The organism is Evansella sp. AB-rgal1, assembly GCF_041820985.1.
In the GTDB taxonomy this organism is placed as follows: Bacteria; Bacillota; Bacilli; order Bacillales; family Salisediminibacteriaceae; genus Evansella.
The window spans coordinates 115,343-173,013 of record NZ_JBGUAU010000012.1; the positions used below are offsets into that span (position 1 = coordinate 115,343).

The following is a 57,671-nucleotide window of genomic DNA, read 5'->3' on the forward strand; positions in this document are numbered from 1 at the left end:
TTACGCTGTTCCGCTTCTTCCTTTGCCTTACTTATTACTGCCTTATGTCCTTTATGTACACCATCAAAAAATCCAAGGGCTAGACATAGAGGAGGCATCTCTCTCTTTTGAAAAGGATGTTTTATCATTATTGTAATCACATTGGACACCACCATTACTACTAAGAGAAAATCTCTAGTTTACATCAATTTTTAACATCTTTGCTGGCTTCAGCATACCTACTCGTTTAGGATGTTTTTCATAGAGAGCTAAACATTCCCCTTGTTGATTATACAGAGCAATGAGTGTTTCGTCCATATTTACTAATGAAGCAGGTAATAATGCGCCATTCATTATCTTCGCTTCTATTTCCTCCGTGACCGTTTCTTTTGGGTAGATTGATAGTGCATCTTCTATAGAGAGTAATGTCGTTAGTTGCTTCTCTTCTTCTTTTAAGGCTTTTAATTGCTCAAGCGTGATACAATCCTTTCCTTGAAAGACACCGGAAGAGGTTCTAGTTAATAATGACATATGTGCAGGAAAACCTAACTTTTCACCAATTGTAACGGAAAGAGTTCTTATATACGTTCCTTTACTACACACAGCCTTGAAACGAAATCGTACATTTCCTTCATCCGTAGTCTCTATTGGAGATAATAAAGTTAGTTCATAAATAGTAACATTTCTCTTTGGGCGTTCCACAGTTATACCAGCCCTTGCATATTCATACAATCTTTTTCCTTTTACTTTCACAGCTGAAAACATAGGTGGAATTTGAACAATTTCCCCTGTTAACTCACGAAGTACGTTGTTAACTTCTTCTTCTGTAATCGCACGATCTACTATTTTTTCCTCTACTACTTCTCCAGATTGGTCCTCCGTTGTAGTGGAAAAGCCAATAGTTACTTCACCTTCATAAGTCTTTTGATCAGCAGTTAAGTATTCTACAATTTTCGTTGCTCGTCCAAGACATATTGGAAGCACTCCGTCAACTTCAGGGTCTAACGTTCCTGTATGACCAACTCGTTTAGTTTGAAATATTTTTTTTACTTCTAACACAGCTCCAAATGACGTCATACCTCTTGGCTTCCAAAGAGGTAGTACACCTGTAACTTCATTTTTCATAAGAGCATCTCCTTACTATTTATAACTATGTATAAAAGAAAACTCGGCAAAGGCCGAGCTTTCTCAAAAAGTACTATTACTTATCATCTTCGTTTAATTTTCGAAGTAGTTCTTCAATTCGATTTCCTCTTTCAATACTTTCATCAAATTTAAAGGCTAGTTCCGGTGTTTTACGAAGTTGAATTCTTTTTCCTATTTCTGATCGGATGAAACCTTTTGCTTTATCTAAACCTTCTAGTGTTTTAGAACGTTGATCCTCTTCACCATATACAGTAATAAATGCTGTTGCTTGCTGTAAATCTCCTGTAACCTCTACTGCTGTTACAGTGATAAAACCAATACGGGGATCTTTTATCTCCCGTTGAATGATTTGCGTTAACTCTTTTTTTATTTGCTCTCCTACACGGTTGGCACGAACATTACTCATTAGTTACACACCCCTATCGATGAATTACTATAACCATTCCCACGACACATTTGTTATCTCTAAGTTCGGGTGGTTATCAATGATTGCCAAAGCCTTTTGTAGCTCTTTTTCAGCTTGGGTTTTCGCTGTTCCTACTGATATGATAGACCATTCCGTTCTTTGCCAAACATCTTGAAAATCTGATTCAACTATAGATACATTATAGCGTTGCCGTATACGGGTGATCACACTTTTTAACACAGATCTCTTTTCTTTTAGTGATTGAGGATCATAAACAATCGCTTCTACAACGATTGAACCAATTATCAACGCTTAATTTCCTCCATAATGTACGCTTCAATAATGTCTCCTTCTTTCACATCATTGAAGTTTTCAAGAGTAATCCCACACTCATAATTTGTCGCAACTTCTTTCACATCATCCTTGAAGCGTTTTAATGCATCTACTTTCCCTTCAAAAATTACGACGCCGTCGCGAATTAAACGTACCGTTGAATCTCTTGTTATTTTACCTTCTGTCACATAAGAACCAGCAATGGTACCGATTTTAGAAACTTTAAATGTTTGACGAACTTCTGCTTGACCAATAACCTTTTCCTTGAATTCAGGATCAAGCATTCCTTTCATCGCAGATTCCACTTCGTCAATGGCATTATATATAACACGGTGTAAACGGATATCCACTTTCTCTGCTTCTGCAGTTCGTTTTGCATTTACATCAGGACGCACGTTAAATCCAATCACAATTGCATTTGATGCGCTAGCTAAAATAATATCTGATTCAGCGATAGCTCCTGCACCAGTATGAATAATATTAACTTTCACACCTTCTACTTCGATTTTTTCTAAAGAGCCTTTCATTGCTTCCACAGACCCTTGAACGTCTGCTTTCACAATAACATTAATTTCTTTAATTTCCCCTTGCTGAATTTGAGTAAAGAGGTCATCAAGACTGACTCTTGACGTTTCTTTTCTATCGGCTTCTCTTTGTTTCATTGCCCTTGTTTCACCAATAGAACGTGCTTTCTTCTCATCTTCAAATACAAGGAACTGGTCTCCTGCTTGAGGAACCGCATTTAAACCTGTAATTTCAACAGGTGTTGATGGACCAGCAACTTTCACCCTTCTTCCTAAATCATTCACCATTGCTCTTACACGACCAAATGTATTACCAACTACAATTGGATCCCCAACACGAAGCGTTCCATTTTGTACTAATAATGTAGCAACTGGTCCACGTCCTCGATCAAGCTCAGCTTCCACAACAGATCCTTGAGCTCGTCGATCAGGATTCGCTTTCAACTCCTCTACCTCGGATACAAGAAGGATCATTTCTAATAAATCGTCAATACCAGTTCCAGCCAATGCAGAAACATTTACAAAAATAGTGTCTCCACCCCAAGCTTCCGAAACTAGTCCATGCTCCGTTAATTCTTGCATTACTCTATCAGGATTTGCAGCTTCTTTATCAATTTTATTTACAGCTACGATAATTGGAACTTTTGCTGCTTTGGCATGATTTATTGCTTCCACTGTTTGTGGCATAACTCCATCATCCGCTGCAACTACTAAAATAGTAATATCTGTTACTTTCGCTCCTCTAGCACGCATTGTTGTAAAGGCAGCATGCCCAGGTGTATCTAAGAAAGTTATTTTCTTGCCATTTGTTTCTACTTGGTATGCACCAATATGCTGAGTAATCCCTCCGGCCTCACCAGCCGTCACCTTCGTATGTCGAATGCTGTCTAAAAGCGTTGTTTTACCATGGTCAACGTGGCCCATAATTGTAACAACAGGTGGACGTTCGGTTAAAAGAGTTGGATCATCTGCTTCCTCAAAGTTCTCTAATTCCGTTTCGTCAATTACTACTTCTTCTTCCACTTCGATTCCGAATTCTTCTGCTAATAATTCAATTGCATCTTTATCCAATTCTTGGTTTATTGTAGCCATCACTCCTAAAAACATAAGTTTTTTAATAAGTTCAGATGGCTCTTTATTAATTTTCTCGGCAAATTGTCCAACTGTTATTGGCGCAGTATACATAACTTTTGAAGGGGTTTCTTGTTTTGTCTGCTTCAATTCTGGTGCAACTTGTTGTTGTTGCTGTTGTTGCTGTTGTTGCCCTTTATTTTTGTTATTGCCTTTTTTATTATGGTTGCGATTCTGATTCTGGTTTTGTGTTTGTTTTTGGTTTTGGTTTTGGTTTTGCTTTTGATTATTCTGTTTCCCTTTTTCTTCATCTTTAAATTGTTTTTTCACTGTTTTTTCCTTTGTTGGTGCATCATTTTCTCTGTTTTTTGCACGTTCAGGTTTTTTATCTGTGCTTTTCGTAGTTTTTGTTCCTTGACCACTAGAAGATGTTTCTTTACTCACTTCATTTTTCGGTGTTTTTAATTTTGATAATGTATCTTCTTCTAATACACTCATATGATTAGCCACTTCTATCCCCATTTTCTGTAATTTCTCGATGACTTCTTTACTTGATACGTTATTTTCTTTTGCATATTCATATATACGCATTTTTTTCATATACTTACCTCCCGCTTTGTTCCGCTCCACCAATAACTATCTATACTTCATCATTTATACGTACAGATGGTACGTCACAAAGTTATTCAATTAGTGACTTTATTTTTTTTGCAAATCCAGCATCTTCAATACCTACAACAACTCGTTCATCTTTTCCAATAGCATTTCCAATTTGCTGACGATTTCCAATGATCATTAACGGTACCTTATAAAAGGAGCATTTATCTTGTATTTTCTTCTTTGTATTTAATGAAGCATCTTCCGATAAAATAACTGCGTACACTTTTTGTTTTTGAATCGCTTTTACAACAAGCTCTTCTCCCGTTATCAGTTTCCTAGCTCTGCTAGCTAACCCTAACATGTTTAGCCATGTTGAATTGGTCATTTGGAATTTCCTTTCATCGCCACATCCATTAATTCTTCATAGATTTCCACCGGCACTTCTATTTTTAAATGCCTAGATAAAGCGTTCTTTTTTTTCGCCTCATGAATGGTTGTTTCATCTAACGAAATGTATGCACCGCGACCAGCCTTTTTTGATGTATGATCGACGAGAACCTCTCCTTCAGGAGTACGTACGACACGTACTAATTCCTTTTTCGGTTTCATTTCATTCGTAATAACACATTTTCTTAGGGGTGTTTTTTTCTTTCCAGCCATCATGACCAACTCCCTTAATCGTTCTGATAATCAGCAAGCTCGTTATCAGATGATAGCTCTTCCACTTCAGCTTCATTAAATTCTGATAATGTAGTTGAATTTGGATCATAAATTCCTAGCTCTTCAGCATCCGATTGACTCTTAATGTCAATTTTCCAGCCAGTTAATTTTGCAGCAAGTCTTGCATTTTGCCCCCTTTTTCCAATTGCTAAAGATAATTGATAATCAGGAACAACTACTTGTGTCATCTTTTCTTCCTCATTCACAGTTACTTGAACTACTTTAGAAGGACTTAAAGCATTTGCAACATATACCTTGGGATCGTCTGACCAACGAACTATATCAATTTTTTCCCCTTTAAGCTCGTTTACAATCGCTTGAACACGTTGTCCTTTTGGACCAACACATGAACCAACTGGATCTACTTCAGGATCATCAGCATGAACAGCAATTTTCGACCTATCTCCCGCTTCTCTTGACACAGACTTAATTTCTACTGTTCCATCATATATTTCAGGTACTTCTAATTCAAATAAACGTTTTAAAAGACCAGGGTGGGTTCTAGAAATCATAATTTGTGGACCTTTTGTTGTTTTTTCCACCTTTGTTATGAATGCTTTAATTCGATCGTTGTGTCTATAGGTTTCATTAGGCATTTGTTCATTAATAGGCATTAATGCTTCTACACGTCCTAAATCTACATAAATAAACCGGTGATCTTGTCTTTGAACAATACCTGTCATTATGTCTTCTTCACGATCGATGAAATCAGAATATATAATTCCACGTTCCGCTTCTCTTACTCGTTGTGTTACTACTTGTTTTGCCGTTTGAGCTGCAATACGACCAAAATCTCTAGGGGTAACTTCAATTTCCACAATGTCATCTACATCGTATTGTGGGTGAATTGCTTTTGCAGCCTCCACAGATATTTCTAACCGTGCGTCAAATACCTCTTCTACTACTTGTTTTCTTGCAAATACTCTAATACTTCCAGAGTCACGATTAATATCAACCCTCACATTTTGAGCGGAGTTAAAATTCCTTTTATATCCCGTAATTAAGGCCTGTTCTATTGCTTCGAGTATAATTTCTTTATCAATACCTTTGTTTTTTTCGATGCTTGTTAATGCATCCATGAATTCACTATTCATGAACTTAATTTCCCCCTTTCAATTGGTAAAAACTTTTTTGTACTTAATTCTGACTATATAAACTTAAAACACTACTGCCAATCTTGCTTTCGCTACTTTGTCGTAAGGAATCTGTATTTGTTTTGTTCTTGTTTTTACTTTCAATTCCATCGTTAAGATGGATCCATCGAAATTAACGAGTTTCCCTTCAAATGTTTTCTCTCCATCAATAGGTGCATATGTAGTGATATTGATATGTTTACCGACAGCCCGCTTTACATCTTGCTCTTTTTTTAATGGACGCTCTGCGCCAGGTGAAGATACTTCTAAATAATACATTTGCTCGATAGGATCTTGTTTATCTAATATTTCACTTAAACGTTCGCTGACGTTTGTGCAATCATCTAAATCTACACCACCATCACGATCTATGTATACGCGAAGGAACCAACTTTTCCCTTCTTTTTTAAATTCAATATCTACTAGCTCTAATGAAAGTTCATCTAAGATGGGAGTAACAAGTGATTCTGTTGCTTCACGAACATTTCCGGACATTGTTTTACCTCCTTCTTTTTAAGAAGATTTTCTATAGTTAAGCGGTTTGCTTCTATATTATTGCAAAAGAAAGAGTGGGATGCACCCACTCTTTCGGCTCGTTACTATTACTTAGTATTTCCATCTTACTATAACATAAACCATAAACCCTTGCAAATTAGCTTTTTGCTATATTCCACCTAAATATAGACATCAAACTAAAATGATATCCACTTTGTCATGCATTAAGACATTCGCTATTACCATATAACTCTACACGTGTAAGATTAGAATAGCGATAATTGGTTTGAGTCTGGTAATCCTTCTAGGCAGCCGTGGTCGTCTAGAGTTTCTAATACGGTTTTTGATATTTTACTTCTTTTCTGTAGATCCTCTTTCGATAGGAATTCTCCATTTTCCTTTGCCTTTTCAATGTTTATGGCTGCATTTGTTCCTACTCCAGTCAATGCATTAAATGGCGGAATAAGTGTATCCCCATCCACGAGAAATTCTTTCGCGGAAGATCGATATAGATCTACCTTTTGGAAGGACAATCCTCGCTCACACATTTCTAATGCTAGCTCTAGAACTGTTACAACACTCTTTTCTTTCGGTGTTGCATCCAACCCTCGTGCATAAATCTCTTCTATCCGTTTGCGAATGCTAGCAGAGCCTCTAATCATTGTATCTAGTTCAAAATCATCTGCTCGTACCGTAAAGTAGGCTGCATAAAAGAATATAGGATAATGAACTTTAAAGTAGGCAATTCTAACTGCCATTAAAACATAAGCTGCCGCATGGGCCTTTGGAAACATGTATTTAATTTTTAAACAAGATCCTATATACCAATCAGGAACTCCATGTTTTTTCATTTCTTCTACCCATTCTTCTTGCAATCCTTTTCCTTTACGTACAAACTCCATAATTTTAAATGCTAAAGAGTCTTCTAACCCTTTATAAATGAGGTACACCATAATATCGTCACGACAGCCAATTACCTCTTTTAAAACACACGTTCCACTCGCTATTAAATCAGCTGCATTATTTAACCAAACGTCCGTACCATGAGATAGACCAGAGATTTGGACAAGTTCACTAAACGTGCTTGGTTTTGTTTCTTCTAACATTTGTCGAACAAATCGTGTACCAAACTCAGGTATTCCATATGTTCCTGTTTTACACATGATTTGTTCTTCTGTTACCCCTAACGATTCGGTACCACCAAACAATTTGTAAACTTCAGGATCATCAACAGGGATATCTTTTGGATCAATCCCACTCAAGTCTTGGAGCATACGAATAACGGTTGGATCGTCATGTCCTAGAATATCTAACTTTAACAAGTTATCGTGAATAGAATGGAAATCATAATGCGTTGTTTTCCACTCTGACTCATTATCATCAGCAGGATATTGAATCGGTGTAAAATCATATATATCTAAATAATCAGGAACTACAATGATCCCCCCTGGATGCTGACCAGTTGTTCTCTTAACACCAGTACACCCTGAAACGAGACGGTCCACTTCTGCACCTCTCAATTGAAGCTGATTATCATCTTCGTATCCTTTTACAAACCCATACGCGGTCTTCTCCGCTACCGTTCCTATTGTTCCTGCTTTGTAAACAAAATCTAACCCAAAAAGTTCCTTCGTATAATTGTGAGAGGTTGATTGATATTCGCCAGAGAAGTTTAAATCGATATCAGGTACTTTATCACCTTTAAACCCTAAGAACGTTTCGAAAGGTATATCTTGTCCATCTTTTTTATACTTCGTTCCACACTTCTCACAATCTTTATCAGGTAAGTCAAAACCAGAACCAACAGACCCATCTTGAAAGAAATAAGAATGGTGACAATTCGGACAAACATAGTGCGGTGGTAATGGATTTACTTCTGTAATTTCTGTCATAGTTGCTACAAAGCTCGAACCAACAGATCCCCTAGAACCTACCAGATAACCATCTTCTAAGGATTTCTTCACTAGCTTTTGAGAGATTAAATAAATTACGGAAAATCCATTACTTATGATACTATTTAACTCTTTCTCTAGTCTGTCTTCTACAATTTTCGGAAGATCTTCTCCGTAAATTCTACGAGCCCGTCCGTAACTCAACTCCCGCATTTCTTCATCAGCACCTTCAATCTTAGGTGTATATAAATCATCGGGAATTGGCTTTATTTCTTCTATTTCATCCGCAATAGCAACTGTATTTGTTACTACGATTTCTTTCGCTTTTTTCTCAGGTAAAAACTTGAAACATTCTAGCATTTCATTCGTTGTTCTAAAATGTACCTCAGGAAGTGCAGCTCTGTTTAGTGGATTCGCTCCACCTTGTGAAGCAATTAAAATTTTACGATAAATAGCATCCTCTTGATTTAAATAATGTACATTACCAGTTGCAACTACTCTTTTTCCCAGCTTGTCACCAAGATCCACTATTTTTTTCAGTACATCTTTCAATTCAAGCTCATCTCGAATTATTTCTTTTTCAATAAGATGTTGATAGTTACTAGGTGGTTGTACTTCTAAATAATCATAAAACTCAGCGATTTCCTCGACTTCTTCTGGTGCCTTTTGCATCATTGCATCAAACACTTCTCCATTATCACAACCAGAACCAATTATAAGACCTTCTCGATGCTTCATTAACACAGATTTTGGAATTCGAGGAACACGATAAAAATAATTAATATGTGAATAAGATATTAGCTTATATAGATTACGTAAGCCTGTTTTATTTTTGGCTAGAATAATGCAATGATTGGGACGTTGTTTTTTATAATCATCTGGTGATGATTGCTCATTTAGTTCATTGTGATTATATATCCCTTTTTCTACTGCATCCTTGAGCATTTTCCACAATAAGTGTCCAGTTGCTTCAGCGTCGTATATTGCTCGGTGATGGGAAACTAGTTCAATGCTAAATTTCTTACACAGTGTGTTTAGTCGATAATTACGGAATTCAGGATATAACAATCTTCCTAATTCAAGTGTATCTATAACTGGATTAGATGCTTTCTGATATCCAATTTTTTTATATCCAGCATTAATAAATCCCATATCAAAACTAGCATTGTGAGCTACTAAAGTAGCATGGCCTGTCCATTCGTAGAAATCCTTTAATACATCAGCAACCTCGGGTGCATTTGCTACCATGTCATCAGTTATCCCTGTTAAATCTATAATTAAAGGAGATAGCTTCTCATGTGGATTGGCAAATCTTTCAAACCGATCTATAATTTCTCCATTTTGTACTTTCACTGCAGCAAGCTCAATGATCGTATTATACACAGCAGATAAACCTGTAGTCTCCACATCAAAAACAACATACGTTTCATCAAGTAAGCTACGATCTGCTACGTTGTAAGCTATAGGTACACCATCGTTAACAAGATTTGCTTCTACACCGTATAACATCTTTACGCCCGTTTTTTTGCTAGCTGAGAAAGCCTCTGGGAATGCTTGTAAAACAGCGTGATCAGTGATGGCAATCGCAGGGTGACCCCATTTTTTGGCTTGCTCCACATGCTTGGAGACAGCTGTAACTGCATCCATAGCACTCATGGGAGAATGCAGATGTAATTCTACTCTTTTTTCGTCTTCTGGTGCTGTATCCTTCCGCTCATCAGGTTTAATTTCTTGTAAATCACGCCCCATCATAACTAGATCTCTCACAAATGTATCATATTGGATTCCACCTCGTACCTTCAGCCACATCCCTTTCTTAATAGATTGAAGGACTGAGAGGTCTTCCTTTCCATTTGAGAAGATTTTTACGAGAATAGAATCTGTATAATCTGTAATCTTAAACGTTAATAGCGTTCTACCACTCTTTAATTCTTTCGTTTCAGAATGGAATACTAGCCCCTGAACAGCAACTCGACGGTCTTCTTCAATTATATTTTTAATAGGTTGAATATCATCATTCTTAATCATCGAACCGAGAGTAACTGATTCTACTGTACCGGCTTCGCTAGCTTTGTCTGCTTGCTTCTTCTGTTCCATCATTGCTTCTAACATTTTCGAATGATCTTCTTGCGTTTTTTGTTCGATAAATTTTTCTACAGCTTCCTTGGATTCTTTTATGATAGTCTCTACTGAGATTCGACCAAACCCTAGCTTCTCGAATATATGTTGAATGGGCTCTTGTATACGTCGAAGTACCATTTCCCCTTCTGTCTCGTTCATCACCGTAATAACTATTTTATTTCCATGTATATATGGAGTTTGTTCTTGAAGACGTTTAATTAGTCCATTTGTAGAACTTCTTAGTTTTTCTATAAAATATGGCCAATATTCTCTTAGATGCTTATTAACGTCTATCTCTTCAGTATAAGACAACTTGATTTCAACTGCTGCTATGTGCTCTAATCCATGCTGTATACGACTTTCAAATAATTCAAATGCAGAATAAGGTAAAATAGTAGGTAAGGAAAAATGAAATATCCATTTTCTATCTTTTTGGAAAACCTCAAGTTTCTCAATTGCCCCTTCTTGTAAATGCATTTGAACTAAATCTTCCGGCATGACTACTTGTTCTAATAAGAGGTTAAATCGCTCTTGACGTATTTGTCTTTCTTCGTTCATGACGGTCCTCCCCGATTACTTCTTTCTCTTTCATTTTGTCTGAAAAATACGCATTAGTAAGTGATTTTAAACTATCTAGTTTTAATAACTTTGTTAATCTTAATTCCATTCGTTTCAGCCCATTCCATATACAGTTGATGTTTCTATAACATCTAATAACGTATTTTCATTCTCCATAGTGCAGATTTTTACTTGCATGGAGGTAAAATGAAAATACGTTAGTTAGCCATATGCCAACTAACTAGTATTACTAACTTATAAGGCTTTACTTTAAAAGAGGGTGCGTCAAAAGAAAAGTAACTTTTGACCCACCCTTTTATGATATCTTTAACCAAGATGTTTTTCGATGAATTGTACTAATGAATCTTTGTGTACTTCTTCCGTTTCACCAGTTTTTCGAATCTTACATTCAACAATACCTTCATTTGCTTTCTTTCCAACAGTTACTCTTATTGGAAGACCAAATAAATCAGCATCTTTAAATTTCACCCCTGGTCTTTCAGGGCGATCATCTAATAAGACGTCAAAACGTGCAGTTTTTAGAGATTCATATAACTCCTCAGCTAATATTTTTTGATCCTCTTGTTTCATATTAACAGGAACTACATGAATATCAAATGGGGAAACAGTGGAAGGCCAGACAATTCCATCCTCATCGTGATGCTGTTCTACAATTGCTGCAACGGTTCTCGAGACACCAATTCCGTAGCACCCCATAATCATTGGTTGATTTTTACCATTTTCATCTAAGAACATAGCACCTAATGCTTCACTATATTTCGTTCCTAATTTAAATACATGGCCAACTTCAATTCCTTCTTTAAATTGAATAACACCTATACCATCAGGAGATGGATCTCCCTGTTTAATATTTCTCAAATCAGCAAATTCTTGTACTTTGAAGTCTCGTCCAACATTTACATTGACAGCATGTTTATCCATTTCATTTGCACCACAGACTCCATTTACTATAGCTTCAATTGCGCGATCCGCTACAACTGTTATATCGTCATGAAGATCTATTGGACCAAGATATCCCGGAATTACATTCATCCATTTTTTTGTTTCTTCTTCTGTTGCCATCTCAACAAGTTGAGCATCAAAGAGGTGTTTCACTTTCACATCATTTACTTCATGATCACCGCGAACAAGCACAAGGACAGGTTTGTCATCGACAATAAATAATAGTGATTTAATTAGTTTTTCCTCTGATACGTTTAAAAACGTCGCTACATCCTGAATAGATTTTTGTCCAGGTGTAGCCACTACTTCTACATCCTTTACTTCTTCATTGGATTTTACATATGTTACGTTTACTTCTGCAATCTCAATATTGGCTGCATAATCAGATGAATCAGAATATGCTATCGTATCCTCACCAATTTCTGATAACACCATAAATTCATGTGTATCAGTTCCTCCTATTGCACCAGAATCCGCTTCAACTGCTCGGAAATCTAAACCACATCGAGTAAAGATCCTTGTATATGCATCGTACATTTTATTATAGCTTTCATCAAGTCCTTCTGTATTACTATCGAAAGAATAAGCATCTTTCATTAAGAATTCTCTTGACCGAAGAACCCCAAATCTCGGACGGCGTTCATCACGAAACTTATTTTGAATTTGATACAACGTCATTGGTAGTTTCTTGTATGAATGTACTTCATCTTTAACTATCGTTGTAATTACTTCCTCGTGTGTTGGCCCTAAAGCAAATTCACGACCATGACGGTCATTTAAGCGCATTAACTCAGGTCCATAAACATCCCATCGACCTGATTCACGCCATAATTCAGCAGGTTGAATGGCAGGCATTAGGAGTTCTTGTGCTCCTGTACGATTCATTTCTTCGCGAATGATATTCTCCACTTTTTGTAGAACCTTTAAACCAAGTGGTAAATAGGAATAAACACCAGATGTACTTTGGCGTATTAAACCAGCCCTAAGCATTAATTGGTGACTTTTTACTTCTGCGTCACTTGGGTTGTCGCGTAAAGTGGGTGCTAAATACGTACTTTGTCTCATCTATGACACCTCGATCTTTCTTATTAGCAATTTATTTTAAATCTACCCTGAAAATACGTGGTTCATGGTAGTCAAACTTATCTAGTATGACCAACTTTGTTGGGTTTATATTCCATTCGCTACTGTCCACTCCTTTCCGTGGGGAGCTGCCGAGCCACCTTCACGACTACGTCGCTATGGTGTCTCGCCTTTACTCTACTTCCCACAGGAGTTCGTGGACTTACGCTCATTCCATAGGTGCAAATCTTCACTTGTATGGAAGTCTCCCCTGAAGAGTTTAGAGGAAGAATTTGTTTATGTCATTCCATGTTACCACTAACATTAGAAGCATGAGAAGTGCAAAACCAATAAAATGAACCAACCCTTCTTTTTGTGGATCAATTGGTTTTCCTCTTACAGCTTCCAAACCGATAAAAATGAGTCTTCCTCCATCCAAGGCTGGAAGCGGAAGCAGATTAATAATTCCTAAGTTTACGCTTAAAATTGCGGTCCACTGCATTAGCACCAAAAAGCCCATTGCAGCTACTTCATCGGTGTAGCTATAGATCCCAACTGGTCCAGCTAAATGATCCAACGTAAACTGCCCAGTTACAAGCATTCCCAACGACTCAAAAATTAGCTTAGTAAACTCATATGTTTGAGTAAATCCAAAACCTACAGCTCCTAGAATTGATTTCTCAGTTGCTTGAAAGATACCAACCACGCCTTGTACTTGTTCATCCGGTCCTACTCTTTCTTGCGGTGTCATCATTACATCAAATCGTGACGTTCCACGTTCAATTTCAAAAAGTAAAGGTTCACTTGGGTTCGTTTGAATAATTGCTGTCATCTCTTCCCAAGTAGTAACACGTTGTCCATCTATTGATACGATACGATCCCCACTCTCTAGACCCGCTTGAATCGCTACACCATCTTCTGTAACATTTCCAACAGTGGCTTCATCTACAGGAATCCCCGCAAACCAAGCATAAAAAGTAAGGATAACAATGGCAAGAACAAAATTCATCATTGGCCCAGCGAACAACGCCATTGCTCGTTGTGATTTCGTTTTTGAACCAAACTGTCTATCATATGGAGCAATCTGTGTAGCTTGTTCATCTTGAATATATTCTGCTTTTTCATCGATAGAGTACGTAACCAAACCTTCTACATCTGAAACATAACCAGTTACATTCAAGTCATGTTCTAAGTCTACCTTTTCAACTTGAATGATTTTACAGTCAGGGTGCTTAGATTTATTATTAATAATCAGTTTATTTACCTTACCCTTGTCATTAAATAATAGACCTATTTCATAACCTGCTTTTATCTGTATCATTTCTGGATCTTCACCGGCCATCCTTACAAATCCACCAAGGGGCAATAAACGAATGGTATATACGGTTTCTGCTTTTTTAAACGAAAATATTTTTGGCCCGAATCCTATGGCAAATTCTCGACATAGAATACCAGCTCTTTTGGCAAAAACTAGATGTCCAAGCTCATGTATAAACACTAGTAGGCCAAAAATAATAATGATTGAAATAAATGTATTCATCAATACACACCCTTTAACTCATGTATGTTTTTACTTTTTTACGTGTTTCTTCATCTAAGTGTACAATTTCTTCTAACGTAGGTGCTTGAATTGCTGTATGATTAGATAGTGCTTTTTCTACAACTTCTTCTATACCTAGAAAGGCCAGTCTACCTTGTAAAAAGGCTGAAACAGCTTCTTCATTCGCTGCATTTAGAACCGTTGGTGCTGTTCCTCCTATCTTCCCCGCTTCGTATGCTAGTTTTAAACAGCGAAATCGTTGAAAGTCTAATTCTTGAAAATGAAGGGTACCAACTTCCCACAAGTTTAGCTTCTTTCCACCATGTAAATCAAGCCTTGCCGGTTTAGATAAGGCATATTGAATTGGTACACGCATATCTGGTGTACCTAAATGTGCTAGTACACTACCATCAATATATTCAACCATAGAGTGAATAATACTTTCTTTATGCAAAATGACATCAATTTTTTCATAAGGCATCTGGAATAACCAATGAGCTTCAATCACTTCTAATCCTTTATTCATCATTGTAGCAGAATCTACGGTGATTTTCGCTCCCATCTCCCAATTCGGATGGTTTAAAGCATCTTTTACTGTTACATTTTTTAACTCTTCTCTTGAACGGTCACGAAAACTACCACCAGATGCAGTAAGAATTAAACGAGAAACTTCTTTGTCCACGTCACCATCTAAGCATTGATAAATAGCTGAATGTTCACTATCAATAGGGATTAGTTCGACATTATTTTTCATCGCTAACTCTGTAATAATGTGTCCTGCGGTTACCAATGTCTCTTTGTTAGCGATAGCGATGTCTTTTTTCGCTTCTATTCCTGCTATTGTTGGCTCTAGTCCGACACTACCCATTACTGCATTTACTAACACGTCAGCATCTTGATGAACAGCAACTTCTATTAAACCTTCTTTTCCATAAACTATCTTAACTCCTGTAGGTAAGTCGTTTTTTATTAAATTAGCAACCTCTTTTGATTCAATACTTACAACTTTCGGTCGAAATTCATGGATTTGCTCTAATCCCTTTTGAACATTGCGACCAAAACTCATTGACACTAGTTCAAACTGCTCCTTATGTGAACGAAGTACATCTAATGTTTGTACGCCGATAGATCCCGTAGACCCTAACAGACTGATCTTTTTCATTACGAATCTCCTCAAGTGTTTTTATACTTATCTTTCTAAAGTTTATAGTAGATTTACTAAATATAAAATAGGCATTACAAAGATTAAGCTATCGAATCTGTCAAGGATTCCTCCATGACCTGGCAATACTTGTCCAGAATCTTTCACAGCATAGTGCCTTTTTAATGCAGATTCAACAAGATCTCCTAATTGTCCTGAAATGGAAACAACCAAAATAAAAACAACAGTTGATAACCATGAAGAAAAAATAGGGATATAAACAGTATAAATAACCCCTACCAAAAACGCTAAAGCAATTCCTCCTATGGCCCCTTCAATTGTCTTATTTGGACTAATATCTGGCCACAACTTGTTTTTCCCAAAGCTTTTTCCTGTGAAATATGCTCCAGAGTCCGTTGCCCAAACGAGGATGAGAATAAAGAATAAAACCGCTAAACCTTGTTCAAGGAATCGTGTGTAAATAAAATAATGAAAGCCAAACCCGATATATACAGAGGATAAGATAATGAAGCCGGCTTCATCAAAAGTAAATTTATTTTTTGTTATAACGGTAAGAGCAAGTAAAACAACGATAAGTAAGAGGAACATTTCAAGTTTATCAATATGAAGCCATTCAAAAGAAATAACATTTGTAGGTATAAGTAATATCCACATCAATACAAAACTTAATATCCCCATAGGAGATGACCATTTCATTTGCTTCATTTTTAATAATTCATTCATTGCAATAGTTGCCAGTAGGATCATCATGAGAGTAAAAGGCAGATTTCCGATGATGATTATTGTTAAAAATGCTGCTCCAGCTATAACAGCGGTTATTATTCTTTGTTTCATTTCGCCTTACCTCCTCTCTAAACGCCTCCGTATCTACGTGCTCTTTTCTGATAAACACGAATTGCTTCATTAAAATGTTCTTCGGTGAAATCTGGCCACAAAACTTCAGTAAACCAGAATTCAGCATATGCAAGCTGCCATAACATAAAATTACTTAAACGAATCTCACCGCTCGTGCGGATTAACAAGTCAGGATCTCTTAAATCACCCGTCATTAAATGCTTATTAAGCATCTCTTCCGATATAGAATCGATAGGAAGTTGTTCTTTTTCTAGAGACTCATATACTTTCTTTACAGCTTGAATAATTTCAGAACGACTGCCATAGTTGAGGGCTATATTTAAGATTAACCCATCATTACCCTTTGTAGCACTGATAGCCTTGTCTACTGCATTAATTGTATGCTTCGGTAAATTTTCTTTAGAGCCAGTTAATCTAATGACCACATTTTCTTCCATAAGTGTTGGCAATTCTTTATTTAAAAACATTTCAGGTAGTCTCATTAAAAATTCAACTTCACTTTTCGGACGTTTCCAATTTTCTGTGGAAAAGGCATATAGAGTTAGTGTTTCTACTCCTATTTCATTTGCTCTACGGACAATCTTTCTAATAACGTTCATACCTTCCCTGTGACCTGCAATACGAGGAAGTCCTCTTTTATTTGCCCATCTTCCATTTCCATCCATGATAATTGCCACATGTTTTGGTATATTTTTATCATCAAGCAAAGTATTGTCAGCTTCTGATTTTATATTCTTCTTTTTAAATCCTGTGAATTTTTTTAACATACCCTTATCCCCCAGATTGCCTAAAAATTCTTCATTTAAAAAAATCTTATGTATAATCTATATCTTTAATCAAGGTTTTTATCATCTTCGTTTAATACATAAAAAATTAAACATATATCGTATAAATTAAAAAGAAAAACTTGGCTTACCCTCTAGTTTTCAATAAAGAAAACCTTCACCTTTACTAAAACGTTCATTTTTTATTAAAGTTAGACATTCTTAAACTTCAAAAAACCTACAATTAAGTAATATTCAATAGTAAAAAGTTCTTTTCGTTCATATAAAGTGTAAAAAACCCCCTTAATGATAGAGGGTCTTTTACCATAATCTATTTTACATGTTTTCTTATTAGACTTCCATGATTTCTTGTTCTTTTTGTTTTGCTATTTCGTCAACATTTTTAATTACACCGTCTGTTAACTTTTGAACATCATCTTGACTTCTTCGTAGATCGTCTTCTGTTAATTCTCCATCTTTTTCTAGCTTCTTTAATTCATCATTTGTATCACGACGAATATTTCTAACAGCAACTTTTGCATCCTCTGTAAAACGCCCAACTAATTTTACCAAGTCCTTACGGCGTTCTTCCGTTAATGCAGGAATAGAAATGCGAATAATATTTCCGTCATTTGATGGTGACAAACCTAGATCCGCCTTTTGGATCGCACGTTCAATATCAGAAATAGAAGATTTATCAAACGGTTGGATTGTTAGCATTCTTGCTTCTGGAACTGCTATAGTCGCTAATTGATTTAATGGAGTAGGCATTCCATAATACTCTACTTGAACCTTGTCCAATAGAGAAGGGTTAGCTCTTCCGGCACGAATAGTTGCCAGTTCTTTTCGAAATGAGTCAACAGATTTATTCATACGATCTTCCGCTTGAGAGTAGACCACTTTTGACATGTTTATTTCCCCCTTATAATCGTTCCAATTTCTTCGCCAATTACTGCACGTTTAATATTTCCTTCTTCCATGATAGAAAAAACAATGAGAGGAATGTTATTATCCATACATAGAGACGATGCTGTGGAGTCCATTACAGCCAATCCTTCTTTAAGGATATCTAAGTAAGTTAATTCCTCATATTTAACAGCTGTTGAGTCTATAGAAGGATCTGCACTGTATACACCATCAACCTTATTCTTAGCCATAAGGATTACATCTGCCTCAATTTCAGCCGCTCTTAATGCTGCCGTTGTATCAGTTGAGAAATAAGGGTTTCCTGTACCAGCTGCAAAAATAACAACTCGCTTTTTCTCTAAATGACGTATAGCTCTTCTTCTTATGTATGGTTCAGCAACTTGACGCATTTCAATAGAGCTTTGTACTCTTGTTTGAACATCTATGTTCTCTAAACTATCTTGAAGAGCCAAAGAGTTCATAACAGTAGCTAACATCCCCATATAGTCCGCCGTGGCACGATCCATCCCTTTTGCACTTCCTGCCATACCTCTCCATATGTTTCCGCCACCAACTATAATTGCTACTTCTACTTCTAAATCCACAATATCACGAATTTGTTCTGCAATGGATTGAATTACTGATGGATCTATCCCAAATCCTTGATCTCCAGCTAATGCTTCTCCACTCAATTTTAATACAATTCGTTTGTATTTTGGTTTGTCCATAATACCCTCCAATTTTCACATTTCAGTTCATCGTTGTTGCCAGATTCTTTGTTGTAAGAAAAGCGCAAGGCGCCCTCTCACCACCGATATGCAAATGTTCTGGACGATAAAAAGCGCTTTTTACTTTTAATCGGGCAGGTTATTTGTCAAGAGGTGATGGCGCCTGGAGCTAGACAATTTTCTAAGTCCAAAAATTTTATACTTTCTTACCATTTAAAAAAACTGGACTTAACTGCAGTATCAATAACATTTTAGGAAAAAGGGACACGATGTGCCCCTTCCATTGTTTGCATTTACTTATTATTTCTTTACTTGAGACATAACTTCTTCAGCAAAGTTATCTACACGTTTTTCTAGACCTTCTCCAACTTCATAACGGAAGAATGTTTTTACACTCGCACCTTTAGAAGATAAAAACTTGCCTACTTTTTGATCTCCATCTTTTACAAACGGTTGATCATTTAAGCAGATATCTTCAAAGTATTTACTTAATCTACCTTCTACCATTTTTTCAACGATATTTTCAGGTTTCCCCTCATTTAATGCTTGCTGTTTAAGAACTTCACGTTCTCTTTCAACTTCATCTTGAGAAACTTGGTCGCGACTTACATATTTCGGGTTAATTGCCGCTACATGCATTGAGATATCTTTTGCTAACTCTTCATCAGTAGTACCTGTAAGGACAGTCAATACGCCAATTCGTCCACCCATGTGTAGGTATTCACCAAATGCTTCGTTTTCAGCGCGTTCTACAATTTCAAATCTGCGAAGTGAGATCTTTTCTCCAATTTTCGCAATTTGGTTATTAATATAGTTTTCAAGTGTATCTGCATCACCATCAAACGGTTGAGCTAGTGCAGCTTCTACATCACTTGGCGTATTGTTCAATAAGTGAGTAGCCACTGTATCTACCATGTTAATGAAGTTTTCGTTTTTCGCAACAAAGTCAGTTTCTGCGTTGATTTCAACGATAACTGCCTTATTTCTATCAGATTTCACATGAGATAAACCTTCAGCAGCAACACGGCCTGCTTTTTTCGCCGCACTAGCAATACCTTTCTCACGTAAGAAATCAATTGCTTTTTCCATATCACCGTCAGTTTCTGTTAATGCTTTTTTGCAGTCCATCATGCCTGCACCTGTTTTTTCACGCAGTTCTTTTACCATACCAGCTGTAATTGCCATGGATAAATCCTCCTTTAACGATTATGTAAATTCTTATTAACACACACTAAACTATTGTACCCATTTTTATATAGAATGGTTCTTATACAATATTTGTTGCTTCAGTTTATTTTTAAAGCTCTGTTAAACTTTGTTGTAGATTTTCACTTCAGGTTGCTCGCTTTCCTAGGGAACACCGCAATCTCCTAGGTCGTTTCCTCCCTGTAGAGTTTCACCTGGTAAGCTTTTGCAATAGGAGTCTCGTACCTTCCGTAAAAATGAACATTGTCCATTAACATAGCTATTTTTAAAAAGGGTGATAAAGGGTCAAGCCCTCTATCACCCTCTAAGAATAACCTTAAGCAGTTGTAGTTTCTTCCTCTTGACCTTGGTTAACTTCAATAATAGCATCGGCCATTTTAGCAGTTAATAAACGTACTGCACGAATAGCGTCATCGTTACCTGGGATAACATAGTCAATTTCATCCGGATCACAGTTTGTATCAACAATACCAACGATTGGGATGTTTAATTTGCGTGCTTCAGCAACAGCAATACGCTCTTTACGTGGATCGATAATGAATAAAGCATCAGGAAGCTTCTCCATATCTTTAATTCCACCTAAGAATTTTTCTAAACGATCTAATTCCTTATTCAATATTACTACTTCTTTTTTAGGAAGAACTTCAAAGGTACCGTCTTCACGCATACGCTCAATTTCTTTCAAACGAGCAATACGCTTACGAATTGTACCGAAGTTTGTTAATGTACCACCTAACCAACGTTGGTTAATGAAGTACATTCCACTACGCTCAGCTTCTTCTTTCACAGCATCTTGCGCTTGTTTCTTTGTACCTACGAATAAAACGGTTCCACCTTGTTCTGCAACTTGGCGTACAAAGTTGAACGCTTCGTCAACTTTCTTAACCGTCTTTTGTAAGTCAATAATGTAAATACCGTTTCTTTCTGTGAAGATGTAGCGATCCATTTTTGGGTTCCAACGACGTGTTTGGTGACCGAAGTGAACACCTGCTTCTAATAATTGTTTCATGGAAATCACTGCCATTCTACACACCTCCTCATGGTTTTTTGTCCTCCGCTCCCATCCGCTCTATGTACAACTACGTTTAGTAGCACCAGTACATAAATCAGGAAACGTGTGTGATTAACACCGAGAAATAATATACCATATTGTGTCGAACAATACAAGTCCTGAAAGAGTTTATTTATGAAACTTAATCATAAGTTCCACTTCTCCCGCTCCCATATTTAATTTTTGTGCAATTTCTTTTACCGTTAAACCGCGTTTATGTAACGATAAAACCTTAGCTGTGTCAGAGGTAGTCGGCTCAAGAATTTCTTTGGGAAGAAATGGTTTGTAATTTGAATAGTTTGTATACAGGTCATCTTCATCTTCAATATTATTTTTACCCTTACTTTCTATTTCGGTAACATCATCTTTAGATCTTTCGTTTTCTCCATTAAGTTTTGCGTGAAATGGAACTTCTTTGTATGCGCTTTCTTTACGTTCCTTCAAAATTATACGCACAATTCGATCGTTATTCTCTTTCATCTCTGTTGTATAAGAGACTAACATATCTTCCATTTCTCTTAATACTTTTTCTCCCTTTACAGGTTCCTGCTTTGACTGGCGCTGATATAAAAGGATCATTATATAAAAGCTAATAAAATGTAGAATAAAGCTTACAACAAGTAAATAAACCATTTCAAGATCTCCTTTAACCCTTTATATCGAGGCTCTTCCCTTTAAAAGGATGTGCATCTGTATCTTCTTTTATAGATATTTCCTTCCCATTGTTTTTAAACATACGTTTACCTTGTCCACGACTTTGTTCATCATCATTATTTAAACGTTTTTTCTCACTTTTCTCTAAGTGAGATACCGTCCTCTTTATTCTATCATTCTCCTCTAATTGCTTTTGAGATAATTGATTTTGCATCAAAGCGGCTCTTTGTTGTAATTGATCCTGAAGTTTGCCAGCTGTTTGTGTCCTAGGTAAAGCAACTTGCATTTCAATTGATCTTAAGCCACTCATAGGTTATTCGTCTCCTTATTTATCAACGTAAGGTTGAAATTTTATTTCTCCCCGTTCAAGTTTAAATTGTACATTTTGGTGTTTTGTAATAATTTTACGTTGGTATTTACCAAAATAAAGAATTGTATTGGGGTGAATTTCTCGCGACACGTTTATGTACGCATCTTGTTGATCATGAACATTATCATGTAAATCTTCTATTTTTTCTTTTAAATCTTCTATTTTCCGCTCATTATTTTCAATGGTATATCGTATTTTTAGTTTCATCATTCTTTGCTTTTGATCTAGTGCTCCTGCTTGTTCCATTGCTGTTACTTTTTCTAAAAGTAGGAAAAGCTTTTCAAGTTCTGTATTCAAAGATTGTAATTCCGTAGTGTATTCTTTTTCTAATTTTAGTAGCCTTTGATTTGTACCAATGTATATGGAAGTTGGGGTATTCATCGAGTTACCGACTTCGTTCACTTTAATCCCCTTTGAAGCTGAAATATCTCCTCCAACTATATTACCATACCCCTTGTTACAATAAATGAACCCTTCACAGTTAATAGTACTATGTAAAATGGATTGGTGTACAACAACATCGCCTCCAACCTCTAAAACCCCTTGATTTATGAAAGATGTTTCTACATTACCTTTTGCCTTTATGGATCCTTTGCTCTGAGCAACAATACCTTGAGTAATAAATACAGAGCCTTCAGAAATGATTTCAGCCGATTCAACGGAACCTAAAATACGTATATCACCTGTTGCAATTACTTTAAAACCAGAGCGCACACCACCTCTGATTGTAACATTCCCTATAAAATCTATATTTCCAACAGCTAAATCAACATCTCCATTTACTTCATAAATAGGGAATACATTTATTCGTTTTTTCTCAACAGATACTTGTCCATCAATAGTAGAAATAATTTGTCTTCCGTCTTCACTTACTACAGTATTTTTTCCAGGTCTAAGAGTAATATCCCTGGCTTTTTTTGCTCTTACTACTTCACCTAGTACATTCATACCATCTATTTCTTTTTCTACATCTATCTTTATACCGACAACAGTTCCTGCAGATACTGATCCGATTTCTAATACATTTCGTAAATCTACCGTTTCCGTTTTATCTATATTCTTACCTGTGATCCTTTTGGAAGAAATTAGAGGCTTTATATAGGCATCCTTCCCCAAATTCGCCTGAGTTCCTTCTGCAATCACAAATGGAGGTTCAATCTCACCTAAGAGAAATTGAGTAATTTTGTCTCTTTTAATTCCATACTTAATTCCGTATTTGTTTAGTATGAATTCTATGTCTTCCATATTAATTTGATTATCATTTTTATTATTTTGATTTAACATTGCTTCCATTTTGTCTTTTGTAATTTCGATTTGTATGTCTTGCTCTATGATTTCCATCTCTGCCCCCCCTCTCAATATCAAAAATATCGTATTGTATTTGTAATACTATTTATTTGAAAAACGTTGTTGTAATTTAAAAAGTATCCGAGAGTGAATTTGGGATATTCTGGATGTAGATAATTTTAAAATTTCTCCTATTTCAGTTAATGTTAGCTCTTCAAAATAAAACAAGTGAATGATCATTTGTTCTTTATCAGTTAATGTTTTAATAACACTTACTAACTCTTCTATCTGCAATTTTTTATCTAAATTACCTTCAGGAGTCAGGGTTTTTTTATCCTCAATAGATGTACTATATGATTCTTCCCGATTTGAATCATGAACTGGCTCGTCTATAGAAAGCTGGTTTGCTATGAAACTCTCATTCATCGATTGTAATACTTCCGTTTCTTTGATCCCTAAGTGGTCCGCAACTTCTAAAGAAGTTACATATCTTCCATGCTGTTGTTCTAACACTTCGACAGCTTTTTCTATTCGCTTTGTTTTTTCACGAACAGTGCGTGGTAACCAATCTTCTTGACGTAATCCGTCGATGATAGCACCTCGAATACGAAATGATGCATACGTATCAAATTTTAATTCTCTTTTATGATCAAATTTTTCTAATGCATCATACAAACCGAGCATTCCATTACTACGCAGGTCTTCCATTACAACGTTTTTTGGAAGGTTAGCTCCAATACGCTGAACATGATATTCAACTAAAGGGAGATATGCTTTCATTAAATTATCACAACTCATTTGGTCACGAGAACCCATCCACTGTTCCCAATCTTTTTTTAATAACGTTGAAACATTTCCATATGACATAGAAAAAACCTCCCTTTTAGTAAATATATGACCTCTAAGTAGAAACGATTGATATGATTTATTGCAATTTGAAAAACCTATATTTCTTTAATCCCTTGTTTCACAGTGCGTATTTCCAATTTACCTGTTGAAGGGTCAAACTCTATCGTTCTACCATTATTCCCTCCTACATCTTCACTAATTAAGCTAACTTTATGCTTCTGTAATGCATTTTTTACTGCTTCTACATTACGAGGTCCGATTCTCATCATTTCGTTATTAGTAGAAAAAGAAAACATTTGCGCTCCACCAGCAATTTTTGCTTTTAATCTATTAGCCTTTGAACCTTTTTGAACCATATATTGAAGTAAATCCTCCACTGCAGTATCTGCGTATTTCGCACGTTGAATTTGTCCATTTCTAGCTAACGTTGATTCGGGGAGCATAATATGTGCTAATCCGCATTCTTCAATATATTGGTCATAAATGATAATACCAACACAGGACCCTAGCCCCGAAGTTCTGATTCGATCTGGCGAACTAGCATATTTAACATCAGCCATTCCAACTTTAACTATTATCATTTACATTTACCCCTAAAGATTGAAATATTTTCTCAAAGGAGTCTGGATCTGGTAGTAAGAAAAAGTGCCCTTTTGTTTCTGTTGTTGCATTTAAATCATTTCGTTCCGTAATTTCTGTATCAATAAGGATAGCGTAATCACCAGCTTGAGATATTTCCAATAACCCATCCCCTAAAATTGCTACCATCATATCTATAGCAATTGCAGGAGGAGTGGGGTGAAGATGTAAAGAAGTAAAATCAGAGAATGCAGATAAATAAGAACCCGCTACAATATTCCCCATTTCACAAAGAGCAGATAGCCCCATTTCATTATAGGGTGGGCATTCAAAATCAATTGTTTTATCCCCTGTTAACTGCTGGATAAACTTCGAAGCTTCTTTAATAGGTAACATAAAGAACATATTACCAGGTGCATCCCCTTGAATTCTTAAAAATATAGCAGCTACAATAACATCAGTTCCTCCCACTGTTTCATAAATATCCTGAAAAGGTACTATTTTCACTGCTGGAACTTTCATATCTATCACAGAGTCTAGTAAAACGGATAAAGCTGTGGCAGCATGTCCTGCTCCAATATTCCCTACTTCTTTTAGAATATCTAAATGATCAGGATGTATTTCATTTACAAATGTCATTGAACTTCCTCAAGGTTTTGCATTTCACTTAGTTCATCAGGACTTAACACTTTATTAAGATTTAGAATAATAAGTAATCTTTTATCCAGTTTTGCAACTCCACGTATATAGTCTGTTTTAATGCCACCAACTACTTCTGGAGGTGGCTCAATAGCTGAAGAAGAAATATCAATAACATCATTTGCTGCATCAACTATTAAACCAACATTCATCTCTTCTACGGTTACGATAATAATTCTAGATGAATCAGAGAATTCTTTCTCTTCAATACCGAATCGGCTACGAAGGTCAATAACCGGGGTAACAACTCCACGCAGATTAATTACTCCTTTTACAAATTCAGCGGTTCTGGGTACTCTTGTAATATGTTGAAACCTTTCAATGGAAAGCACCTGTTCAACCGAAACACCATACTCCTCATTCTGTAATTGAAAAACGATAACTTTTATATCATTGACTTTTATATCTGTATTCATTATTTAACCCCCTGTAAGTATTATTAATGTGATTATCTCATTGGAAAAAAACATCGTACATAGTACCTTTTTGCACATTTTGAAAAAGAATTATTTTATAAGAGAATTACAATCTAGAATAAGAGCTACTTGTCCATTACCAAGAATAGTCGCGCCAGATATTGCAAATACACTGGACAAATAATTACCTAATGATTTTAATACTATCTCTTTTTGGCCGATAAAAGAGTTAACAACTAGTCCAGCAATTTTATCCCCTTTTCTTACAATAACGATAGATTGATAGCCATTGTTCTCTTTTGATTTAGGAACATCGAAGAAAGATGTTAAATCAATAAGCGGAACTACTTTTCCTCTAAAATCAATAACCTTTTGGTTGTGGACTACTAAAATATCTTCATCTTTTATAATCGCTGTCTCAATAATAGATGAAAGTGGAATCGCGTAAGTTTCCGATTGAATTTCAACAAGCATAACCGAAATGATGGACAACGTTAATGGTAATTGAATAGAGAAAGTAGTACCTTTTCCCGGAACGGAATCAACAAATACATTCCCACCTAATGATTCAATTTTATTTTTTACAACATCTAACCCAACTCCACGTCCCGATACATCAGATATTTTCTCAGCAGTACTAAAGCCACTGGAGAACAATAACTCATACACTTCCTTATCTTGCATGGTACTGCTTTTATCTACAGTAATAATTCCATTCTTAACAGCTCTTTCTGTAACTCTATTTCTATCGATTCCAGCACCATCATCTGATACCTCAATAAATACATGATTACCACTGTGGTAAGCTTTTAATGTAATTGTACCCTCTTCTGGTTTTCCTTTGGAGGCACGGTTTGATGGATGTTCAATTCCATGGTCCATTGAGTTCCGCAATAGATGAACAAGTGGATCGCCAATTTCATCTATTACTGTTCTATCTAACTCTGTTTCAGCTCCCACGATATTTAACGATATTTTTTTATTTAGATCTTTAGCCAAACCTCTTATCATTCTAGGGAATCGATTAAATACCTGCTCCACTGGAACCATTCTCATTGTTAGGATGATGTTTTGTAAATCCCCTGAAATTCGAGACATATGCTCAACTGTTTCCGATAATTCTTCATTCTTCGCATCTTGGGAGATTTGTTCCAATCTACCTCTATCAATAACCAATTCTTCAAACAAATTCATTAGTCTATCTAAACGATCTATATTTACTCGAATCGTCTTGTTACTAGGTGATGTACTCCCTCGTGTTCCTTCTGTCGCCTTTGACGAATCAGTTAACTCTTTTGAAATTGTCTCATTCTCAACTATTTCTGATTTTTCTACTTGCTCCGTCTCTTGTAATTCTTCCGAAGACTGAAACTCTTCTACATTTATTTCTGAGATGGATACATGATCGATCTCGGATACCTTGAATATCTTAGCTTTCACATCTTCTACAGAGTCTTTCGTTAAAAGAGTAATAGTGAAATCTAAATCAAAGTTCTCTTCTTCTAGTTGATCTACTGTAGGGCTTGACTTAATTACTTCTCCAACCTGTTCTAACACATCAAAGACCATGTAAACCCTAGCTGCTTTTAAAATACAATCTTCTCGAAGGTGAATATGGGCTTGGAATGCATGAAACCCTTGTTCTTTTGATTGAATTAAGACCGTACGCTCAAAGTTATCAAATTGTTGATCTAGCATACTATCTGTACTCGCTATTTCTAATGTTGCAGAAGTTTCGCTTATTGTAGTTCCTTGTTCTATTTTCTCAAGCTTTTTTACGATAGTAACTACATCTCGTTTCCCCTCACCACCAGAGGAGATATCCATTACAATTTCTTCTAAGACGTCAACTGATTCAAAAACAACATCCAATAAATCACTTGAAACCACGATCGAATTATTTCGAATTCCATCCAATACATTTTCCATTTGATGGGTAATATTTGCCAAGTCTTCATATCCCATCGTCGCTGCCATTCCTTTTAAAGTATGGGCCGAACGGAATATCTCACTAATTAGCAATGGATCACTTGGGTTTTTTTCCATTTCTAGCAAGTTTTTATTCATAGATAATAAATGTTCTTTACTTTCTTCTATAAACATATCTAAATATTGATTCTTTTCCATTTCATTACCTCCCTGAGCACTGTTTCATAATTGTTGTTGAAATTTGATCTATATCTACTACTAAATCCACTAAATTAGACTGTATCACGGCCCGAGGCATACCAAACACGACAGCTGTGTTTTGAGATTCTGCTATTGCAACAACTCTTTGACTCTTTTTTAATAATTCTAGGCCTTTAGTCCCATCCGTTCCCATTCCTGTTAAAACAATTGCTAGTACATCCACATTCGGCAATGTAGCTAAAGAGGAAAACATTGTATCTACTGAAGGACGATGGCCATGAACAGTTTCAGACGAGTCTAATTGAATACCAAGTGACATTCCAATTTTTCGTACTTTTAAGTGGAGTCCTCCAGGTGCAATATACGCTATGCCTTTTTTTAAAATATCACCATTTTCAGCTTCTTTTACAGTTATTTTCGATAAATCGTTTAATCGCTTACTTAATGATTTTGTAAATCCAGTAGGCATATGCTGTACAATTACAATCGGAAAGGGAAAATCACTAGGTAACGTGGTTAAGATTTGCTGTAATGCTCTTGGACCACCAGTAGAAGTACCAATTGCAACAATCCCTTTACTCGATAAGAAATCATCTCTTCTTTTTATTTCGTATGTTTCAAGTTGTGTATGTAAAGAGTCCTTTGCCTCAACTATTCGACTTTTTACAGAATGTAATTTAGATAAGGGTACCTTGGCTGCAAGTTTTATTTTTAACACTAAGTCCTCTTTTACTTTATGAATGTCCAAAGAAATTGGTCCGGAAGGCTTAGGTATAAAATCAAATGCTCCATACTCCATAGCACGTATCGTTGTATCTGCCCCTTCTACGGTCGTACTCGATACCATAATAACCGGGGTAGGAACTTCCTTCATTATCATTTGTAAAGCTTCTATGCCATTCATAATTGGCATCTCCACATCTAATGTAATAACATCTGGATGATGAAGTTTTATCTTTTTTAATGCATCTTCTCCATTTCGAGCCCTATCAACGACTGTGATATCCTGTTCCTCTTCTAATAAATCGGATATCACTTTTCTCATAAATGCAGAATCATCAACAACAAGAACTTTTATCATTTTTGTCCTCCTGCTTTTACTTGAAAGAAATCCCTTAGCTTCCACACGAAGTTGGTTAACGTTCCCTTGCTTGACTCATCCTTAGAAACACCTCTCATGTATAACAAGGCTGTTTCTTTTATAGCTATTGACGGTTTGCTATTTGGATGCGAAAGCAAGAAAGGTTGTTGTGAACGTACAGCTTTCCATACTACCTCATCATCTGGTACATTTCCTAAGTGAGTCACTTCTTTTTGAAGAAATTGTGAGCAAACATTACGTATATTTTTCATTGTGACCTCCCCATCTTGCTTCGTTCGAACACGATTCACTAGAAAATAAATAGGGATTGTGCTGTCTTGTGCATGTATATATTTTATAGTTGCATAGGCATCTGTAACGGAAGTTGGCTCTGGTGTTGTAATTAAGATAATTTCATTTACAGATAACAAAAATTGTAAGCTGTTGTTAGAAATACCTGCCCCCATATCAAATAGAATATAATCATATTTTTCTTCTAACACTGAGAGCTGTGCTAAAAAAAAATTCATTTTTGATTCATCCATTTCAAAAATATCTGTGAATCCAGTCCCACCAGAAATAAAGGTAATCCCTGTTTCGCTACTTCCCATTATGTCCTGAATGGGAATATCTTTCTCTAACATATCCACAACAGAATAGGTTGTTGATCTCCCTAGTAAAATGTCAATATTACCCATCCCTATATCTAAGTCAAAAATGAGAACGTTTTTTTTCAACTCTTGCAATGCGATGGCGAAATTCACAGTAAAATTAGTTTTTCCAACCCCTCCTTTTCCACTTACTATTGCAATGACTTTCGTTTCTTTATCCTCTTGATTAGATCGGTCCTGTATTTGTTTCATTTTATTCCGTAAAACGTCTGCTTGATCTTTCATAGATCATTCAGCTCCTTACCACTCGATCTATAACTAGTTCATGTGTTGCATCATCAATATCATCTGGTACATTTTGTCCAGTAGTAAGATAGGACGCCCCTACGTTAAATTCAAAAGGTATATTTAGCATTGCGCCATAAGATTCTGTTTCATCTAATTTCGTGAAAATTATCTTATGAATGGTGACACGAGCAAATTGCTCTACTATTTTTTTCATATCACCATACTTTGAAGTTAGCGCTAAGACAAGATGCGTTTCCATTTCATTGTCAAAATCTATCACTTCACGTAACTGATCAACATACTCAGGGTTTCTAAAATTTCTTCCAGCAGAATCTACTAGGATTAAATCATAGTCGTTAAGCTTTTCTTTAGCTTCTGTGAAATCTTTAATGGAATATGCAACTTCGACGGGAACGTTTAAAATTTTTGCATACGTTTTTAATTGGTCTATTGCAGAGATACGATAGGTATCTGTTGTAATAAATGCAACCTTTTTCCCATGTTCTATTGCTGCTTTGGCTGCAATTTTTGCAAGTGTAGTTGTTTTTCCTACACCTGTAGGTCCTACAACATTTAGAAACCTCTTATTATACTGAAATGGACCATATGATTTGTCTTCTAACAACTTTCGAAGCGTGTGTTTGGTCCAATCGTATACTGCTGTTTTCGTTTGTGCTTCTCCATTTTCTGAATACCAACGTATTAATAAACTCTCCATAATTTTCAGTAGGTAGATTTTCTCTACCTCTTGCTGCACTAAATTGTTATAGATCTCTTGTAGATATCCTGGGTATTGTTGCACCGTCTGGGAATTTGTTGAATTCACATCTTGGATTAACTTCTTTAGTTCAGATATTTCTTTCATTATTGCTTTCTTTTCATCCACTTGTACTTGTTTTACTTTCATTGTCCGTTCTTGTGGTGGTTGTTGCTGCTTCCTCGGTGTTTTTGTAGTTGAATTTTTCCTAATATCAGGGTCAATTGCAGCAATGACTTCAATCATATTTTTTGTGAAAAACCCCAAAAAACCGCCAGTACTAATTTGTTTAGAATTTAATATAACTGCCTCGCTACCTAATTCATCACGTACTTTTGCCATGGCTTCTGGCATTGTCTTTGCTGTATACTTTTTTACTTTCATTAATAATTCACCACCCCTACACTTTGAACTTCAATATAAGGCTCTAACTCGTTATAGGAGAGTACAGGTATTTGAGGAATATACCTATCAATAACGTGTCTGAAATACATGCGTACTGCAGGAGAGCAAAGAATGATTGGCATTTGACCTGTTTCCTGCATCTTGTCCACTTCTACCATCGTACCTTCTACAATGCCTTGCATAGAGTTAGGGTCAAGATTCAAAAAGCTCCCATGTTCTGTCTGTTGAACAGAATCTGCAATCGCCTTCTCAACAGCACCACTTACAGTAATCACATACAACGGCTCCCCCTCGACAGCATATTGTTTAGAGATTTGTCGTGACAATGCTTGACGAGCGTATTCCGTTAATAAGTCTGGGTCTTTCGTCATTTGTCCATAATCCGCTAATGTTTCAAAAATAATTGGTAAATTACGAATGGATACTTTTTCTTTTAATAAATTGCTTAGGACTTTCTGAATTTCTCCCGTAGTCAACGGATTAGGTGTAACATCCTCTACTAACGTCGGGTATGTTTCATTTAAATGATCAATTAACTGTTTTGTTTCTTGGCGCCCTATTAATTCATGAGAGTGACGTTTAATTACTTCTGTTAAATGAGTAGATACCACGGATGGTGGGTCTACGACAGTATAGCCTGATAATTCAGCTTGATCCTTAAATTCTTCTGAAATCCATAAGGCTGGTAAACCAAAGGCAGGTTCTATCGTCTCAATTCCAATAATGCTTTCGTCATCCACACCTGGACTCATAGCCATAAAATGATCAAGAAGTAACTCACCTTTAGCAACCTCGTTTCCCTTTATTTTTATGGAGTATTCGTTAGGCTGGAGTTGAATGTTATCCCTAATTCTTATTACAGGAACAATCATTCCCATTTCAATTGCTAGCTGCCTTCGAATCATCACAACCCTATCTAGTAGATCTCCACCTTGATTTGCATCTGCCAATGGAATTAATCCATAACCGAATTCAAACTCGATAGGATCTACTTGCAACAAACTTACAACACTTTCTGGAGATTTAATATCATCTTCTTTGTCGTTTATTTCATCATTCACTTCTTCTAATTGTAATGACTTCTTCTCGTTACGCATAAGCATAAAACCACCAACACCTAACGTAAGAGCAACTGTTGAAGTAACCCATTCATTAATTGGTGTAAAAAATCCTAATAAAGCAATGGTTCCACCTGCTACGTATAACATTTTGGGGTACGCTAATAATTGTTTTGTAATATCATGTCCAAGATTTCCTTCTGATGCGGCTCGAGTTACCACAATCCCTGTTGCAGTTGAAATTAATAATGCGGGAATTTGGCTAACTAAACCATCACCAACGGTTAAAAGCGTGTACTTCTCCGCTGCTTCTCCAAGAGAAAGCCCCTGTTGCGCCATCCCAATAACAAAGCCGAAAATAACATTTATTAGTACAATAACTATTCCGGCAATGGCATCTCCTTTAACAAATTTACTAGCCCCATCCATAGAACCATAAAAATCAGCCTCTTGTTCTATTTTCTTTCTTCTTTCCCTTGCCTCTGAATCAGATATCATCCCAGCATTTAGATCTGCATCAATACTCATTTGTTTTCCTGGCATTGCATCTAACGTAAAACGAGCCCCTACTTCGGATACACGTTCAGCACCTTTTGTTATAACCACAAATTGTATAACGACTAATATGATAAATACCACAAAACCAACAAGTGCGTTTCCACCAACAACAAACTGGCCAAAAGTTTCTATCACATTTCCAGCATCACCTTTATCTAGAATAGAACGGGTTGTTGAAACGTTTAACCCGAGACGAAAGAGTGTAATTAATAATAACAGTGTTGGAAAGATAGAAAATTGTAATGGCTCCATCGTGTTCATAGAAACCAAAATTATTAACAGCGCAATAGTAATATTAATAATAATCAAAAAATCTATTACACCTGTTGGAAGGGGTATAATTAACATCATTACAATGAGAATTACTCCTAATAATATACTAAAATCTCGTATAGCCATTTCTCGCTTCTCTCCTAACACATCTACATCTATAAAAAAATAAATTACGATAATTTATTTTGTATTCGATAAACATACGCTAAAACCTCAGCAACTGCTTTAAACAAGTCCTCAGGTACAGGGTCACCAATATCCGCTTGAGCATACAAAGCCCGAGCTAATGGACGGTTTTCTACTGTAATTACGCTATTGCCCTTTGCAACATTAATAATTTTCAATGCGATATAATCCACACCTTTTGCCACAACGACAGGAGCGGACATATTCTCTCCGTCATATTTAAGAGCTACTGCAAAGTGGGTAGGGTTTGTAATAACAACATCAGCCTTCGGTACTTCAGCCATCATCCTACTCATGGCCATTTGTCGTTGCTTTTCCTTAATTTTCGATTTTATTAAGGGGTCACCCTCTGATTTTTTGTATTCATCTTTAATGTCTTGTTTTGACATTCGAATATTCTTTTCATGATCATATTTTTGGTATAAGTAATCAAATACAGATAAAAAAATTAATAAAATAGCAACAGCAAGTCCCATGATAAGTGTTAGATTTCCTATAATCCTTACACTCTCCCCAATTGAATATAAAGAGAGTTTTAAAACATCGTCAAAAAACATCCATATTACAGTAAATGTTACGAATCCTACGAGAACAATTTTTAACATCGATTTTAGAAATTCCACTAGTGCACGTACAGAAAAAATTCGTTTTGCACCTTTTATAGGATCTAATTTTTCTAATTTCATTTTTATTGCTTCTGGAGCAAATAAAATCCCCACTTGTAGGTAATTACCAGCAATTGCTGCAATCATAGCAATAAACATAAACGGTCCTACTATAAGCGCTGATTGCACACTGTATTCCAAAAACAAAGATTGTACATTCGTTTCCGTTAATTCCATGAGTAAAAAGTCTTGAAAACTGGACTGAAGTAACCCCTCTAATTTATCTACTACATATCTGCCAAGAAACCAGAACGATAAAAATACAAATAATAAAATAAATGCAGTGTTAACATCATTACTTTTCGCAACTTGTCCTTTTTCACGAGTTTCTTTCTTCTTTTTAGGGGTAGCTTGTTCTGTCTTCTCTTGAGCAAATAACTGTAAGTCTAGAGATAAATACATTAACTTATTCCCCCGTAAAGCTGCATAAGTGTTCTCATTGTAATGATCATTGTTTCAATTAAATACTTTACTAAATAGAAGAAAGGCGTCATTACTAATAGTAAAATGAGAAAACCAGCTATAATCTTAAGTGGTAAACCTACGACAAAAACATTTACTTGTGGTACTGTTCTCGACACCATTCCTAAAGCAACATCTACTAAAAATAATGATCCAACAATGGGCATTGCCATCTGGAATGCAATAAGAAACATCATATTAAAACTTGATACTACATGTTCTAAAACAGAATCACTATGAAAAGGAATGGACACTTGATCCATCGGTATAAATTGGTAGCTGTAAAACACTCCATCTAAAAGAAGATGATGACCATCCGTTGCTAATAAAAACAAGATAGCAAAAGCATATAAGTAACCCCCAGTTAGGGGAGTTTGTGTTCCTGTTTGAGGATCAATGACATTTGCAATCATAAAGCCCATTTTAAAATCGATAAATCCACCCGCTATCTGAATAGCGTATAAAAGAATCATCGCTACTAACCCTACCGTCAAGCCCACAAGTGCTTCCTTTATGATTAGTAGGTAGTAAATATAATCTATTGCTAAGATAGGCCAATCACCTGTAAAAAACATCACCCAGGATAGAAAGACAGAGATACCTATCTTAATCATTGGTGGGATATTCTGATAAGAAAAGAAAGGCAACGTCACCATAAAAGCTGAAACTCGAACTAATATTAATAAAAAAGCTGGAATCCATTCAAAAACCTCTATCATTATTCCTTCCTACCCAACAAATAAATGAAGATTACTAAATATTTGTTCAGCAAAAGCCAGCGTTTGAGAAAGCATCCACGGTCCAAAAACAATTAAAGCTATTAAAACTCCAACGATTTTGGGAATAAATGCTAACGTTTGCTCCTGAATCTGTGTTGTAGCTTGAAAGATACTTACTATTAATCCAAGACCTAGTGCAATAATTAGTAAAGGTCCTGCGATGAGAATTACCATAAATACGCCTCTTTCAGCTAAAGAAATAACCATCTCTTGACTCACTTACATCACCTTCTAGAAACTCAGTAAGAGAGAACGGACTACTAAATGCCATCCATCCACCATTACAAAGAGTAAGATTTTAAACGGTAGTGCTATCATAACTGGCGGTAACATCATCATTCCCATTGACATCAAAACACTAGCTACAACCATATCAATTACAAGAAATGGAACAAAAATCATAAATCCTATTTGGAAAGCAGTTTTCAACTCGCTAATTGCAAAAGCAGGTACTAATGCGGTTAAAGGAATGTCATCTAACGTTTCTGGCCTAGGGAGTCCAGCATATCCCATGAATAATGCTAAGTCCTTCTCTCTTGTATGCTTTGCCATAAATTGTTTCATTGGCAATGCTGCAGATTCAAACGCCTCTTCTTGCGTAATTTCTCCTGCAAACATAGGTTGAAGTGCCTGCTCATTTATTTCCGAAAAAACGGGTGTCATTACGAAAAATGTAATAAATAAAGCTAGGCCAACAATTACTTGATTTGGTGGCATTGATTGCGTAGCTAATCCTGTACGCACAAAGGACAGCACCACTACGATTCTAGTAAAACAAGTTGTTAAAATTAGAATACTTGGTGCCAAAGACAAAACGGTTAATAATAGTAATAACTGTACTGTTCCCGTTAGACTTTCAGGGTCATCTGTGAAAATGTCTAATGCTGGTATTTCAATCATTAGTCCTTCTCCTTTAATGCTGAATGAACTTTTTCTTGTGATTCTTTTACACCCTTAAGTTCTCGCTGGAGAAGGTGCTGAAAAGAAGTATCTGAGGTTACAGACGATTTATGAAGGATACGTCCACGTAACCATTCTGTTACTCTTGTTAGTGGTTGATCGAAAACTTCCTGTGGTCGATGCTCCTCTATGATTTTTTCAACTTCCTTACTATCATCAATTTCTTTAAGTAAATTAATTGAATCACCAACACCTACAACATATAGTTTGTTCCCCACGCGGACAATCTGTACAGATCTATTTGACCCTAAGGGTACACCACCAATACTTTCAATGGTTGTGTTAGTTCGAAACGACCGACTACGACTATTTACGAATTTAAGTAACGCATAAATAAGAAATATTACTACACCTAATGCTAAAAACATTTGCAGTGATAACAAGAATAGATTTTGATCTTGAGTTCCGATGATGTTAGTATTATCATCGGAATTACCAAAGGATCCACCTTTCTCGTCACTAGGCTCCTCATCCGTTGTATCTTCAAGATTGGAGTCAGAGGTACGAAACATATTTTCTACTGTTCCATTCCCTTCTCCAAACTCTTCTGCTGAAGCATCTATTGGGAAGAGAAATAACAATAAAATGAGGGAAAACCAAAGTTGTTTCAAATTCTACACTCCTCAAGGGAATTAACTTAACGTTTTATTAATCGCTTCTAATACTCGATCAGCTTGAAATGGTTTAACAATAAAATCTTTTGCTCCTGCTTGAATAGCATCAATAACCATTGCTTGTTGCCCCATAGCAGAACACATAATTACTTTGGCATTTGGGTCCATTTTCTTTATTTCTTTTAGTGAAGTAATTCCGTCCATTTCAGGCATCGTAATATCCATCGTTACAAGATCTGGAGAATGTTCTTTATACAAATTAATTGCTTGTAACCCATCACTTGCTTCTGCAACAACTTCAAATTTATTTTTTGTTAGAATATCTTTAATCATCATACGCATAAATGCTGCATCATCTACTATTAATACTTTTACTGCCATTTTTATTTCCTCCTCAAAATAACTACCTTTATGGTTGACTCTTTATATAACACTATTCGCTTTAGAACATTGATAAATTAATATATCATTTTATTTTAATTGATGTAATCTTTCTTTCTGACTCACAATATCAGTCAATCTCACTCCAAAGTTCTCATCAATTACTACCACTTCCCCCTTTGCGATTAAACGTTGATTCACTAAAATATCAACAGGTTCTCCTGCTAATTTATCTAATTCAATAATTGAACCTTGCCCCAATTCCAATATATCTTTTATAGAACGCTTTGTTCTTCCTAATTCAACAGTTACTTCTAACTGTATATCTAAAAGCATATCTAAATTCTTTACTTCTGTATCAGTTAGGTTGGGTGTATCAAAAGTACCAAAGGCAACAGGCTGAACATTTGCTGAGCGTTCGGGTTGTTTTCTTTGTTGCAGCGATATATTAGGTTGTTGTCTTGTATCAGGTGTATGTTCCATCGAACTGTACTGTTGTGCAACCTCCTGTGTACTTCTTACCTCTTCTTGATATTGTGAAGGTATATTCTGTTCTTCAGGTGGTTCCTCCTCAACAGGATTCATGAGCTGTTCTACCATATCTTTGGCAAAACTTACTGGAATAAGTTGCATTAACTTGGAATCTACTAACGTGCCTACTTTTAGATGAAAAGATATCTGAACAAGAACATCTTCCCCTTCTAAAATATCGTCATGGTAGGGCGTCTCCGTGAAATCCATTAAATCGATTCCCGGTGGAGAAATATCCACACGCTTATTAAAAATCGTTGACATGGAGGTTGATGCAGATCCCATCATTTGATTCATCGCTTCTTGAACTGCGCTTATCTCCATTTCTGTTAGCTCTTCTGTTACATTCGTTCCATCGTTTCCAAGCATAATATCTGCAATAATAGCAGCATCTATTGTATTAATTACAAGTAAGTTCGTACCCTCAAAGCCATCTGTATATTTAACGGATATAACAACATGTGGACTTGGAAAATTATTCTCTAATCCATTTTTACTAACTACTGATACTTCTGGGGTAGTGATATCTACCTTATTATTTAACAAAGTTGACAATGCTGTAGCAGAGCTCCCAAAAGATATATTCCCTATTTCGCCTAATGCATCTTGTTCAATACTAGATAAATAATTGTTAACATCTAGGTTTGTTTTATCTTCATTTGATTCATTATTCATACCATTAAGAAGTGCATTTATTTCTTCCTGGGAAAGCATATCGCTCATCGTTGGTCCCCCTCTTCTTCCACCGAATCGGTAATTTGGACTGCTAAATTACCCTTTATTTTTCCTGGTTGTACATAATATTTTGCCTGATCTTCCACCCTAGCTAATAGTGGCTTTTCTATTTTTTGTTCTAGTTCTATTATATCTCCTGTGCCTAATTGCAAGAATTCATTGATAGTAATTTGAGATTTCCCTAATTCAATAATTACATCAAGTGGCGCTCGTTTAATATTTCGTTCTAAATCAACTAGTTCTTCTGGTTCTCGTATCTTTTTCTTCTGCTGCATCCATAAGTGAACAGATAGCTTTGGTAATATAGGTTCAATGACAACATGTGGCAAACAGAAATTAATCATTCCAGAAGCTTCTCCAATTGTTGTCGAAAAGGAAATAACAACAACCGTCTCGTTTGGTGAGACTAACTGCAAAAATTGTGGATTCACTTCTATGTCATCCATTCTTGGATCTATATCTTCAACAGATTCCCAAGCTTCACGTAACGTTTCTAACTTCCTTTGAAAAATTTGAGAAATGATTCTCGCTTCAATTTCCGTTAAATTCCCTACTTTATTTACCGAAACACCTTGTCCACCTAATAATCGATCCAGCATAGCATACGCTATATTAGGGTTCACCTCTAGAACAAAGCGCCCGTCTAGAGGATAAGGTTCAAATACATTTAAAATAGTCATCTTAGGTATAGATCGAATAAATTCTTCATACGGTAGTTGATCCACTGACGCAACAGAAATTTGAACATACGTTCGTAACAAAGCTGATAATTGTGTTGTTAGTAATCTAGCGTAATTCTCATGTATTCGAGTCAAACTTCTTATTTGATCTTTTGAAAAACGGAGAGCTCGTTTGAAGTCATAAACTTTTACTTTTCTCTCCGTATCTTCCTTTTTTAACTCTTCAGCATTCATCTCACCTGTTGATAAGGCAGATAATAGGGCATCTATTTCCCCTTGCGATAAAACATCAGCCACAGTGCCACACCTCTCTACTACAACTTTATTGAATAATACGTTGGTTCATATAAACATGGACAACATAGCCGTCTTGCAGAATATCATTGATCCTATCTCGAACCCTTTCTTCTAATTCACGAATACCTTCTGATCCTCTAAAGTCACTTTCTTTCATATCAGCGAGTTCTTGTATAATAATATTATTTACTTGAAAATCCCGCTTCTCAAACTCTTCCTTTGATTTCGTGTTATCCAGATGAATTACAAAGCTTGTCCGAATTATGTGGTTGGAAAGTAAATTCGTTGTAATTTCATCTGTCTCAACCGATGTTCTTATTATGTCATCAATAGAGATTTCACTTTCTGCTTTGGTTTCTTGAAAAAATTGCGTATATAGAACCAGTGTTAATGCTCCCATTAAGCTTAGAGTGACTAATATGATTAACATTATGTTAACTAGCCTTTGCTTAAACATATTTTTCACCCACCGTCATTTGATTGATTGTTTTTAGCTACAATTGATGTTAGTCCAATTTTTTGATAAAACTGTTCTACCTTTTTTACAACTTCTATCTCTGTCTCTTTTACCACTAACTTCTTTCCATTTGTTAACGTAATAGTCGTGTCTGGAAAGGCTTGAATTTGTTCAATATATAATGAATTCAACGTAAATATATTACCGTTTAGTTTTGTTAATTCTATCACGATTTTTTTCGACTATATTCGCGAAACTATAATAGTCTCCTCCTCTTTAACAAGTAGGCTTAAAGCAATAGGAAACACCCTAAGCCATTAATTTCATTTTCTTATCGTTTTAAGTTTACTAACTCTTGTAGAATTTCATCGGAAGTAGTAATGATTCTCGTATTTGCTTGGAAACCACGTTGAGCTACAATTAACTCTGTGAATTCTTCCGAAAGGTCAACGTTTGACATTTCTAGTGAACCACCTGTTAGCATTCCACGGCCATCTCCACCTGCCCCACCTATTTGTGGTTCACCAGAGTTATTAGAAATTTGATATAAGTTGCTTCCAGCTTTGCTTAATCCACCAGGGTTGTTAAATGTAGCTAAGGCTATTTGTCCTAATAAGCGAACTTCACCATTAGAGAATACTCCATTTAATTCTCCCGTTTGAGAAATACTATAGCTTTCCAATGTTCCATCTTCATTTCCATTTACACTGTGTAGTCCCACATTTGTATTACGAGCAAATTGTGACATTCTGGATAAGTCTAGTTGGATATTAGAAACAGCTGCACCATTACCATGAGCATAATTCTCAAGTGTAACAAAGTTCGATAGTTGATCAATAGGTGCGCCTACAGCACCGACTCCAAGGAAGCTTCCATTATTATCAAGTCGTAAGCGATGTGCAGGATCCCCAAGGGCATTGAACGTATATTGATCGTTGTTAGGATTAGGCGTAATACGGCCGACCTGCCATTGATTTTCACCAGTTTTTCGGAACACCAACTCCAACTGATGAACATTACCTAATGAATCTATAATAGGATATGGAACAATCGTAGTACTATCATTCATAATTTGGTCCATAGTTAAGGTATTGCCCTGTAAAGGAGTATCAGATTGCTCTACTCTTGCATCCAAATTCCCCTTAAATTGAACTTCCGTTGTTGCCGTAGGTGGCATAAGTTGACCAGAAGTAATTTGTAAGGATCCGAGAACAGTAGTATCAAGTACACCATCTTCTGCTTGATAACCTTGAATTCGTAAACCATCAGCAGTGACTAAATTACCTACTTCATCAATATAGAAATTACCTGCTCGTGTATAATAAGATTGCCCTCCATTATTTGCAATGAAAAAACCATCTCCTGTAATTCCCATATCTAAATTTCTTCCTGTAGTCTGTAAGGATCCTTGCGTCTGAATTGTATCAATAGAAGCTATTGTAGACCCTAAACCCACTTGAGTGGGATTAATTCCTCCTCTATTTTCTGTCGGAGTTGCAGCTCCAGATATTTGTTGACTCACTAAGTCTTGAAAAGTTACCCGCCCTTTTTTAAATCCTGTAGTATTAACATTTGCGATGTTATTTCCAATTACATCTAATTTGGTTTGAAAACTTCGCATTCCACCAATTCCTGAATACATTGCACGTAACATTGTTGTAATCTCCTTCCAAATTTTCAATCATATACTGCTTCAGTCGGTCCGCAGTAAGTGGCTTCCGAAACGGTCCAGCCATTATTTTGTTAATCTATCAATATTGCTCCAGAAATGTTTGTAAATAGTTGTGCTTGTGCTTCGTTTCGATCCATTGCAGTAATAACTGTTTTATTTTTTGCATTTACAACTAAAGCTGCATTATTAGTTAAAACTAATGAATCGTCCACTCCTTTTTTCTGTGCTTCTATTACTTTTACATTTATTTTGTTCCAAACCTCAGGTGAAATAGTTATTCCACGATCATGTAATCTTTTTTCGGCATGTTTGCTAAGCTTAAGTTCATTCCCTTTCATTGAACCATCTAATATAGCTTGAAAAGTTCCATTTGTCATAGGAGAGTGAAGTGTCTGCTTTTTAGGTAATGTTTTTATAAATGGTTTTTGTAAGTGATAAGGCGAAATTTGATTGCTCACCACAGTCACCTCTACTTCTGATTATCGTCATTAGGAAGCCTAACTGCATGTACTGATTTCGTTGATATGTGATATTCTTTATCCACTATCAGTTCTACACTCCCATTTTTAAATGCTACACCCGTAACGATTCCGCTACTAACATCTTGGCGAACTGTTCCATCTTCATCTACTCTTTCTCTTAACCAGTCCACTTGTTTACCAATTAACTCACTATGAGAAACGAATTTGTTTTGTTGTTGATCAATGAATGCTTTAAACTGAGTGTTCATATTTGTCATTTGTTCTAAAGATGTAAATTGGGCCATTTGAGAAATAAATTCTCTATCTTCCATCGGATTAAGAGGATCTTGATGTTGAAGTTGCGTAATCAGTATTCTCATAAACGAATCCTTATCTAAATCACCTGTATTCCGTTCAGCTTTTTGTTTTTGATAGTCTGTGAGATATAAACTATTTGAAATGCCATTCACCATTGTCATCACCTACACTTTTACATTTATGGTTTCTTCTAAAAATACAGAAAAGCTATCCCCATCTCCTTCAGTAGATTCCTTTTCTTTCTCATCATCCGGTAGGAATTGTTGACGTTTCTGTTCTTCCTGAGGATCTTTATTCAAAAGTTGTTGTCCTTGTTGTTGTGTTACTTCAATCCTCTCTACTTGGAGATGATTTGCCTGGAATGCACTACGTAACTGTTGAAGTTGACCTTCAAGCATTTCTTTAGTGGTCGCCGTGGATGTTACCATCCTAGCAATTAAAATACCGTTAAGTTGTTGAATATTAATCTCTAACCTCCCAAGTGATTCAGGGTGCAGTTTTACTAGTAGCTGTTGAACACCATTCCCTATGTTTTTAAATTGACTACGTGCCAAAATACTTTGTATCTGTTTTTGTAATTGCTGATCTAACTCTTTCTGTGCCATCTGTTGTTCACCATTTTGAACACTAAGTGCTGGATGTGTTCCTGTTAGCTGATTCAAAGTATTATTGCCTAACAGAATGGGAGTACCATTTTTATCATCTAGTAACTGAGGAGTCGAGTTTACTAAAGTTACAATTTTTTGAAATGGTAAGATAGATAGTTGCTCATTTTTTTCTAGTTTAGCGATACTATCTAAGTCACTATTTTTTGTATTCTTTTCAATTTGCTTTGAAACATGCTTCATTAATTGAGCTCCCACCATTTCCCAAGTGGTTATCTGGTCTTCCTGCTTGTTATTAGATTCATAGCTTGTAACCAGTCCTGCTATCAAAGAAAAGACACTGCTTTCATTTAATGAATTCGTTTCTTGAGTTTGTTCTCCATGTATACCTGCAATAACAATTGCAACAATATGACTTAACTTATCTAAGTGTTGAAGCAACTCTTCCATTGGAGTGTTTTTTTCAAGTAAAACCAATGTTTCGCTTGCCAATTCATCTGGTAAGAGTGAAATTAGTTGAGATACTTCTTCCATTTCTAGCATAGAAATGTTAATTGAAATTCCTGAAACATCTATATCGTTTAATTTAGATGTTATTGGATCGTTTTTTGCACTAGTCAACTCATTCGTATCTTCTTCAGATATCATGAATTGCTTTATCAAATTACTAAAAGATGTATTCGTTTCTGCTTTTTGTGCAGAAGTACCATAAGAAACTTTCTCTCTTACATTGCATATTACACCCATTAGTTCATTCATCATTATTCACCCCCTTTCAACTTAACACTCATTATTCTGTTATCAAACTAATAATTTCCGCTGCATCCGCTGGGGGCATTCTACTAATTATTTGTGATCTTCCTTCTATATTCATTGCACTAAGCAACCTTGCTGCTTCTTCTGCTTCCAATTCACTTATAATATTTGCTGCCTTGGATGCAGTCATTGCCTCAAATGTTCGAACAATATCTTTCATCTCTACTTTTTTACTATCATTCTCTACTTTCAAGATATCCATCTCTTCTAGCAAAGCTTGTAGTTCATTTTGTAATTGATCAATTTTACTTTCTTTTCTAGATACATCACTTTCTAGCTGAGAAATAGTAGTCTGTTGTACCTTATTTTCTTCTTCTAAGGTTACGATTTGATCCTGTAATACACTTTCAAAGGAATCTTCTTCTTCACTATGGAAAGGTAGAAACGTCATGACTTGCTGTATACCACTGCCAACGTTGACCCCCATATAATTTAAAAGTACGACTGCTAGTATCATAGCAAAAATAGCAGGTATAAAAATTACCATTAAGAACCATTGCCATTTACTATGCTGCTGTTCCTCTTTGTTCATACGTCCACCCTATTTCATTTCTTCAAATATTGTTGAACAGAAATTTCATCAACAAATTTATTCTCTTTTTCTCGTTGGTCTAATAAATAGATTTCCAACTTTCTTTCCTTCATTTTTTCATATTTCTTTACATCTACTGCCGTAACCGTAAGTCGTCTTTCTCTTTCATTCATAAGAGCTCTAGCATTTTGTGTTTGGACTTGGAGTCTATCAATTTCTCTTTGTAAGTACTCTAATGATTTTTGAGTTTGCTGTATAAAAGCGATTGGTAAACCTTGTACTAATTTATCTTCATAAGATGATAGCAAAACTTCCTTCTGTTTTAAGAGTTCATATAATTGCGTTGCAACTTTCTCAAAATTCATCATAGCGTCTCGGTAAGCTACTTGTGCTTCGTTTTTCTCATACTCTTTTACATCTAGTACTTTTTGCAAAGTAAATTGAAATGTCACGAGATTACGCCTCCCCGAACTCTCTTATCAATTGATTAATTGCGTCATGGATCGTAATATTTTCATTAACCTCTTGTTTTAAATATCGAATGATATCAGGGTGTCTTCTTACTGCTTCGTCTAATTCTTTATTTGTTCCACGCTTATATGCACCAATACTAAGTAGATCCTCAGAATCTTGGTATATTGCTAGATAATGACGAAGACGATCTGCAATGTGTTGATGATTCCCATCTGTAATATCACTCATCACTCTGCTTATACTCGTTAGAACGTTAATTGCAGGGAATTGCCCTCTGTTAGCTAACTTCCGATCTAGAACAAGATGACCATCTAAAATCCCACGAACGGTGTCTGATATAGGTTCATTGAAGTCATCACCGTCTACGAGAACAGTATAAAAAGCAGTTATTGTTCCTTTTTCGTTCGTTCCGCTACGTTCTAGCAATCTTGGTAATAAAGCAAATACGGATGGTGTATATCCTTTTGAAGTTGGTGGCTCTCCTATCGCCAAGCCAATCTCTCTTTGTGCCATAGCAACCCTCGTAACTGAGTCCATCATTAATGTTACGTTTAACCCTTTATTTCGAAAATACTCTGAAATAGCTGTCGCTGTCATTGCACCTTTAATTCGCATCAATGCAGGTTGATCTGAAGTAGCAACAACTAAAATTGTCTTTTTCATTCCCTCATGGCCTAGATCACGCTCTACAAAATCTCGAACTTCTCGTCCTCGTTCACCGATTAAAGCTATCACGTTTATATCAGCATCAGAGTTTTTTGCAATCATTGCCATTAAAGTACTCTTCCCAACACCACTTCCAGCAAAAATTCCAATTCTTTGCCCCTTGCCTACAGTGAAAAGTCCATCTATTGCTCGAACACCAAGACTTAATGGCTCTGTAATACGCGGACGACTTAATGGGTTAGGAGGAGGATTGTCTGTTGGAAATGAAGCTAGACCATTTCCTATGTCTTTACCATCAAAAGGTCTACCTAATCCGTCTAAAACAGAACCAATAAGAGGAGTTCCTATTTTTATCTGCAGCGGTTTTTTCGTTGGTTCAACTAAGTTACCAGGAGCAATATCCTGAATTCGATCAAATGGCATTAATAGCACTTTTTCATTTCGAAATCCTACCACTTCCACCATTATTTTGCGATAAGGTGGTTTTCCAACTAGGATGTTGCATATTTCACCAACAGATACTTGAGGACCGATAGATTCTATCATTAGACCAACTACTTGGCTTACTTTACCATAATGTTTTAATGGTTGAACGGAAGCAACTTCCTTTACTAGGTCGTTAAGCATTTTGGTTTACCCCTTCTTTTAACTTCTCAAGCAAAGCCAGTTTAATTTCCATCAACTGACTATCTACGCTTGCTTCCAGTTGACCAAATGGGGTTTCTATCATACATGCACCTTCCGATAAATCTCCATTTGGATAGATAAGGAGCTGATGTGTGTTCATTGCGATCTGTTTAAATTCATCTAGATGATCTAACGTCTTCTGATAATTGGATGGGTGTACGGAAATTGTTATTTCTTTCTGAGCTCTAACTTCAGATATTGCTTCTTTTACGAGATGAATCCAAGCATCACTAGTTTCCTTTAATGTAGAACCAACAATTTTCTTTGCAACTTCTAATGCTAATTCAAGCATCACTGGCTCAGAATCTTGTATATGGCGATTATAATCTTCTTTTGCTAACTGTATGATCTCTTTAGCTTTCTCTATCTCTTGTACATACGTGTTCTTACCAGCTTCGACACCAGCAACATACCCTTTTTCATATCCTTCATGAGTAGCTGCTTCGTAACGCCTTTGTTCTTCTTCGGCAATTTGCGATTTTAAAAGCTCTAACTCCTGATATGTTTCATTAGCTACTTTTTGAGCATGTAAAATAATGTGCTCAGCTTCTTTTTCTGCTTCTAGAAGAACCTGGTTCCGTTCTAAATAGTGAACATCACTTTTTTCCTGATTAGCTTTATCAGTTACATCCCCGTCACCAGTATGATAATACGCTTTATTAATTGATCGTACTTTAATTTCTTTTGCTTCATCTCCTACTGGATGTTTCACATTGTTAGACTTTATCAGTTTAGACAATGATATCGTCTCCTCCGCCACGGGCAATAACTATTTCACCAGATTCCTCTAATCTTCTTATGACTGCTACAATCCTCATTTGAGCTTCCTCTACATCACGAAGTCGTACTGGTCCCATAAATTCCATTTCTTCCTTGAATGTCTCTGCCATTCGTTGAGACATATTATGAAACACCGTATCTTTTACTTCCTCACTAGAAACCTTTAAGGAAAGTTGGAGATCTTCATTTTCTACATCTCGAATGACCCTTTGGATTGATCGATTATCCAGTGTAACAATATCTTCAAATACAAACATCCGTTTCTTAATTTCTTCTGCTAATTCAGGATCTTGAATCTCTAATGAGTCAAGAATGGTTCGTTCCGTACTTCTATCAACACTATTTAATACCTCAACCACAGCCTCGATTCCACCAGCTTGTGTGAAGTCTTGCGTAACTGTAGCGGAGAGTTTTTGCTCTAGTATTTTTTCTACTTCACTAATAATTTCAGGTGATGTGCTATCCATAATCGCTATACGTTTTGCAACATCGGCCTGAACTTCTTGTGGTAAAGAAGACAATATTTGTCCAGCTTGAACACTCTCTAAATACGATAAGATTAACGCTATTGTTTGAGGGTGCTCATTCTGTATAAAATTTAAAATTTGAGTAGGGTCAGCTTTTCTAGCAAAGTCAAAAGGTCTTACTTGCAATGTTGATGTTAATCGATTAATAATCTCCATTGCTTCTGCTTCACCCAAGGCTTTTTCTAATACATTCTTTGCGTATCCAATTCCACCTTGTGTGATATAATCCTGCGCAATAGCTAGTTGATGAAATTGGCCCAGAATTTCTTCCTTTAGGTCTGGTTCTACTTTTCTAACACCAGCAATTTCTAATGTTAGCTTTTCGATCTCCTCTTCTGTTAAGTGTTTATACACTTGTGCAGAGACATCTGGACCAAGAGAGATAAGTAAAATGGCAGCCTTCTCTCGTCCTGTTAATTCTTTTTTCTTCGCCACTTTATTTCCTCCTTACTCCTCAGACAACCATGTTCGAATTAGTTTTGAAAACTCTTCTGGCTTCTCTTTTGCTAATTTCTCTAATTGACGTCGACGAGCTTTTTCTTCTGAATCCTTTTCCTCAATCATCGGAATTTCATAAGTTACTTCTTTCTCTATCTCTTCTTCCTCTACCGTTTTTCTTCTTCGCATTAAAATAAACAGAAGGACGATTATGATCAGAAGTAACACACCACCGACAATATACTGCCAATAACTTGAAGCAACTGTTGGTGATTCAAATTGCACCTTACCAAAAAACTCTTGAGAAGATACGAAGATTCTTTCATCAATATCTCCTTGATTCCAGTCAGTCGTATATTCACCATCAATAGATGTTCTTACAATTTGTCCTAGTACTTGCTGAATAGCGTCTAGACGTTCAGCTGGTAATGTTGCAGGGTCTTCCGGATTGGGTGGTTCTACGAGAACTTGAATACCTATATCTCGAATTTTATAAGGACTTTCTGTTATTTCTCTATGAATTCGATTCACTTCGTTGTTAATCCGTTCTTCCATTCGTTCATAATCGCCTCGTGAGCCACCTAAAACACCGGGATAGCCTGGAATATCTGTCTCACCCGTACCTGGTATACCACCTTCTGCTTCTTCATCCCCTGTAAATGTTTCTGTTATTCTTTCTATACTAAGTGCAATCCCAGACATATTCTCTTCATTTACTGGAGTTACAATCTGTTCTTGGCGATTTTCTTGAGTGAAGTCAATATCGGTTGATACATATACAACTACTTTATCTGGACCTACTAACGTTCCTATCATTTGTTGGACTTGTCTCTGTATATCTCTTTCAATGTCACGCTGTATATTTCGCTGCTGTTCAAATAAAGTAAGTGTCGAATTAACGATCGATTGATTATCATCAAGCTCTAAAAATTGCCCCATTTGATCCATAATCATAATATTTTCTAGTGGGAGACTTGGAACACTCTTTGAAACTAGATGATATAATGCTCGAATTTGTGATTGTTCTAATCGATAGCCTGGTTGGACTTGTAACAAAACTGATGCTGTAGCTTCCCCTTTATCATCCATTAACCATAAGCTTTCTTCAGGCATTGTAATCATTACTTGAGCATGACTTACACCGTTAATATTCCTAATCACATCTTCAATGGAAGTTTGAAGAGCAGCTCTTTCTAACAATTGAAATTCATTATCTGTTGTACCGAACCCCATATTATCACGAAAAGTAGAGTAGTCGATACGACCAGTTCTTGGAACACCTTCTGCCGCTAAACTAACAGTCAACTCTTCTACCATAGGTTCTGGAACGGATATTGTTGTTCCTCCATTACTAATCTGTGATGTTACCCCTCTAGCATCTAACGTGGCTTTTATTTCTCCCGTCTCTTGAACAGTTAAGTTCGAATAAAGTGGTACATAACTTGTTCGTGAGCTGAACCACATGAACGTGATGAAAACTAACACAATAATTGCTATAGTGCCAATATACAATCCTTGTTGTGTTTTCGTCCTTCCCTGCCAGAATTCGGTAGTTTTCTTTTTATATTCATTAAACTTCTCGTTCATGTTTACCCCCGAATTTCCTGCTTTGAAATTTATAATGTAAATTATTCATTTTTTTACAGTAAGTATTAAATAAATTACCAATAAGACGATAATATATATAGCAGTTAAAATAATGTTTTTATACTTGCATCCTCATAATTTCCTGATATGATTCAATTACTTTATTGCGTATTTCTACTGTAGTTTGTAAAGAGACACTAGCTTTTTGAGCTGTAATCATTACATCATGTAATTGTATATTTTCTCCTCTAACAAATTTCTCTGTCGCTATCTGAGACTGTATTTGCGCTTGATTTACATTTTTTATGGATTCATTAAGCCATGCACTAAACGCCTTTTGTCCTTCGTATGGTTTCGCTGATGGTGATGTATTTATAGGTTTCATAATAGAATGTAAGTTTTGTAACCCAGATACGTTCATAGTTTATAACCCCTTATCGTTGCCGTTATCTACCAATTTCCAGTGCTTTTAACAGCATATTTTTATGTGCATCTAATGCTGTAACATTTGCCTCATATGACCTTGTCGTACCTATTAAGTCAATCATTTCTTTTAATGGGTCAACATTAGGTAGTTGAATATATCCATCTTCATTTGCGTCTGGATGTTCAGGTTGATAGACAAGTTTAAAAGGTGTTTGGTCTTCTATTATTGCCCTCACTTTAACTCCATTTATTGCTTCATTACTTCCCATAGCCTTGCTCAAGTGTGAAGCAAAGGAAGATTGATTTGGTTCCATAACAACCATTTTTCTTTGATAAGGTTGCCATTCCCCATCAACTAGCTTCCCTCTAGTAGTCTCTGCATTAGCAATATTAGCAGAAACTACATCCATACGTAACCGCTGCGCTGTTAACGCAGATGCAGATACATTCATTCCATTAAAAATTGACATTTATGTTTACCTCCCTTGCCCAAGAACGGTGCGAATACTATTAAATCGACCATTCAATCTATCAATAAGTGCATTATAATAAATTTGATTTTTCGCTAATTCTGCCATTTCTAAGTCAATGTCGACGTTATTTCCATTATGATTATATTGACTATTATTTCTCTCAGTTACACGGGTTCCCATATTGTTTAGGTGACCCCCAAATTCTAAATGTCGCGAATCAGTTCGATATGCTTTTACTCTTTGATTTGCAACCGCTTGTTGTAACTCATTCTCAAAAACAACATTCTTTGCTTTATAATTAGGTGTATCTATGTTAGCTATATTGTGGGAAATAGCTTGTTGTCGTACCATAGACGAATTCAACGCTGTTTGGAGTAATCTAGTAGTTGAATTATTAAGTAATTCCATTAAACACAACCCCCTTGCAATAACTACGTTAAAAGTACTAATAAGACTTTCAATAGTTTTCGAAACTAAAACAATTATACTCGAATCAACAAGATTTTTGTCGTTTTTTATGAAATTCTTTTAAACTTGTCAATTTTATATTAGATAATCCTGATTTCCTACGCATAAATTGGTACAAATGTACTATATACTCACCTTATTATTTCTAACTAAAAATACGAAATCCCAATTAGTGGTTAACTTATCTATTTTTACTAACCTTGTGAGTAATATTTACGTAAATTAAACATTCTTAAAGTATAACAATAAGAAAGCGCAAGGCGCCCGCCTATCGGCGAAAAGCAAATGTTCTGCCAGATTAAAGTGCGATCTTACACTTTTATATCTGGCAGAACATTTGATCTCGAGCGAAGAACTACCTGAATAAGCTTCTATGCAGCTTTGCGAAAGAGTTACCGAGGAGCAAGTATGCGCTGAAGATGGTTTTCTTCCCATGACGGAACTAGTTATCCACAGGTCAAAAAATTATAGTTTCCTTTACAACAAAAAAACCTAACTAATAGTTTCAGTTAGGTCTTTCTCTACTTATTTTTAATAAAGTATGGGGCTAATACTAGTTCTAGTTCTTTAACTTATCTAACTCAAAAAGGAATTTGTTATTTAGAACTTTAATATAGGTTCCTTTCATTCCCAATGAGCGAGACTCAATTACCCCTGCACTTTCCAGCTTTCTCAGGGCGTTTACAATAACTGATCTTGTAATTCCAACTCGGTCAGCAATCTTACTTGCAACAAGTAAGCCTTCATTACCATCTAATTCTTCGAAGATGTGTTCTACAGCTTCCAATTCACTATATGATAGTGAACTAATTGCCATTTGAACAACAGCTTTACTTCTTGCTTCTTGCTCAATTTCTTCTGTTTTCTCATGTAAGATTTCCATTCCAACAACTGTGGAACCATATTCAGCAAGCAAAAGGTCATCATCATCAAAAGAACGCTCGAGACGAGCTAAGATTAACGTTCCTAGGCGTTGTCCTCCACCAGAAATCGGAACAATCGTAGTTAATCCACTTGCAAACAAGTCTTTGTTTTCTACAGGAAAAGCAGTAAACTCACTATTAACATCAAGATTAGAAGAAGTTTCTTCTATCTTAAAAAGTCCATTTGTATATTCTTCAGGGAATTGTCTTTCCTCTAACATTTGCTTCATTCTTTGATTTTCTATTTCTTGTTTAATTGAGTATCCAAGTAACTTCCCTCTTCTACTTACAATAAAAACATTTGATTCAATAACATCTCGTAAAGTGACGGCCATATCCTTGAAATTTACCGCTTGCCCTCCACTTTTCTGTAATAATTCATTAATTCTTCTTGTTTTTGATAGTAGATCCATTATTTCTCCTCCAAATATTATAAGATGTATTGACTTAAATCGCGATTTTTGGCAACATCTTGAAGCTTTTCTTCCACATACGCTTTGGTAATGACAACTTCCTCGAGATTAACTTCTGAAGCCTCAAAAGAGAGGTCTTCTAGTAGCTTTTCAAGAATAGTATGAAGTCTCCTTGCACCGATATTTTCCGTTTCCTCATTTACTTCTGTTGCGATTAAGGCAATTTTATAAATAGCATCGTCAGAAAATTTCAATTTTATTCCTTCTGTACCCAAAAGTGCTTGATATTGTTTCACCAAAGCGTTATGTGGGTCTACTAATATTCTTACAAAATCATCAACAGTTAAGCTAGCTAACTCTACACGAATCGGAAAACGCCCTTGGAGCTCCGGAATTAAGTCAGAAGGTTTTGAAAAGTGAAACGCCCCAGCAGCAACGAATAACACGTGGTCTGTTTTTACCGGACCATACTTTGTTATAACTGTCGAACCTTCAACTATAGGTAAAATATCACGTTGTACACCTTCTCTTGAAACATCCGCGGATTGCTTTTCCCCTTTTCCAGCAACTTTATCGATTTCATCAATAAAGATAATTCCCAATTGCTCCGCCCTCGAAACTGCATCTTGAGTTACTTCATCCATGTCTATAAGCTTCTGTGCCTCATCTATTGTTAACACTTTTCTCGCTTCACGTACAGTTAATTTTCTTTTTTTCTTTCGTTTTGGTACCATACCACCAAATAAATCTTGCATATTCATGCCCATTTGCTCCATACCAGAACCTTGAAACATATCTAGTAAGTTCGATGATTGTTGCTCATTTACTTCTATTGTTACATATTTATCTTCTAATTCACCCAATGCTAACTTTTGAGCCATCTTCTTCCTTAGATTACTTAGAGAATCTTCCTCTTGCTCACTTACCGTATCTTCATTATCATTTTCATTATTCCCTTGAAAGAGCATCTCAAAAGGATTACGAATATTTGATTCTTTTTTTCTTGATGGAACTAGTAAATCAACAATTCTCTGATTGGCATTTTGTTCAGCTTGAGATTGAACAGTACTCATTTTCTCTTCTTTTACTAATCGGATAGACGTTTCTACAAGGTCACGAACCATCGACTCTACGTCACGACCTACATAACCAACCTCTGTAAATTTTGTCGCTTCCACTTTAACAAACGGTGCACCAACTAGCTTTGCTAAACGACGTGCAATCTCTGTTTTCCCAACACCAGTTGGTCCTATCATTAATATATTTTTAGGCGTAATTTCTTCACGAAGTGTTTCATCTAATTGATTTCTTCGATAACGATTACGTAAAGCAACAGCAACAGATTTTTTCGCTTTATCTTGACCTACAATATATTGATTTAGCTTTTCTACAATTTGGCGTGGCGTTAATGTTTCACTCATCCTATTTCCTCCTTCTTTTGAGGTAAGGGTTGACTACTCATGAAGTTCCTCAACGATGATTTGATCATTTGTATAAACGCATATATCTGCAGCAGTTTTTAAGGAAGCCAAAGCAATTTCTTTTGCTGTTAAGTGAGGTGCATACTCCTTAAGCGCTCTCCCGGCAGATAATGCATAATTTCCACCTGATCCAATTGATAAAATACCGTCATCAGGTTCAATGACTTCACCTGTACCTGCAATTAAGTATAAATTGGACTTATCCATTACAATAAGCATTGCTTCAAGTTTACGCAAAACTCGGTCGCTTCTCCATTCTTTGGCCAATTCCACAGCTGCTCGCTGAAGGTTTCCAGAGAATTCTTCTAGTTTCTGTTCAAATTTTTCTGCTAACGTAAACGCATCCGCAACAGATCCCGCAAAACCTGCAACTACTTTTCCACGATATAACTTTCTTACCTTCTTAGCGGTATGTTTCATAACTACGGCATTACCAAATGTAACCTGCCCATCACCTGCCATTGCACAAGTGCCATTGTGCTTTACAGCAAATATTGTAGTTCCTCGAATTTGCTCCATTGTAAACCTCCTTCATTAGAGCTCTTATGATGGATGTATGGTATATCGTTCCATTCCTTGTCGTTCATGTGTGGAAGATAGCATTAATATGTAGTGACGAAAGCATGTTCAGCCATACACATAAATGTATATACAAATTGGATTGTAATATAATTAAGAGCAATTGTACAACTTTACCATTTACTTTATATATATAAATCAATTTATGGACTATTTGTTAAACATTTATACCTTTTTTCATCTTTAAGAGCTACTAAATAGTAACACAATTTAGTAGCTCTTTCAATAAACTTTACAATTTTTTCACAAAATTCTGAATTGTCCTTAATGCTCTATCAGCTAATTGTGAATTACGTTCTTGTTTATTTTTAATTCGCTTTTCGAATGGAGGAAGAAGACCAAAATTCGCATTCATTGGTTGAAAGTTCTTTGAATTTGCATTTGTAATGTAATTAGCCATAGACCCAATAACAGTTTCTTCTGGGAAAACAAGAGTTTCTTCTCCATTCACTAATCTTGAAGCATTTATACCTGCAATTATACCAGCTGCAGCAGATTCTACATAGCCCTCTACACCTGTCATTTGTCCAGCAAAAAATAGGTCTTTTCTATCTTTATATTGATACGTTGGACTTAATAAGTTTGGAGAGTTGATAAATGTATTTCGATGCATAACACCATATCGTACGATTTCTGCATTTTCCAAGCCAGGTATGAGTTGAAGAACTTCTTTTTGAGGTCCCCACTTTAAGTGAGTTTGAAACCCTACAATATTATACAACGTTCCAGAACTATTGTCTTGTCTTAGCTGAACAACAGCAAATGGACGTTTTCCCGTTTTCGGATCTTCTAGTCCTACAGGCTTCATCGGTCCGAAAAGCATAGTTTTCCGTCCTCGTTTTGCCATCACTTCAATTGGCATACAGCCTTCAAAAAACATTTCTTTTTCAAATTCCTTTAAAGGAACTGTTTCTGCCTCAATAAGTGCTTCGTAAAAACGATCAAATTCTTCTTCTGTCATTGGACAATTTAAATAAGCCGCTTCCCCCTTATCATATCGTGATTTTAAATATACCTTTTCTCGATCGATAGAATCAGCCTCAATAATCGGCGCAGCAGCATCATAAAAATACAAATATTCTTCTCCAGTAAGCTTTTTTAACTCATTGGATAATGCTTCTGAAGTTAATGGACCAGTACTAATTACGGTCGGCCCTTCGGGTATAGCAGTTACCTCTTCTTCTAAAACTGTGACTAGGGGATGGTTTTTCACCCGTTCCGTTACTAGTGCTGCAAATTCATGACGATCCACCGCTAGAGCTCCTCCAGCAGGTACGGAACAATCATCTGCAGATTGAATAATGACAGAATCTAATAATCGCATTTCCTCCTTTAGAACCCCCACAGCGTTCGTTAGAGTGTTAGCTCGTAACGAATTACTACAAACAAGCTCTGCAAACTTGTCCGTATGATGGGCAGGAGTTTGTTTCTTTGGTCTCATTTCATACAAGTTTACCGGTATACCCCTCTTAGCAAGTTGCCATGCTGCTTCACTTCCAGCTAATCCTGCTCCGATGACATTTACATGTTGCTTCAACGGAAAGCCTCCTCTTTCATTTTTCAGGGTGCCTTCAAAAGCAATGTTACGCTTTTAAAGACACCCTGAGCTGCTTTTATGATTTAATTTTGCTCTTCTTTATAATCACAATGCACGCATTGTACGTTCACACCTTTTTTCGTCTTCTTCTCGACTAACATATGATCACATTTTGGACATTTTCTTGCGATAGGTTTATCCCAAGAAATAAATTCACATTCAGGATAGCGATCACATCCATAAAATATTCTTCGTTTCTTACTCTTTCTTTCAACCACATTTCCTTCGTGACATTGCGGGCATTTAACACCAACTTCTTTCACAATTGCTTTTGTATTGCGACAATCTGGGAAGTTGGAACATGCCATAAATTTACCGAACCTACCCATTTTATAGACCATTTCATGACCACATTTTTCACAATCTTCACCAGCGGGTTCGTCTTTAATTTCCACTTCTTTCATTTCTTCTTCTGCTTTTTTCAGACGCTTTTCAAAGTCATGATAAAAATGATCAATAACATGGACCCATTGTTCTTTTCCATCCTCAATGGAGTCTAAATCATTCTCCATTTTCGCAGTGAAATCAACATTTAGTATTTCTGGGAAAAATTCTTCAATTAATTCTAGAACAATCTCCCCTAATTCAGTTGGGACAAAACGTTTTTCCTCAAGAGCAACATATCCCCTACGTTGAATCGTATCTAACGTCGGTGCATAGGTAGATGGGCGACCTATACCTAGCTCTTCCATCGTTTTCACTAATCGAGCCTCTGAATACCTTGGAGGTGGCTGTGTGAAATGCTGATTTGGATCTATGTTATCAGCTTTCGCTTTCTCCCCTTCATTCATTTCTGGAAGTAAACGATCTTCTTCTTTTTTACCGTCATCGTTGCCTTCAATATATACCTTCATAAAACCTTGGAACTTTAATTTAGAACCAGTTGCCCTGAACATAACCCCGTTGTTCACTAGATCTACAGACATCGTATCAAGAATAGCCGGTGCCATTTGACTTGCAACCATGCGTTCCCATATAAGTTTATATAATCGCAATTGATCCCGACTCAAGAATGATTTTACAGACTTTGGATCCAATGCAACAGATGTTGGTCGAATTGCTTCGTGAGCATCTTGTGAATTAGAGCTTTGTTTTGTTTTTACATCTTCTTGGTTGATGTACTCTTTTCCAAAATTAGACTCAATATAATCCTTTGCTTCTGCTTTCGCTGTTTCTGACAGTCTAGTGGAATCCGTTCTCATGTATGTGATTAAACCGACAGTTCCTTCTTTTCCTAAATCAATACCTTCGTACAGCTGTTGAGCTAACATCATAGTTTTCTTAGCACGGAAATTTAGTTTCCTAGCAGCTTCTTGCTGTAATGACGAAGTTGTGAAAGGTACGACAGGATTTCTTCGTCTTTCCCGTTTTTTCACTGATTCTATAGTAAATGACTTGCCAGATAAAACTTTTAAGACACGATTCACATCATCTTCTGAAGATAATTCTATCTTCTCACCGTCAATAGAAACAAATTTCGCTTCAAACTCTTGTCCATCTTTCGTAAATTTTGCATCAATAGACCAATATTCCACAGGATCAAATTGTTTAATCTCTTTTTCACGGTCAATTATCATTTTCACCGCTACAGATTGAACTCTACCTGCGCTTAAACCTTTTTTCACTTTCTTCCATAATAGTGGACTAATGTTATACCCTACGAGACGATCTAACACTCTGCGAGCTTGCTGAGCATCAACTAAGTTCATATCAATGGTTCGAGGTCTTTTAAATGAATCTTTAATCGCTTGTTGTGTTATTTCATTAAATA

General features: G+C 36.1%; 60 protein-coding genes (2 of these 60 running past the window's edge). All 60 read right to left on the reverse strand.

The window, feature by feature from the left end:
• Positions 1-155: the 5' portion of a riboflavin biosynthesis protein RibF gene (gene ribF, locus ACERII_RS12075; RefSeq protein ID WP_373642609.1), read on the reverse strand. The gene continues 808 nt to the left of window position 1, outside the view; only the first 155 of its 963 coding nucleotides appear in the window; its start codon is at positions 153-155; its stop codon lies beyond the left edge, outside the window.
• Between the two features lie 19 nt (positions 156-174).
• Complete coding sequence (gene truB, locus ACERII_RS12080; RefSeq protein WP_373642610.1) at positions 175-1,104, reverse strand: tRNA pseudouridine(55) synthase TruB; 930 nt, start codon at positions 1,102-1,104, stop codon at positions 175-177.
• 76 nt (positions 1,105-1,180) lie between these two features.
• Positions 1,181-1,531: a 30S ribosome-binding factor RbfA gene (gene rbfA, locus ACERII_RS12085; RefSeq protein WP_373642611.1), complete on the reverse strand. Its 351-nt coding sequence runs from the start codon at positions 1,529-1,531 to the stop codon at positions 1,181-1,183.
• 27 nt (positions 1,532-1,558) lie between these two features.
• Positions 1,559-1,837 carry a DUF503 domain-containing protein gene (locus ACERII_RS12090; RefSeq protein ID WP_373642673.1) on the reverse strand — a complete coding sequence of 93 codons (279 nt, stop codon included), beginning with the start codon at positions 1,835-1,837 and terminating at the stop codon, positions 1,559-1,561.
• A complete protein-coding gene (gene infB / locus ACERII_RS12095) occupies positions 1,837-4,059 on the reverse strand; it encodes a translation initiation factor IF-2 (RefSeq protein ID WP_373642612.1) in 2,223 nt (740 codons plus the stop codon). The genes ACERII_RS12090 and infB overlap by 1 nt, the downstream gene beginning before the upstream one ends.
• A gap of 82 nt (positions 4,060-4,141) precedes the next feature.
• Positions 4,142-4,444: a YlxQ family RNA-binding protein gene (locus tag ACERII_RS12100; protein ID WP_373642613.1), complete on the reverse strand. Its 303-nt coding sequence runs from the start codon at positions 4,442-4,444 to the stop codon at positions 4,142-4,144.
• Positions 4,441-4,719 (reverse strand): RNase P modulator RnpM, encoded by a 279-nt coding sequence (gene rnpM, locus ACERII_RS12105; RefSeq protein WP_373642614.1) that lies wholly within the window; start codon positions 4,717-4,719, stop codon positions 4,441-4,443. The genes ACERII_RS12100 and rnpM overlap by 4 nt, the downstream gene beginning before the upstream one ends.
• Before the next feature lie 14 nt (positions 4,720-4,733).
• Positions 4,734-5,873, reverse strand: a complete 1,140-nt coding sequence (nusA, locus tag ACERII_RS12110; protein WP_373642615.1) for a transcription termination factor NusA — start codon at positions 5,871-5,873, stop codon at positions 4,734-4,736.
• Positions 5,874-5,936: 63 nt separating this feature from the next.
• On the reverse strand, positions 5,937-6,407 hold the full coding sequence (gene rimP, locus ACERII_RS12115; RefSeq protein WP_373642616.1) for a ribosome maturation factor RimP: 471 nt from the start codon (positions 6,405-6,407) through the stop codon (positions 5,937-5,939).
• Between the two features lie 266 nt (positions 6,408-6,673).
• Complete coding sequence (locus tag ACERII_RS12120; RefSeq protein WP_373642617.1) at positions 6,674-10,978, reverse strand: PolC-type DNA polymerase III; 4,305 nt, start codon at positions 10,976-10,978, stop codon at positions 6,674-6,676.
• Positions 10,941-11,087: a hypothetical protein gene (locus ACERII_RS12125; RefSeq protein ID WP_373642618.1), complete on the reverse strand. Its 147-nt coding sequence runs from the start codon at positions 11,085-11,087 to the stop codon at positions 10,941-10,943. The genes ACERII_RS12120 and ACERII_RS12125 overlap by 38 nt, the downstream gene beginning before the upstream one ends.
• Positions 11,088-11,305: 218 nt before the next feature.
• A complete protein-coding gene (locus ACERII_RS12130) occupies positions 11,306-13,006 on the reverse strand; it encodes a proline--tRNA ligase (protein ID WP_373642619.1) in 1,701 nt (566 codons plus the stop codon).
• A gap of 277 nt (positions 13,007-13,283) precedes the next feature.
• A complete protein-coding gene (gene rseP, locus ACERII_RS12135) occupies positions 13,284-14,543 on the reverse strand; it encodes an RIP metalloprotease RseP (RefSeq protein WP_373642620.1) in 1,260 nt (419 codons plus the stop codon).
• 13 nt (positions 14,544-14,556) lie between these two features.
• Positions 14,557-15,705 (reverse strand): 1-deoxy-D-xylulose-5-phosphate reductoisomerase, encoded by a 1,149-nt coding sequence (locus ACERII_RS12140; RefSeq protein WP_373642621.1) that lies wholly within the window; start codon positions 15,703-15,705, stop codon positions 14,557-14,559.
• A 42-nt stretch (positions 15,706-15,747) separates the two neighbouring features.
• Positions 15,748-16,539: a phosphatidate cytidylyltransferase gene (locus ACERII_RS12145; protein ID WP_373642622.1), complete on the reverse strand. Its 792-nt coding sequence runs from the start codon at positions 16,537-16,539 to the stop codon at positions 15,748-15,750.
• Positions 16,540-16,556: 17 nt separating this feature from the next.
• Complete coding sequence (locus tag ACERII_RS12150; protein ID WP_373642623.1) at positions 16,557-17,327, reverse strand: undecaprenyl pyrophosphate synthase; 771 nt, start codon at positions 17,325-17,327, stop codon at positions 16,557-16,559.
• 348 nt (positions 17,328-17,675) lie between these two features.
• Positions 17,676-18,233, reverse strand: a complete 558-nt coding sequence (gene frr / locus ACERII_RS12155; RefSeq protein ID WP_373642624.1) for a ribosome recycling factor — start codon at positions 18,231-18,233, stop codon at positions 17,676-17,678.
• Positions 18,234-18,235: 2 nt separating this feature from the next.
• Positions 18,236-18,958, reverse strand: coding sequence for a UMP kinase (gene pyrH / locus ACERII_RS12160; RefSeq protein WP_373642625.1), 723 nt, complete (start codon positions 18,956-18,958; stop codon positions 18,236-18,238).
• A gap of 300 nt (positions 18,959-19,258) precedes the next feature.
• The gene (gene tsf / locus ACERII_RS12165) at positions 19,259-20,143 is read right to left on the reverse strand and encodes a translation elongation factor Ts (RefSeq protein ID WP_373642626.1); all 885 of its coding nucleotides are present in this window, start codon (positions 20,141-20,143) and stop codon (positions 19,259-19,261) included.
• A gap of 337 nt (positions 20,144-20,480) precedes the next feature.
• On the reverse strand, positions 20,481-21,188 hold the full coding sequence (gene rpsB / locus ACERII_RS12170; protein WP_373642627.1) for a 30S ribosomal protein S2: 708 nt from the start codon (positions 21,186-21,188) through the stop codon (positions 20,481-20,483).
• 156 nt (positions 21,189-21,344) lie between these two features.
• On the reverse strand, positions 21,345-21,848 hold the full coding sequence (locus ACERII_RS12175) for a DUF6115 domain-containing protein (RefSeq protein ID WP_373642628.1): 504 nt from the start codon (positions 21,846-21,848) through the stop codon (positions 21,345-21,347).
• Between the two features lie 13 nt (positions 21,849-21,861).
• Positions 21,862-22,179 carry a hypothetical protein gene (locus ACERII_RS12180; RefSeq protein ID WP_373642629.1) on the reverse strand — a complete coding sequence of 106 codons (318 nt, stop codon included), beginning with the start codon at positions 22,177-22,179 and terminating at the stop codon, positions 21,862-21,864.
• A gap of 15 nt (positions 22,180-22,194) precedes the next feature.
• Positions 22,195-23,580 carry a flagellar assembly protein A gene (locus ACERII_RS12185; RefSeq protein ID WP_373642630.1) on the reverse strand — a complete coding sequence of 462 codons (1,386 nt, stop codon included), beginning with the start codon at positions 23,578-23,580 and terminating at the stop codon, positions 22,195-22,197.
• Positions 23,581-23,628: 48 nt separating this feature from the next.
• The gene (locus ACERII_RS12190; protein ID WP_373642631.1) at positions 23,629-24,393 is read right to left on the reverse strand and encodes a FliA/WhiG family RNA polymerase sigma factor; all 765 of its coding nucleotides are present in this window, start codon (positions 24,391-24,393) and stop codon (positions 23,629-23,631) included.
• A 77-nt stretch (positions 24,394-24,470) separates the two neighbouring features.
• On the reverse strand, positions 24,471-24,956 hold the full coding sequence (locus tag ACERII_RS12195; protein ID WP_373642632.1) for a chemotaxis protein CheD: 486 nt from the start codon (positions 24,954-24,956) through the stop codon (positions 24,471-24,473).
• Positions 24,943-25,593 carry a chemotaxis protein CheC gene (locus tag ACERII_RS12200; protein WP_373642633.1) on the reverse strand — a complete coding sequence of 217 codons (651 nt, stop codon included), beginning with the start codon at positions 25,591-25,593 and terminating at the stop codon, positions 24,943-24,945. Before ACERII_RS12200 ends, ACERII_RS12195 begins: the two co-directional genes overlap by 14 nt.
• A complete protein-coding gene (locus ACERII_RS12205) occupies positions 25,590-26,069 on the reverse strand; it encodes a chemotaxis protein CheW (RefSeq protein ID WP_373642634.1) in 480 nt (159 codons plus the stop codon). Before ACERII_RS12205 ends, ACERII_RS12200 begins: the two co-directional genes overlap by 4 nt.
• 90 nt (positions 26,070-26,159) lie before the next feature.
• A complete protein-coding gene (locus ACERII_RS12210) occupies positions 26,160-28,196 on the reverse strand; it encodes a chemotaxis protein CheW (RefSeq protein WP_373642635.1) in 2,037 nt (678 codons plus the stop codon).
• Positions 28,197-28,200: 4 nt separating this feature from the next.
• Positions 28,201-29,280 carry a protein-glutamate methylesterase/protein-glutamine glutaminase gene (locus ACERII_RS12215; protein WP_373642636.1) on the reverse strand — a complete coding sequence of 360 codons (1,080 nt, stop codon included), beginning with the start codon at positions 29,278-29,280 and terminating at the stop codon, positions 28,201-28,203.
• Entirely contained in the window at positions 29,277-30,176 is a 900-nt protein-coding gene (locus tag ACERII_RS12220; RefSeq protein ID WP_373642637.1) for a MinD/ParA family protein, read from the reverse strand. The genes ACERII_RS12215 and ACERII_RS12220 overlap by 4 nt, the downstream gene beginning before the upstream one ends.
• A 7-nt stretch (positions 30,177-30,183) precedes the next feature.
• Entirely contained in the window at positions 30,184-31,320 is a 1,137-nt protein-coding gene (gene flhF, locus ACERII_RS12225; RefSeq protein WP_373642638.1) for a flagellar biosynthesis GTPase FlhF, read from the reverse strand.
• Complete coding sequence (flhA, locus tag ACERII_RS12230; protein ID WP_373642639.1) at positions 31,320-33,356, reverse strand: flagellar biosynthesis protein FlhA; 2,037 nt, start codon at positions 33,354-33,356, stop codon at positions 31,320-31,322. Before flhA ends, flhF begins: the two co-directional genes overlap by 1 nt.
• A 44-nt stretch (positions 33,357-33,400) precedes the next feature.
• The gene (gene flhB, locus ACERII_RS12235; protein WP_373642640.1) at positions 33,401-34,483 is read right to left on the reverse strand and encodes a flagellar biosynthesis protein FlhB; all 1,083 of its coding nucleotides are present in this window, start codon (positions 34,481-34,483) and stop codon (positions 33,401-33,403) included.
• Positions 34,483-35,262 carry a flagellar biosynthetic protein FliR gene (gene fliR, locus ACERII_RS12240; RefSeq protein ID WP_373642641.1) on the reverse strand — a complete coding sequence of 260 codons (780 nt, stop codon included), beginning with the start codon at positions 35,260-35,262 and terminating at the stop codon, positions 34,483-34,485. The genes flhB and fliR overlap by 1 nt, the downstream gene beginning before the upstream one ends.
• Positions 35,263-35,271: 9 nt before the next feature.
• Complete coding sequence (gene fliQ / locus ACERII_RS12245; protein WP_373642642.1) at positions 35,272-35,541, reverse strand: flagellar biosynthesis protein FliQ; 270 nt, start codon at positions 35,539-35,541, stop codon at positions 35,272-35,274.
• A gap of 12 nt (positions 35,542-35,553) precedes the next feature.
• On the reverse strand, positions 35,554-36,222 hold the full coding sequence (fliP, locus tag ACERII_RS12250) for a flagellar type III secretion system pore protein FliP (protein WP_373642643.1): 669 nt from the start codon (positions 36,220-36,222) through the stop codon (positions 35,554-35,556).
• Positions 36,222-36,893: a flagellar biosynthetic protein FliO gene (gene fliO, locus ACERII_RS12255; RefSeq protein WP_373642644.1), complete on the reverse strand. Its 672-nt coding sequence runs from the start codon at positions 36,891-36,893 to the stop codon at positions 36,222-36,224. Before fliO ends, fliP begins: the two co-directional genes overlap by 1 nt.
• Positions 36,894-36,914: 21 nt before the next feature.
• Positions 36,915-37,277 carry a response regulator gene (locus ACERII_RS12260; protein WP_373642645.1) on the reverse strand — a complete coding sequence of 121 codons (363 nt, stop codon included), beginning with the start codon at positions 37,275-37,277 and terminating at the stop codon, positions 36,915-36,917.
• A gap of 90 nt (positions 37,278-37,367) precedes the next feature.
• Positions 37,368-38,531, reverse strand: coding sequence for a flagellar motor switch phosphatase FliY (gene fliY / locus ACERII_RS12265; protein ID WP_373642646.1), 1,164 nt, complete (start codon positions 38,529-38,531; stop codon positions 37,368-37,370).
• Entirely contained in the window at positions 38,528-39,520 is a 993-nt protein-coding gene (gene fliM, locus ACERII_RS12270; protein WP_373642647.1) for a flagellar motor switch protein FliM, read from the reverse strand. The genes fliY and fliM overlap by 4 nt, the downstream gene beginning before the upstream one ends.
• 25 nt (positions 39,521-39,545) lie before the next feature.
• The gene (gene fliL / locus ACERII_RS12275; RefSeq protein ID WP_373642648.1) at positions 39,546-39,977 is read right to left on the reverse strand and encodes a flagellar basal body-associated protein FliL; all 432 of its coding nucleotides are present in this window, start codon (positions 39,975-39,977) and stop codon (positions 39,546-39,548) included.
• Positions 39,978-39,982: 5 nt separating this feature from the next.
• The gene (locus ACERII_RS12280; protein ID WP_373642649.1) at positions 39,983-40,207 is read right to left on the reverse strand and encodes a flagellar FlbD family protein; all 225 of its coding nucleotides are present in this window, start codon (positions 40,205-40,207) and stop codon (positions 39,983-39,985) included.
• Between the two features lie 101 nt (positions 40,208-40,308).
• Positions 40,309-41,631 carry a flagellar hook protein FlgE gene (locus tag ACERII_RS12285; protein WP_373642650.1) on the reverse strand — a complete coding sequence of 441 codons (1,323 nt, stop codon included), beginning with the start codon at positions 41,629-41,631 and terminating at the stop codon, positions 40,309-40,311.
• A gap of 89 nt (positions 41,632-41,720) precedes the next feature.
• Positions 41,721-42,107, reverse strand: coding sequence for a TIGR02530 family flagellar biosynthesis protein (locus tag ACERII_RS12290; protein WP_373642651.1), 387 nt, complete (start codon positions 42,105-42,107; stop codon positions 41,721-41,723).
• Positions 42,108-42,118: 11 nt separating this feature from the next.
• Positions 42,119-42,583, reverse strand: a complete 465-nt coding sequence (gene flgD, locus ACERII_RS12295) for a flagellar hook assembly protein FlgD (RefSeq protein ID WP_373642652.1) — start codon at positions 42,581-42,583, stop codon at positions 42,119-42,121.
• A 9-nt stretch (positions 42,584-42,592) separates the two neighbouring features.
• Entirely contained in the window at positions 42,593-43,795 is a 1,203-nt protein-coding gene (locus ACERII_RS12300) for a flagellar hook-length control protein FliK (protein WP_373642653.1), read from the reverse strand.
• 28 nt (positions 43,796-43,823) lie between these two features.
• Entirely contained in the window at positions 43,824-44,381 is a 558-nt protein-coding gene (locus tag ACERII_RS12305; protein WP_373642654.1) for a MotE family protein, read from the reverse strand.
• Between the two features lie 14 nt (positions 44,382-44,395).
• Positions 44,396-44,833, reverse strand: a complete 438-nt coding sequence (gene fliJ / locus ACERII_RS12310) for a flagellar export protein FliJ (protein ID WP_373642655.1) — start codon at positions 44,831-44,833, stop codon at positions 44,396-44,398.
• Between the two features lie 4 nt (positions 44,834-44,837).
• On the reverse strand, positions 44,838-46,148 hold the full coding sequence (gene fliI / locus ACERII_RS12315) for a flagellar protein export ATPase FliI (protein WP_373642656.1): 1,311 nt from the start codon (positions 46,146-46,148) through the stop codon (positions 44,838-44,840).
• Positions 46,141-46,947, reverse strand: a complete 807-nt coding sequence (fliH, locus tag ACERII_RS12320) for a flagellar assembly protein FliH (protein ID WP_373642657.1) — start codon at positions 46,945-46,947, stop codon at positions 46,141-46,143. The genes fliI and fliH overlap by 8 nt, the downstream gene beginning before the upstream one ends.
• Positions 46,940-47,950 carry a flagellar motor switch protein FliG gene (gene fliG, locus ACERII_RS12325; RefSeq protein ID WP_373642658.1) on the reverse strand — a complete coding sequence of 337 codons (1,011 nt, stop codon included), beginning with the start codon at positions 47,948-47,950 and terminating at the stop codon, positions 46,940-46,942. The genes fliH and fliG overlap by 8 nt, the downstream gene beginning before the upstream one ends.
• Before the next feature lie 12 nt (positions 47,951-47,962).
• Positions 47,963-49,540 carry a flagellar basal-body MS-ring/collar protein FliF gene (fliF, locus tag ACERII_RS12330; RefSeq protein ID WP_373642659.1) on the reverse strand — a complete coding sequence of 526 codons (1,578 nt, stop codon included), beginning with the start codon at positions 49,538-49,540 and terminating at the stop codon, positions 47,963-47,965.
• Between the two features lie 118 nt (positions 49,541-49,658).
• Positions 49,659-49,925: a flagellar hook-basal body complex protein FliE gene (fliE, locus tag ACERII_RS12335; protein WP_483867430.1), complete on the reverse strand. Its 267-nt coding sequence runs from the start codon at positions 49,923-49,925 to the stop codon at positions 49,659-49,661.
• Between the two features lie 61 nt (positions 49,926-49,986).
• Entirely contained in the window at positions 49,987-50,436 is a 450-nt protein-coding gene (flgC, locus tag ACERII_RS12340; RefSeq protein WP_373642661.1) for a flagellar basal body rod protein FlgC, read from the reverse strand.
• A 6-nt stretch (positions 50,437-50,442) separates the two neighbouring features.
• Positions 50,443-50,847, reverse strand: coding sequence for a flagellar basal body rod protein FlgB (gene flgB, locus ACERII_RS12345; protein WP_373642662.1), 405 nt, complete (start codon positions 50,845-50,847; stop codon positions 50,443-50,445).
• Positions 50,848-51,466: 619 nt separating this feature from the next.
• The gene (codY, locus tag ACERII_RS12350) at positions 51,467-52,243 is read right to left on the reverse strand and encodes a GTP-sensing pleiotropic transcriptional regulator CodY (protein ID WP_373642663.1); all 777 of its coding nucleotides are present in this window, start codon (positions 52,241-52,243) and stop codon (positions 51,467-51,469) included.
• A 17-nt stretch (positions 52,244-52,260) separates the two neighbouring features.
• A complete protein-coding gene (hslU, locus tag ACERII_RS12355) occupies positions 52,261-53,664 on the reverse strand; it encodes an ATP-dependent protease ATPase subunit HslU (RefSeq protein WP_373642664.1) in 1,404 nt (467 codons plus the stop codon).
• Positions 53,665-53,697: 33 nt separating this feature from the next.
• Positions 53,698-54,243 carry an ATP-dependent protease subunit HslV gene (gene hslV, locus ACERII_RS12360; protein ID WP_373642665.1) on the reverse strand — a complete coding sequence of 182 codons (546 nt, stop codon included), beginning with the start codon at positions 54,241-54,243 and terminating at the stop codon, positions 53,698-53,700.
• Positions 54,244-54,535: 292 nt separating this feature from the next.
• Entirely contained in the window at positions 54,536-55,840 is a 1,305-nt protein-coding gene (gene trmFO / locus ACERII_RS12365; RefSeq protein ID WP_373642666.1) for an FADH(2)-oxidizing methylenetetrahydrofolate--tRNA-(uracil(54)-C(5))-methyltransferase TrmFO, read from the reverse strand.
• A gap of 83 nt (positions 55,841-55,923) precedes the next feature.
• Positions 55,924-57,671 carry the 3' portion of a type I DNA topoisomerase gene (gene topA / locus ACERII_RS12370; RefSeq protein WP_373642667.1) on the reverse strand. 325 nt of this gene lie beyond the right edge of the window, so the window shows 1,748 of its 2,073 coding nt (coding positions 326-2,073); its start codon lies off the right edge, out of view; its stop codon occupies positions 55,924-55,926.

Excerpts from the sequence above, each read along its gene's own strand:
- ACERII_RS12120 (WP_373642617.1), bottom strand. The coding sequence starts at position 10,978 with ATGAACGAAGAAAGACAAATACGTCAAGAGCGATTTAACCTCTTATTA.
- truB (WP_373642610.1), bottom strand. The coding sequence starts at position 1,104 with ATGAAAAATGAAGTTACAGGTGTACTACCTCTTTGGAAGCCAAGAGGT.
- ACERII_RS12185 (WP_373642630.1), bottom strand. The coding sequence starts at position 23,580 with ATGGAAATCATAGAGCAAGACATACAAATCGAAATTACAAAAGACAAA.
- flgC (WP_373642661.1), bottom strand. The coding sequence starts at position 50,436 with ATGTCAATTTTTAATGGAATGAATGTATCTGCATCTGCGTTAACAGCG.
- ACERII_RS12220 (WP_373642637.1), bottom strand. The coding sequence starts at position 30,176 with ATGAAAGATCAAGCAGACGTTTTACGGAATAAAATGAAACAAATACAG.
- ACERII_RS12140 (WP_373642621.1), bottom strand. The coding sequence starts at position 15,705 with ATGAAAAAGATCAGTCTGTTAGGGTCTACGGGATCTATCGGCGTACAA.
- ACERII_RS12210 (WP_373642635.1), bottom strand. The coding sequence starts at position 28,196 with ATGGAAAAGAATCAATATTTAGATATGTTTATAGAAGAAAGTAAAGAA.
- flgB (WP_373642662.1), bottom strand. The coding sequence starts at position 50,847 with ATGGAATTACTTAATAATTCAACTACTAGATTACTCCAAACAGCGTTG.
- flhF (WP_373642638.1), bottom strand. The coding sequence starts at position 31,320 with ATGAAAGTAAAAAAGTATACAGCAAAGACAATGCCAGAAGCCATGGCA.
- flhB (WP_373642640.1), bottom strand. The coding sequence starts at position 34,483 with ATGTATTTATCTCTAGACTTACAGTTATTTGCTCAAGAGAAGACAGAA.
- fliI (WP_373642656.1), bottom strand. The coding sequence starts at position 46,148 with ATGCTTAACGACCTAGTAAAGGAAGTTGCTTCCGTTCAACCATTAAAA.
- ACERII_RS12125 (WP_373642618.1), bottom strand. The coding sequence starts at position 11,087 with ATGGAATTAAGATTAACAAAGTTATTAAAACTAGATAGTTTAAAATCA.
- ACERII_RS12200 (WP_373642633.1), bottom strand. The coding sequence starts at position 25,593 with ATGACATTTGTAAATGAAATACATCCTGATCATTTAGATATTCTAAAA.
- pyrH (WP_373642625.1), bottom strand. The coding sequence starts at position 18,958 with ATGGACAAACCAAAATACAAACGAATTGTATTAAAATTGAGTGGAGAA.
- ACERII_RS12180 (WP_373642629.1), bottom strand. The coding sequence starts at position 22,179 with ATGAGTGGCTTAAGATCAATTGAAATGCAAGTTGCTTTACCTAGGACA.
- ACERII_RS12215 (WP_373642636.1), bottom strand. The coding sequence starts at position 29,280 with ATGATAAAAGTTCTTGTTGTTGATGATTCTGCATTTATGAGAAAAGTG.
- fliF (WP_373642659.1), bottom strand. The coding sequence starts at position 49,540 with ATGAACGAGAAGTTTAATGAATATAAAAAGAAAACTACCGAATTCTGG.
- rimP (WP_373642616.1), bottom strand. The coding sequence starts at position 6,407 with ATGTCCGGAAATGTTCGTGAAGCAACAGAATCACTTGTTACTCCCATC.
- rseP (WP_373642620.1), bottom strand. The coding sequence starts at position 14,543 with ATGAATACATTTATTTCAATCATTATTATTTTTGGCCTACTAGTGTTT.
- tsf (WP_373642626.1), bottom strand. The coding sequence starts at position 20,143 with ATGGCAATTACAGCTGGTATGGTAAAAGAACTGCGTGAAAAAACAGGT.
- fliR (WP_373642641.1), bottom strand. The coding sequence starts at position 35,262 with ATGATAGAGGTTTTTGAATGGATTCCAGCTTTTTTATTAATATTAGTT.
- nusA (WP_373642615.1), bottom strand. The coding sequence starts at position 5,873 with ATGAATAGTGAATTCATGGATGCATTAACAAGCATCGAAAAAAACAAA.
- fliY (WP_373642646.1), bottom strand. The coding sequence starts at position 38,531 with ATGAGCGATATGCTTTCCCAGGAAGAAATAAATGCACTTCTTAATGGT.
- flhA (WP_373642639.1), bottom strand. The coding sequence starts at position 33,356 with ATGGCTATACGAGATTTTAGTATATTATTAGGAGTAATTCTCATTGTA.
- ACERII_RS12145 (WP_373642622.1), bottom strand. The coding sequence starts at position 16,539 with ATGAAACAAAGAATAATAACCGCTGTTATAGCTGGAGCAGCATTTTTA.
- fliE (WP_483867430.1), bottom strand. The coding sequence starts at position 49,925 with ATGAAACCTATAAATACATCACCATCAGCGAAACCATACGAAGGACAA.
- hslU (WP_373642664.1), bottom strand. The coding sequence starts at position 53,664 with ATGAGTGAAACATTAACGCCACGCCAAATTGTAGAAAAGCTAAATCAA.
- ACERII_RS12300 (WP_373642653.1), bottom strand. The coding sequence starts at position 43,795 with ATGATGAATGAACTAATGGGTGTAATATGCAATGTAAGAGAGAAAGTT.
- rbfA (WP_373642611.1), bottom strand. The coding sequence starts at position 1,531 with ATGAGTAATGTTCGTGCCAACCGTGTAGGAGAGCAAATAAAAAAAGAG.
- codY (WP_373642663.1), bottom strand. The coding sequence starts at position 52,243 with ATGGATCTACTATCAAAAACAAGAAGAATTAATGAATTATTACAGAAA.
- rnpM (WP_373642614.1), bottom strand. The coding sequence starts at position 4,719 with ATGGCTGGAAAGAAAAAAACACCCCTAAGAAAATGTGTTATTACGAAT.
- ACERII_RS12260 (WP_373642645.1), bottom strand. The coding sequence starts at position 37,277 with ATGGCAGTAAAAGTATTAATAGTAGATGATGCAGCATTTATGCGTATG.
- fliL (WP_373642648.1), bottom strand. The coding sequence starts at position 39,977 with ATGTTTAAGCAAAGGCTAGTTAACATAATGTTAATCATATTAGTCACT.
- hslV (WP_373642665.1), bottom strand. The coding sequence starts at position 54,243 with ATGGAGCAAATTCGAGGAACTACAATATTTGCTGTAAAGCACAATGGC.
- ACERII_RS12130 (WP_373642619.1), bottom strand. The coding sequence starts at position 13,006 with ATGAGACAAAGTACGTATTTAGCACCCACTTTACGCGACAACCCAAGT.
- ACERII_RS12175 (WP_373642628.1), bottom strand. The coding sequence starts at position 21,848 with ATGGTTTATTTACTTGTTGTAAGCTTTATTCTACATTTTATTAGCTTT.
- rpsB (WP_373642627.1), bottom strand. The coding sequence starts at position 21,188 with ATGGCAGTGATTTCCATGAAACAATTATTAGAAGCAGGTGTTCACTTC.
- ACERII_RS12205 (WP_373642634.1), bottom strand. The coding sequence starts at position 26,069 with ATGAATACAGATATAAAAGTCAATGATATAAAAGTTATCGTTTTTCAA.
- ACERII_RS12195 (WP_373642632.1), bottom strand. The coding sequence starts at position 24,956 with ATGATAATAGTTAAAGTTGGAATGGCTGATGTTAAATATGCTAGTTCG.
- ACERII_RS12285 (WP_373642650.1), bottom strand. The coding sequence starts at position 41,631 with ATGTTACGTGCAATGTATTCAGGAATTGGTGGAATGCGAAGTTTTCAA.
- frr (WP_373642624.1), bottom strand. The coding sequence starts at position 18,233 with ATGTCAAAAGTGGTCTACTCTCAAGCGGAAGATCGTATGAATAAATCT.
- ACERII_RS12305 (WP_373642654.1), bottom strand. The coding sequence starts at position 44,381 with ATGAACAAAGAGGAACAGCAGCATAGTAAATGGCAATGGTTCTTAATG.
- ACERII_RS12100 (WP_373642613.1), bottom strand. The coding sequence starts at position 4,444 with ATGACCAATTCAACATGGCTAAACATGTTAGGGTTAGCTAGCAGAGCT.
- infB (WP_373642612.1), bottom strand. The coding sequence starts at position 4,059 with ATGAAAAAAATGCGTATATATGAATATGCAAAAGAAAATAACGTATCA.
- ACERII_RS12150 (WP_373642623.1), bottom strand. The coding sequence starts at position 17,327 with ATGTTAAAAAAATTCACAGGATTTAAAAAGAAGAATATAAAATCAGAA.
- flgD (WP_373642652.1), bottom strand. The coding sequence starts at position 42,583 with ATGGTGAATGGCATTTCAAATAGTTTATATCTCACAGACTATCAAAAA.
- ACERII_RS12190 (WP_373642631.1), bottom strand. The coding sequence starts at position 24,393 with ATGTCATATGGAAATGTTTCAACGTTATTAAAAAAAGATTGGGAACAG.
- fliP (WP_373642643.1), bottom strand. The coding sequence starts at position 36,222 with ATGATTGAAATACCAGCATTAGACATTTTCACAGATGACCCTGAAAGT.